This is a genomic window from Acinetobacter towneri DSM 14962 = CIP 107472 (assembly GCF_000368785.1).
In the GTDB taxonomy this organism is placed as follows: domain Bacteria; phylum Pseudomonadota; class Gammaproteobacteria; order Pseudomonadales; family Moraxellaceae; genus Acinetobacter; species Acinetobacter towneri.
The window spans coordinates 177517-234943 of sequence record NZ_KB849688.1 but is presented as its reverse complement, the minus strand read 5'-3'; the positions used below and the strand labels follow the sequence as shown (position 1 = coordinate 234943).

General features: G+C 41.4%; 58 protein-coding genes (2 of these 58 running past the window's edge). 25 read left to right on the top strand and 33 right to left on the bottom strand.

Translation table 11 applies throughout. The features are described 5' to 3' along the window. Positions 1–639 carry the 3' portion of a lipoprotein-releasing ABC transporter ATP-binding protein LolD gene (gene lolD / locus F947_RS02660; protein WP_004971826.1) on the top strand. Its footprint begins 45 nt before the window's first position, so the window shows 639 of its 684 coding nt (coding positions 46–684); its start codon lies off the left edge, out of view; the stop codon is at positions 637–639. Here lolD and F947_RS14575 read toward each other — a convergent pair. Beyond that, positions 636–863, bottom strand: a complete 228-nt coding sequence (locus F947_RS14575; RefSeq protein WP_154648271.1) for a hypothetical protein — start codon at positions 861–863, stop codon at positions 636–638. The genes lolD and F947_RS14575 overlap by 4 nt on opposite strands. Here F947_RS14575 and F947_RS02655 point away from each other — a divergent pair. After that, complete coding sequence (locus tag F947_RS02655; RefSeq protein WP_004971824.1) at positions 772–3207, top strand: DNA internalization-related competence protein ComEC/Rec2; 2436 nt, start codon at positions 772–774, stop codon at positions 3205–3207. The two genes, F947_RS14575 and F947_RS02655, sit on opposite strands and share 92 nt — an antisense overlap. Here the strand turns inward: F947_RS02655 and F947_RS02650 are convergent. Next, positions 3164–4153 (bottom strand): lysophospholipid acyltransferase family protein, encoded by a 990-nt coding sequence (locus F947_RS02650; RefSeq protein ID WP_004971822.1) that lies wholly within the window; start codon positions 4151–4153, stop codon positions 3164–3166. The two genes, F947_RS02655 and F947_RS02650, sit on opposite strands and share 44 nt — an antisense overlap. A 127-nt stretch (positions 4154–4280) precedes the next feature. On the opposite strand from F947_RS02650, the gene sppA reads away from it, so the two are divergent. After that, positions 4281–5303 carry a signal peptide peptidase SppA gene (gene sppA, locus F947_RS02645; RefSeq protein ID WP_004971820.1) on the top strand — a complete coding sequence of 341 codons (1023 nt, stop codon included), beginning with the start codon at positions 4281–4283 and terminating at the stop codon, positions 5301–5303. Beyond that, the gene (locus F947_RS02640; protein WP_004971819.1) at positions 5300–6118 is read left to right on the top strand and encodes an alpha/beta fold hydrolase; all 819 of its coding nucleotides are present in this window, start codon (positions 5300–5302) and stop codon (positions 6116–6118) included. The genes sppA and F947_RS02640 overlap by 4 nt, the downstream gene beginning before the upstream one ends. Positions 6119–6207: 89 nt before the next feature. Here F947_RS02640 and purN read toward each other — a convergent pair whose 3' ends face one another. Both purN and purM read right to left on the bottom strand, forming a co-directional pair. After that, positions 6208–6837, bottom strand: a complete 630-nt coding sequence (gene purN / locus F947_RS02635) for a phosphoribosylglycinamide formyltransferase (protein ID WP_004971816.1) — start codon at positions 6835–6837, stop codon at positions 6208–6210. Positions 6838–6847: 10 nt separating this feature from the next. Continuing rightward, complete coding sequence (gene purM / locus F947_RS02630) at positions 6848–7918, bottom strand: phosphoribosylformylglycinamidine cyclo-ligase (protein ID WP_004971815.1); 1071 nt, start codon at positions 7916–7918, stop codon at positions 6848–6850. A 134-nt stretch (positions 7919–8052) separates the two neighbouring features. Here purM and cxpE point away from each other — a divergent pair, with 134 nt between their 5' ends. From cxpE to F947_RS02610, 4 genes are all read left to right on the top strand, one after another. Continuing rightward, a complete protein-coding gene (gene cxpE, locus F947_RS02625; protein WP_004971813.1) occupies positions 8053–9273 on the top strand; it encodes a chloramphenicol efflux transporter CxpE in 1221 nt (406 codons plus the stop codon). 14 nt (positions 9274–9287) lie between these two features. Beyond that, positions 9288–9992, top strand: coding sequence for a DnaA regulatory inactivator Hda (gene hda / locus F947_RS02620; RefSeq protein WP_004971812.1), 705 nt, complete (start codon positions 9288–9290; stop codon positions 9990–9992). A 122-nt stretch (positions 9993–10114) separates the two neighbouring features. Further along, the gene (rbtA, locus tag F947_RS02615; RefSeq protein ID WP_004971809.1) at positions 10115–11932 is read left to right on the top strand and encodes a rhombotarget A; all 1818 of its coding nucleotides are present in this window, start codon (positions 10115–10117) and stop codon (positions 11930–11932) included. Between the two features lie 57 nt (positions 11933–11989). Next, positions 11990–14410 (top strand): CSLREA domain-containing protein, encoded by a 2421-nt coding sequence (locus tag F947_RS02610; protein WP_228619173.1) that lies wholly within the window; start codon positions 11990–11992, stop codon positions 14408–14410. A 100-nt stretch (positions 14411–14510) separates the two neighbouring features. On the opposite strand, the gene F947_RS02605 is transcribed toward F947_RS02610, so the two are convergent. The 5 genes from F947_RS02605 to F947_RS02585 all read right to left on the bottom strand — a co-directional run bounded on the left by F947_RS02605 (position 14511) and on the right by F947_RS02585 (position 17790). Further along, complete coding sequence (locus F947_RS02605; protein ID WP_004971806.1) at positions 14511–14912, bottom strand: DUF3106 domain-containing protein; 402 nt, start codon at positions 14910–14912, stop codon at positions 14511–14513. Beyond that, positions 14902–15222, bottom strand: a complete 321-nt coding sequence (locus tag F947_RS02600; RefSeq protein ID WP_004971804.1) for a hypothetical protein — start codon at positions 15220–15222, stop codon at positions 14902–14904. Before F947_RS02600 ends, F947_RS02605 begins: the two co-directional genes overlap by 11 nt. Beyond that, positions 15219–15833 (bottom strand): RNA polymerase sigma factor, encoded by a 615-nt coding sequence (locus F947_RS02595; RefSeq protein ID WP_004971803.1) that lies wholly within the window; start codon positions 15831–15833, stop codon positions 15219–15221. The genes F947_RS02600 and F947_RS02595 overlap by 4 nt, the downstream gene beginning before the upstream one ends. A 155-nt stretch (positions 15834–15988) precedes the next feature. Beyond that, positions 15989–16765: a TrmH family RNA methyltransferase gene (locus F947_RS02590; protein ID WP_004971802.1), complete on the bottom strand. Its 777-nt coding sequence runs from the start codon at positions 16763–16765 to the stop codon at positions 15989–15991. A 50-nt stretch (positions 16766–16815) separates the two neighbouring features. Next, on the bottom strand, positions 16816–17790 hold the full coding sequence (locus tag F947_RS02585) for a class 1 fructose-bisphosphatase (protein WP_004971801.1): 975 nt from the start codon (positions 17788–17790) through the stop codon (positions 16816–16818). A gap of 177 nt (positions 17791–17967) precedes the next feature. Between F947_RS02585 and F947_RS02580 the strand changes: the two genes are divergently transcribed. Beyond that, on the top strand, positions 17968–18153 hold the full coding sequence (locus F947_RS02580) for an NF038105 family protein (protein WP_004971800.1): 186 nt from the start codon (positions 17968–17970) through the stop codon (positions 18151–18153). A 156-nt stretch (positions 18154–18309) separates the two neighbouring features. Here F947_RS02580 and pal read toward each other — a convergent pair whose 3' ends face one another. From pal to ybgC, 6 genes are all read right to left on the bottom strand, one after another. Next, positions 18310–18879, bottom strand: a complete 570-nt coding sequence (gene pal / locus F947_RS02575) for a peptidoglycan-associated lipoprotein Pal (RefSeq protein ID WP_004971799.1) — start codon at positions 18877–18879, stop codon at positions 18310–18312. Between the two features lie 70 nt (positions 18880–18949). After that, complete coding sequence (gene tolB, locus F947_RS02570) at positions 18950–20233, bottom strand: Tol-Pal system beta propeller repeat protein TolB (protein WP_026438303.1); 1284 nt, start codon at positions 20231–20233, stop codon at positions 18950–18952. 193 nt (positions 20234–20426) lie between these two features. Continuing rightward, the gene (gene tolA / locus F947_RS02565; RefSeq protein WP_004971797.1) at positions 20427–21656 is read right to left on the bottom strand and encodes a cell envelope integrity protein TolA; all 1230 of its coding nucleotides are present in this window, start codon (positions 21654–21656) and stop codon (positions 20427–20429) included. Between the two features lie 3 nt (positions 21657–21659). Next, positions 21660–22109: a protein TolR gene (tolR, locus tag F947_RS02560; protein WP_004971796.1), complete on the bottom strand. Its 450-nt coding sequence runs from the start codon at positions 22107–22109 to the stop codon at positions 21660–21662. After that, positions 22109–22807, bottom strand: a complete 699-nt coding sequence (gene tolQ, locus F947_RS02555; RefSeq protein ID WP_004971794.1) for a protein TolQ — start codon at positions 22805–22807, stop codon at positions 22109–22111. Before tolQ ends, tolR begins: the two co-directional genes overlap by 1 nt. A gap of 27 nt (positions 22808–22834) precedes the next feature. Next, positions 22835–23242, bottom strand: a complete 408-nt coding sequence (gene ybgC, locus F947_RS02550; RefSeq protein WP_004971791.1) for a tol-pal system-associated acyl-CoA thioesterase — start codon at positions 23240–23242, stop codon at positions 22835–22837. A gap of 228 nt (positions 23243–23470) precedes the next feature. On the opposite strand from ybgC, the gene F947_RS02545 reads away from it, so the two are divergent. After that, on the top strand, positions 23471–24049 hold the full coding sequence (locus F947_RS02545; protein ID WP_004971789.1) for a hypothetical protein: 579 nt from the start codon (positions 23471–23473) through the stop codon (positions 24047–24049). A gap of 82 nt (positions 24050–24131) precedes the next feature. Here F947_RS02545 and ruvB read toward each other — a convergent pair whose 3' ends face one another. The 3 genes from ruvB to F947_RS02530 form a co-directional block, all read right to left on the bottom strand. Next, positions 24132–25139, bottom strand: coding sequence for a Holliday junction branch migration DNA helicase RuvB (gene ruvB, locus F947_RS02540; protein ID WP_004971787.1), 1008 nt, complete (start codon positions 25137–25139; stop codon positions 24132–24134). Between the two features lie 242 nt (positions 25140–25381). Further along, positions 25382–25984: a Holliday junction branch migration protein RuvA gene (gene ruvA / locus F947_RS02535; RefSeq protein ID WP_004971784.1), complete on the bottom strand. Its 603-nt coding sequence runs from the start codon at positions 25982–25984 to the stop codon at positions 25382–25384. A 129-nt stretch (positions 25985–26113) separates the two neighbouring features. After that, positions 26114–27454, bottom strand: a complete 1341-nt coding sequence (locus tag F947_RS02530; RefSeq protein WP_004971782.1) for a deoxyguanosinetriphosphate triphosphohydrolase — start codon at positions 27452–27454, stop codon at positions 26114–26116. A gap of 261 nt (positions 27455–27715) precedes the next feature. On the opposite strand from F947_RS02530, the gene F947_RS02525 reads away from it, so the two are divergent. Further along, positions 27716–28033: a YqfO family protein gene (locus tag F947_RS02525; protein ID WP_004971781.1), complete on the top strand. Its 318-nt coding sequence runs from the start codon at positions 27716–27718 to the stop codon at positions 28031–28033. Positions 28034–28512: 479 nt separating this feature from the next. Here the strand turns inward: F947_RS02525 and F947_RS02520 are convergent, their stop codons facing one another. Together F947_RS02520 and F947_RS02515 are read right to left on the bottom strand one after the other, a co-directional pair. Next, a complete protein-coding gene (locus tag F947_RS02520; protein ID WP_004971779.1) occupies positions 28513–29289 on the bottom strand; it encodes a nitroreductase family protein in 777 nt (258 codons plus the stop codon). 149 nt (positions 29290–29438) lie between these two features. Continuing rightward, positions 29439–30239 carry an enoyl-CoA hydratase-related protein gene (locus F947_RS02515; protein WP_004971778.1) on the bottom strand — a complete coding sequence of 267 codons (801 nt, stop codon included), beginning with the start codon at positions 30237–30239 and terminating at the stop codon, positions 29439–29441. Between the two features lie 411 nt (positions 30240–30650). Between F947_RS02515 and F947_RS02510 the strand changes: the two genes are divergently transcribed. Next, a complete protein-coding gene (locus tag F947_RS02510) occupies positions 30651–31223 on the top strand; it encodes a nicotinate-nicotinamide nucleotide adenylyltransferase (protein WP_004971774.1) in 573 nt (190 codons plus the stop codon). A 78-nt stretch (positions 31224–31301) separates the two neighbouring features. On the opposite strand, the gene F947_RS02505 is transcribed toward F947_RS02510, so the two are convergent. The 5 genes from F947_RS02505 to dapD all read right to left on the bottom strand — a co-directional run bounded on the left by F947_RS02505 (position 31302) and on the right by dapD (position 34622). Beyond that, positions 31302–31760, bottom strand: coding sequence for a peroxiredoxin (locus F947_RS02505; RefSeq protein ID WP_004971770.1), 459 nt, complete (start codon positions 31758–31760; stop codon positions 31302–31304). 70 nt (positions 31761–31830) lie between these two features. Next, complete coding sequence (locus tag F947_RS02500) at positions 31831–32235, bottom strand: hypothetical protein (protein ID WP_004971768.1); 405 nt, start codon at positions 32233–32235, stop codon at positions 31831–31833. Positions 32236–32248: 13 nt separating this feature from the next. Next, entirely contained in the window at positions 32249–32920 is a 672-nt protein-coding gene (gene queC, locus F947_RS02495; protein ID WP_004971765.1) for a 7-cyano-7-deazaguanine synthase QueC, read from the bottom strand. 89 nt (positions 32921–33009) lie between these two features. Next, entirely contained in the window at positions 33010–33720 is a 711-nt protein-coding gene (queE, locus tag F947_RS02490) for a 7-carboxy-7-deazaguanine synthase QueE (protein ID WP_026438304.1), read from the bottom strand. Between the two features lie 80 nt (positions 33721–33800). Further along, entirely contained in the window at positions 33801–34622 is an 822-nt protein-coding gene (gene dapD / locus F947_RS02485; protein ID WP_004971762.1) for a 2,3,4,5-tetrahydropyridine-2,6-dicarboxylate N-succinyltransferase, read from the bottom strand. A gap of 302 nt (positions 34623–34924) precedes the next feature. On the opposite strand from dapD, the gene carO reads away from it, so the two are divergent. Next, complete coding sequence (gene carO, locus F947_RS02480; RefSeq protein ID WP_004971761.1) at positions 34925–35674, top strand: ornithine uptake porin CarO; 750 nt, start codon at positions 34925–34927, stop codon at positions 35672–35674. A gap of 57 nt (positions 35675–35731) precedes the next feature. Here the strand turns inward: carO and F947_RS02475 are convergent, their stop codons facing one another. The 6 genes from F947_RS02475 to F947_RS02450 form a co-directional block, all read right to left on the bottom strand. Next, positions 35732–36913, bottom strand: a complete 1182-nt coding sequence (locus F947_RS02475) for an outer membrane protein transport protein (RefSeq protein ID WP_004971759.1) — start codon at positions 36911–36913, stop codon at positions 35732–35734. 187 nt (positions 36914–37100) lie between these two features. Continuing rightward, the gene (locus F947_RS02470; RefSeq protein WP_004971756.1) at positions 37101–38024 is read right to left on the bottom strand and encodes a CysB family HTH-type transcriptional regulator; all 924 of its coding nucleotides are present in this window, start codon (positions 38022–38024) and stop codon (positions 37101–37103) included. A gap of 52 nt (positions 38025–38076) precedes the next feature. Continuing rightward, positions 38077–39138 (bottom strand): sulfate/molybdate ABC transporter ATP-binding protein, encoded by a 1062-nt coding sequence (locus F947_RS02465; protein ID WP_004971754.1) that lies wholly within the window; start codon positions 39136–39138, stop codon positions 38077–38079. A gap of 11 nt (positions 39139–39149) precedes the next feature. Continuing rightward, a complete protein-coding gene (cysW, locus tag F947_RS02460; protein WP_004971751.1) occupies positions 39150–40043 on the bottom strand; it encodes a sulfate ABC transporter permease subunit CysW in 894 nt (297 codons plus the stop codon). Then, entirely contained in the window at positions 40040–40873 is an 834-nt protein-coding gene (gene cysT / locus F947_RS02455) for a sulfate ABC transporter permease subunit CysT (protein ID WP_004971748.1), read from the bottom strand. Before cysT ends, cysW begins: the two co-directional genes overlap by 4 nt. Before the next feature lie 87 nt (positions 40874–40960). Then, positions 40961–41566, bottom strand: coding sequence for an alpha/beta hydrolase (locus F947_RS02450; protein WP_004971746.1), 606 nt, complete (start codon positions 41564–41566; stop codon positions 40961–40963). 531 nt (positions 41567–42097) lie between these two features. On the opposite strand from F947_RS02450, the gene F947_RS02445 reads away from it, so the two are divergent. Next, a complete protein-coding gene (locus F947_RS02445) occupies positions 42098–43066 on the top strand; it encodes an IS110 family RNA-guided transposase (RefSeq protein WP_004971744.1) in 969 nt (322 codons plus the stop codon). 52 nt (positions 43067–43118) lie between these two features. Here F947_RS02445 and F947_RS02440 read toward each other — a convergent pair whose 3' ends face one another. Then, the gene (locus F947_RS02440; protein WP_004971740.1) at positions 43119–44126 is read right to left on the bottom strand and encodes a sulfate ABC transporter substrate-binding protein; all 1008 of its coding nucleotides are present in this window, start codon (positions 44124–44126) and stop codon (positions 43119–43121) included. 160 nt (positions 44127–44286) lie between these two features. On the opposite strand from F947_RS02440, the gene pabC reads away from it, so the two are divergent. The 5 genes from pabC (at position 44287) to mtlD (ending at position 49640) form a co-directional block, all read left to right on the top strand. Next, positions 44287–45120 (top strand): aminodeoxychorismate lyase, encoded by an 834-nt coding sequence (gene pabC, locus F947_RS02435; protein ID WP_004971738.1) that lies wholly within the window; start codon positions 44287–44289, stop codon positions 45118–45120. Continuing rightward, a complete protein-coding gene (gene mltG / locus F947_RS02430) occupies positions 45113–46177 on the top strand; it encodes an endolytic transglycosylase MltG (protein ID WP_004971735.1) in 1065 nt (354 codons plus the stop codon). Before pabC ends, mltG begins: the two co-directional genes overlap by 8 nt. Positions 46178–46179: 2 nt before the next feature. Further along, positions 46180–46788, top strand: a complete 609-nt coding sequence (tmk, locus tag F947_RS02425; RefSeq protein WP_004971733.1) for a dTMP kinase — start codon at positions 46180–46182, stop codon at positions 46786–46788. Between the two features lie 117 nt (positions 46789–46905). Further along, positions 46906–47316, top strand: a complete 411-nt coding sequence (locus tag F947_RS02420) for a PaaI family thioesterase (RefSeq protein ID WP_004971730.1) — start codon at positions 46906–46908, stop codon at positions 47314–47316. 194 nt (positions 47317–47510) lie between these two features. Next, positions 47511–49640 carry a bifunctional mannitol-1-phosphate dehydrogenase/phosphatase gene (gene mtlD, locus F947_RS02415; RefSeq protein WP_026438305.1) on the top strand — a complete coding sequence of 710 codons (2130 nt, stop codon included), beginning with the start codon at positions 47511–47513 and terminating at the stop codon, positions 49638–49640. A gap of 178 nt (positions 49641–49818) precedes the next feature. Here mtlD and nadB read toward each other — a convergent pair whose 3' ends face one another. Beyond that, positions 49819–51453: an L-aspartate oxidase gene (gene nadB / locus F947_RS02410; protein ID WP_035310664.1), complete on the bottom strand. Its 1635-nt coding sequence runs from the start codon at positions 51451–51453 to the stop codon at positions 49819–49821. A gap of 331 nt (positions 51454–51784) precedes the next feature. Here nadB and F947_RS02405 point away from each other — a divergent pair, with 331 nt between their 5' ends. The 6 genes from F947_RS02405 to rnc form a co-directional block, all read left to right on the top strand. Continuing rightward, complete coding sequence (locus F947_RS02405) at positions 51785–53167, top strand: Do family serine endopeptidase (RefSeq protein WP_004971727.1); 1383 nt, start codon at positions 51785–51787, stop codon at positions 53165–53167. 167 nt (positions 53168–53334) lie between these two features. Next, positions 53335–53790 carry an acyl-CoA thioesterase gene (locus F947_RS02400; RefSeq protein ID WP_004971726.1) on the top strand — a complete coding sequence of 152 codons (456 nt, stop codon included), beginning with the start codon at positions 53335–53337 and terminating at the stop codon, positions 53788–53790. 309 nt (positions 53791–54099) lie between these two features. Next, positions 54100–55917 (top strand): translation elongation factor 4, encoded by a 1818-nt coding sequence (gene lepA, locus F947_RS02395; protein ID WP_004971725.1) that lies wholly within the window; start codon positions 54100–54102, stop codon positions 55915–55917. A gap of 21 nt (positions 55918–55938) precedes the next feature. Further along, positions 55939–56766, top strand: coding sequence for a signal peptidase I (gene lepB / locus F947_RS02390; protein WP_004971724.1), 828 nt, complete (start codon positions 55939–55941; stop codon positions 56764–56766). 24 nt (positions 56767–56790) lie between these two features. Further along, complete coding sequence (locus F947_RS02385) at positions 56791–57162, top strand: DUF4845 domain-containing protein (RefSeq protein ID WP_004971723.1); 372 nt, start codon at positions 56791–56793, stop codon at positions 57160–57162. Then, positions 57134–57427: the 5' portion of a ribonuclease III gene (rnc, locus tag F947_RS02380; RefSeq protein ID WP_004971722.1), read on the top strand. The gene runs 408 nt beyond the window's last position; the window shows 294 of its 702 coding nt (coding positions 1–294); the start codon lies at positions 57134–57136; the stop codon falls past the right edge of the window. The genes F947_RS02385 and rnc overlap by 29 nt, the downstream gene beginning before the upstream one ends.

The following is a 57427-nucleotide window of genomic DNA, read 5'->3' as shown; positions in this document are numbered from 1 at the left end:
ACCGATGGCAAAACCACTGTTGAAGTGATTCGTGGTCTAGATTTACAAGTTCAGCAAGGGCAGTTTGTGTCGATTGTCGGAGCGAGTGGTTCGGGTAAAAGTACCTTATTGCATGTTTTAGGTGGCTTAGACCGACCAAGTACAGGCGAAGTATTTTTAAATGGTCAGCGTTTTGACAATTTAGGCGAAGCTGAGCGCGGTTATTTGCGTAATCAATACCTCGGTTTTGTTTATCAATTTCATCACTTGCTGCCTGAGTTTAGTGCGCTTGAAAATGTGGCGATGCCGTTAATGTTACGCGCAGGCACGAACTATAAAGAGGTGAAGGCACAGGCAGAGTATCTGCTTGAGCGTGTCGGTTTGTCGCATCGTTTAACCCACAAACCTGGTGAGCTTTCTGGAGGGGAACGTCAGCGTGTTGCATTGGCACGTGCGTTGGTGGCGAAACCCGCACTCATGCTTGCCGATGAGCCTACTGGAAACTTAGACCGCAAAACTGCAGTTAAAATTTTTGAATTGCTGCGTGAATTACGCAGTGAATTTAACATGGCGATGCTGATTGTGACCCATGATGAAGAACTGGCAAAATCTGCCGATACCATTCTGCACATGCAAGATGGTGTTTGGGTAGATGCTTAGGGGCATAGCTCGTAAAGCCGCTCAAAAGCGATTGCGTTTAAAATAGCAATTGCTGGAATAAGATTGTTTTGTTGAAGCCCACTTCGGTGGGCTTTATGATGCATGCCAATAAAAATAATAAGTTTAATATTCATGCTGCAATTGATTGGTCTGGCTTGGGTGATTGGGATCGCCTGTGTCGGAATACGTTCTTCTTCTTTTCCAATACATTCATTGACTTCCATGCCTAGTGCAATGGTTTTACTGATTTTATGCAGTATCGTTGTGCAATACTTGTTGCAAGCTCGCTTATCTTCAATCTATTGGAAATGTCTGAATGTAGGAGTGGCAGGTGTTTTGAGTCTTGTTTTCGGTTTGATCTATGCGGATACGCAGATGCAGCAGCGTTTGCAATGGCGTGAACTACAACCTGAATTTGCTGAAGTCGTGGTTTATGTCAGACAGTTAAATCAGCTAAATGACAACAGCATTTCACAAAGGGTTGAGGTGTTAAACCGACATCCTCAAACAGTGACATGGTTAGCAACTTTAGCACAAACTCAGGTAGATCAAGAGCAAAATTTAGAACTTGGACACTATTACAAATTAAGTGGAAAAATTCGCCCTGCGCATAGTTATGCCACAGCAGGTGCATTTGATGTAGAGCGGTGGTATTTACAGCAAAATATTATGAGTGGTTTTCGGGTTGAGCAGATTCAGCCTATCTCGGCTGAACAAATTTATGCCATGGGGTTTACACAACATTGGCGTGCCCAACAGACGCTATGGGCAAAATTTCGATTATGGATTGAACAGCAGCGTTATCAAATTCGACTGTTTATTCAGCAGCAACCTTTGCATCATCAAGGTTTAATTCTTGCATTACTCACAGGAGATAAAAGCCTATTAGATGCAGAAACTGAAGCACAGTTTCAGCGTTTTGGAATTAGCCACTTATTGGCTATTTCAGGGCCACATGTGCTGATTTTTGCAGGCATGCTATGTTGGGCATTACGTCAGCTGATTAGGTATTACCGTCCGCATTGGTATTTGTGGATGCCTAAACAATACTTGCTCATGTTGCCATTTTTAAGTTGTGTATTGCTGTACACCGCCTTTGTCGGTTTTGAAATTCCTGCATTAAGAACCTTGCTGATGTGCAGTCTAGTGACAGTAATGTTAGTGTTGAAGCAGAAGCTTCAAGGCTTTGCCTTGCTGATTTATAGTGCTGCCTTATTATTATGGTTTGATCCTTTAAGTGTACTGTCTGCTGCTTTTTGGCTGTCTTACGGGGCCTGTTTTATTCTACTGCGTATTTATCAGAGCTTGAGTGCGCAACCACGTATAGAGCTGAATCGTTGGCAGCAACTGAAACATGCCAGCAAAATTCTAATCGAGTCGCAATGGAAAATTTTTATTGCCTTATTTCCTTTGGTGATTGTGTTTTTTAAACAAGTGGCGTGGATTGCACCGCTTATTAATATCATCGCAATTCCATTGATTGGTATGCTGATCGTGCCTTTAGATGTTTTGGCAGGAATTTGCTTTTTTATTTTTGAACCCTTGGCGTCAATACTGTTTCAATTGAATGATCTAGCTATGGCTTTGTTGCGCTTGATTTTTCGGGGGATGGAAACCGTTTTTGTACCACGGTTACATACTTTGTCGATGTCTGCAGCGGTGTATGTCTGTCTATGTTTAGGCTTATTTCTGCTATTTTTACCACAATCGGTATTGCCTAAAACTTGGGCAATCTTATGTTTTGTTCCACTGATTATAGTCGATAGCCAACGACAACCATTTGAATTAACAGTACTCGATGTGGGGCAGGGACAAGCTTTATTTTTACGTTCAGGTCATTACAACATGATGATTGATGTGGGCGGTTCTTATGATGAAAGTAAGTTTAGTATTGGACAGCAAATTTTACGTCCGTTTTTAGCGGTGCATGGTGTCAAGCAACTGGATCAGGTGGTTTTAAGCCATTTAGACCAAGACCATAGCGGTGCTTTTCCTTATCTACAAAATGAAGTCAATATTCAGCATGTCTTTGCCAATCAGACCGTAGATGTGGCAGTAAATAGCAAGTTTAATTTGTGTCAGCAAGGGCAACAGTGGTCTTTACCACATCAGGTACAGATACAAGTTTTATCTCCTAAACCGAGTCAATTACCCTATGCCGCACAGCAACAAAATGAGTTGTCATGTGTGTTGTATATTTCAGTGCCATCCGCACAGCCATATCAGCATTTTTTAGTGATGGGCGATGCAGGTTGGGCAACTGAATATCAATTGTTGCAGGAATATCCTGATTTAAAAGTAGATGTGTTAATTTTGGGTCATCATGGGAGTAAGCACAGTTCTGCCTATGATTTTTTAGCACATTTTAAACCCAAATTGGCCGTGGCATCTGCAGGTTTTGATAATCGTTATGGACATCCTAGTTCTTTAGTTCAGCAACGCTTGGCTGCGCTCAATATTCCGTTCATGAACACCATACAACAGGGCAGCGTACGTTTTTCTGTAGATGCACAACAGCGTATGCTTATACAGCCGTATCGGCAGCAGAAATTGTGGTTGCAGCGTTAGTTTGGTTCTGTGTCTGGGCACGTACAGCCTGCACATCTGCCAAGGCTTCTTGCACAGGTTTATGATAGACCCCACGTAAATCTGGATGGGCTTTATAGCGTTTATAACTCCAGTGATAATGTGTAGGATAACGACGGATCAAATCTTCAATTGCACGGTGAATAATAGCTGTCCCTGCATTGGCATCACACTGATAAATGTGCTCATCTATCGCTTCGATATACATATCAAAGCCTTGATCTGCATTTCTTAACGCATATAAGAACAAAGCTTTTGCTTTAGTTTTCTGAATCAATTTGGCGCTTAAATTACTCGATTCCAACGGAATACCAAAAAAAGGAATCATCTCACCACCTATATTTGGGGTATGGTCTGGCAAAATGACAGTGGTTCCGCCTTGTTTGAGTGCTTTAAAAATTTGACGTACCCCAGATTCATCTGTTGGGACTAAATGTGCCTGTTCACGGCTACGTGCTTGGCGCACAAAATCATCTGCCGCAGGGTTTTTGACAGGTTTATACATGATGGTCATTTGCGTATATTGAGCGATCCACGCATTCATAATTTCCCAAGTGCCAAAATGCGGCACAATTAAGACCAAACCCTTTTGTGCAGCCAGTGCATCTTGTAATAGTTCTAAACCATGTACCTGATGGATTCTTTGAATATTTTTTTGATTGCTTGATCCCCAAATATGAAAAAACTCAAAATAAGAGGTCAGTTCGTTACGAATTGCTTGCTGGGTAATCTGTTCGCGTTGTTGTGAGTTCAGCTCAGGAAGCGCAATTTGTAGATTGAGTTGAATGGTTTGAGAGGTTTTACTCAAACGCAGTGTATTGACCAAAAAAGCCAAAGATTTTGCAAAAAAACGCGCAACTGTTAAAGGTTGTCGACTGACAAAATCAAGCAGGCGCGATAAAGCCGTTGTCGGTGCAGGTTCGGTCATAACGACAGCATCAATTGATAGAAAGGATAAAGATGTAAAATATTATAGGAGAAAATACAGGCTTTAGACAGTTTTTGCCAATTCCGTGTATATAATGGAGCAAATTTACTATTTTTTGGATTGTTTCATGTCCGATTGGCCACCAAAACCACAAAATGAATCACAACAAATATCTCCACAAGCACAGCAGCCCACAGGCAATGAGTGGAAACTATTAGAAAAAGCTGTTTTAGCTTCAGTTGAAGAACAACGTCGTGCACGTCGTTGGGGGATTTTCTTTAAGTTTTTAACTTTTGCTTATATATTTTTACTGTTGGTGATAATGGGCAAAGGGTGCAGTACCACGACCACGAATCCATCGGCAGCGAGTCCACATATCGCGGTGGTGGATATTGTTGGCACAATTGCATCTGATAAGCAAAGTGTGAACAGCAATGACACCATCAAGTCACTGAAAAAAGCCTATGAAAACAGCAACAGTCAGGCGGTGGTGCTAAATATTAATTCTCCGGGTGGTTCACCTGTGCAGTCAGATGAAATCTGGCAAGAAATTCAATATCTGAAAAAACAGCATCAAGGGAAAAAACTCTATGCCGTGATTGGCGATACTGGCGCTTCAGGTGCGTATTACATTGCTTCCGCTGCAGATGAAATTATTGTCAATCCATCAAGTTTGGTGGGTTCAATTGGCGTGATTATGCCAAATTATGGGCTGAGCGGTTTAATGCAGAAGATGGGTGTGGAAGATCGTACTATGACCTCAGGTGAAAATAAAGCCTTATTGTCGATGACACAACCTGTTGATCCTGAACAGAAAAAACATGTGCAAGCCGTATTAGATAATGTGCATGGCCACTTTATTCAAGCAGTGAAAGATGGACGCGGCGCGAAACTGAAATCACAAGATCCTGCGATTTTCTCAGGTCTGTTCTGGACAGGTGAGCAAGCCGTGACTTTAGGCATTGCCGATAAGATTGGCAGTTTAAATAGCCTGAAGCGTGATTTAAACCTAGATAAAACAGTGAACTATACCATTGAACATAGTCCTTTAGACTCTGTGTTGGGTCGTATGGGTGCAGCAGTGGGAGAGGGCTTTGCCACTTCTTTATCTCAACATATTCAGACTGAGCAAAACGCGAAATTACAATGAAACCACTGATTCATTTTGCGCATGCCAATGGCGTGCCATCGAAGGTTTATCAAAAACTGTTTGATTTACTTAAAGATGATTACGATGTGATTTACGTCCCTTTGTTGGGGCCAGATAAGCGTTATCCGATTGATAATCATTGGCAAAGCTTAACCCAACAAGTGATTGACAGTGTTGTACGTCAAGCTCAGGGACGTAAAGTGATTGCGTTGGGGCATTCTTTAGGTGCAGTGTTGTCGTTTCAAGCCTCTTTACAACGCCCTGAATTATTTGAACAAGTGATCATGCTTGATCCACCTTTAATTATGGGTAAAGCATCGGTGTTTTTACATTTTGCCAAAATGTTTAAGCTTAAAGCAGTAGATCAACTGTCGCCTGCATCTTTGTCTTTGCGCCGTCGTGATCATTGGGAAAGTCGTGAGCAAGCAGCAGACTTATTGCGTCCGAAAGGTTTTTATCAAGATTTTGATGCCGACTGTTTTCAGGCTTATATCGAGCATGCTTTGACTGATGACCATGTACGAGGCGGGGTACAATTGACCATTCCAAAAATGGACGAGGTCAATATTTTTAGAACCAATCCATCACTGTGGTGGTTACCGCAAGCAAAACTGCAAGTGCCGACAGAATTGGTGATTGCAAAAAAAGGGCCGTTCTTAAAAGCAGGTTTCCCACAAATTACCGCCAAGAAATTCAACATTGCTTATCAGGTGGTTGAAGGTGGACATATGTTCCCTTTAGAAAAACCTGAAGCGACGGTGCAGTTGATTAAAGATTTGATTCAAGCACAGCAGAGTAAAGCTGCTTCTGTTTAATTCAGTCTGAACCAAATACGAACCATAAAAAACGCCTGATCAACAGGCGTTTTTTCGTATATATCAAAAGCTACATACTTAAAGAATATTTAAAAATTGCAAAACTGCACAGGTTGTTGTAACAGTTGTTGGCGATACATCACACCTTGCGCAGTGTGCTGAATGGTTCCGTTACAAATCCATTCAACCACTTGCGGATAAATCAAATGCTCCAACACATGCACACGGTTCGCCAAGCTTTCGGCATCATCGTGGATGTTTACTTGCAACACACCTTGTGCCAGTGCTTGACCTGCATCTAATTCAGCAGTGACATAATGCACGGTACAACCATGTAAAGTATCGCCTGTATTGAGTACACGTTGATGGGTGTGCATGCCTTTATAATGCGGCAAGAGTGAAGGATGAATGTTGAGCATTTTACCTTCCCAAGCATGCACAAATTTGGCACTTAAAATACGCATAAAGCCTGCGAGAACAACCAAATCAACATCCCAATCAAGTAATTGTTGATGCATGACATCATCAAATAATTCACGACTCGGATATTGTTTGTGCTCAATCACTGCAGTTTTAATCCCTGCTTGTTGAGCGCGTTGTAAAGCATAAGCATCAGGCTTATTGGAAATAACCCCAACAATTTGCCCTGAAAGATTGGCATCTATCAGGGCTTGTAAGTTACTTCCGCTGCCTGAAACGAGGACAGCTATTTTGATCATCTGAGTCAAATCACGCAAAAATTACGCGAATTTTTTCATCTGCGCCTTCAACGGATTCGGCGTTGTCTTGAATACGACCCATCACCCAAGCTTTTTCGCCAAGGCTGTTGAGAAGCTCAACTGTTTTGTCTGCATCGTTGGCATCTACAACAACAACCATACCTACACCACAGTTAAAGGTGCGATACATTTCAAACTGTTCTACACCGCCTTCACGTTGTAACAATTTGAACAGTTCTGGCCATTCCCAAGATGATTCGTCAATCACTGCTTGCGCACCATTTGGCAATACACGTGGTAAGTTACCTGGTAAACCGCCACCCGTAATGTGCGCCATAGCATGCACATCAACTTGTTTGCACAGTTCAAGCATTGATTTGACATAAATGCGTGTTGGTTCCATGGCAACGTCAGCCAGTGGACGACCATCAACCAGTTGAGTTAAATCAACATTTTTTACGTCTAAAATTTTACGAAGTAAAGAGTAACCGTTTGAGTGTGCACCTGAAGAAGCGACACCAATCAGAACGTCACCAGCTTTTACTTTAGAGCCATCAATAATTTTGCTTTGCTCAACCACGCCCACACAGAAGCCTGCAAGATCGTAATCTTCACCTTCATACATGCCTGGCATTTCAGCAGTTTCACCACCTACAAGCGCACAGCCTGCAAGCTCACAGCCTTTACCAATTCCTGTAACAACATTGGCTGCAACGTCTACATTTAAGTGACCTGTTGCATAGTAGTCTAAGAAGAATAAAGGTTCAGCACCGCACACCAGCAAGTCATTTACACACATTGCCACCAAATCTTGACCAATTGTGTCATGGCGGTTTAGGTTCAACGCTAAACGTAATTTAGTTCCTACACCATCTGTGCCAGATACGAGCACAGGTTCTTCATAACCTTTCGGAATTTTACAAAGTGCGCCAAAGCCGCCTAATCCACCCATCACTTCAGGACGAGTCGTGCGCTTAGCGACAGATTTGATACGATCGACTAACGCGTCGCCCGCTTCAATATCGACACCAGCATCTTTATAGCTTAAACCAGTGGTTGGGTTAGAAGTTGAGTTGCTCATAATGAAGTCTCCGCATTCGCGGGGCGATTATACCTGAATATACGAAACTCTTATGTTATTTATGCGCTAAAATGCTATCTTTATTCAAATATTTTAACTTCTATAACGAATAAACTGAAAAAAGGCGAATTTCTATGGTCGATCGTACCTTGCGTCGCATTTTTATCCTGTCTGGGATAGTGCTGCTCCTTTGGGTGCTGTACTTATTAAAACCGGTTGTCATTCCTTTTGTTGTTGCATTTTTCATGGCTTATTTATTTAGCCCATTGGTTGAACAATTTTGCAAAGTCGGTTTGCCACGTTGGCTATCTATCAGTTTGGTTTTTATTGGGATTGGCATCGCGCTGACTTTGGCAGTTTGGTACATCATTCCTTTGGTTTGGAAGCAGTTGATGATTGCGCGTGACAGTATTCCTGTCGGTATTAACTGGATCAATTCGACCTTCTTGCCGTGGGTGTCTTCGACTTTTCATATTGAAGAAATGGAAATTGATACCTCGCACATGAGCAGCATCGTCATGGATTATGTGCAAACCAATTATAGTGCCGATAGTATTCAAGCCATGTTATTGCGTGTTGCACAGTCTGGTCTGAATTTTATTCAAATTGGCGGTACCGTGGTGCTGATTCCAATTATTGCTTTCTATTTCCTACTCGACTGGCAGCGTATGCTCGACAGCCTGCGTCGCTTAATTCCGCGTCCTTATGAGCAAAGCACTTTGGCTGTGGTACAAGAATGTCACAGTGTTCTAGGTGCTTTCGTTAAAGGTCAGTTTTTGGTGATGATCTTGTTGGGCGTCGTTTATGCTACAGGGCTACAACTGATTGGTTTAGAAGTCGGCTTGATTATTGGGATGGTTGCGGGACTTGCTAGTATTATTCCGTATTTAGGTTTCGCTGTAGGGATTGTTGCAGCCATTATTGCCACTTTCCTACAATTTGGCATTGACTGGATGCAATTGGTTTTAGTCCTTGTGGTCTTTATGATTGGACAGGCGGTGGAAGGCTATATTCTACAACCGTTTTTATTGGGTGATAAAATCGGGCTTTCGCCAGTCGCGGTGGTGTTTGCTGTTTTAGCAGGTGCACAACTGGCTGGATTCATGGGGATGTTGATTGCTTTACCAGTAGCAGCAGTGATTGTGGTTTTACTGCGTCATTTACGTGATTTTTACGAAAAAAGTTATTTGTATGGGCAACCTGTGGTGGTGTCGGAAGATGGTGCATCGGGTGACATCAGCATTGATACAGCACAAGTTCATATTGATATTGAGCTTGATCCTCAGTCAGCAAATTCACTGCAACAGACTGAAAAATCAAGTAAGATAAAGCCCTCAGATCAGCAAAACTCCTAGGTGATTACAATTCTATGCGTCAACTGCAGTTAGATATCGAGCCTCAATTAGATGCACGGATCAGTGATTTTTCTGGTCCGGGTTGGGGGCATGTGATTGATGCAGTTCGACAGCTTCATGCAGGATTGGTCAATCGCTTTTATGTCTATGGTGGTGCGGGCACAGGCAAAAGTCATTTATTGTCTGCAATTTGCGATTCCTATTTAGAAATTGGCAAATCAGCTATTAAAGTATCCTTACTTGAATTATTGGATGCCCCAACAGAAGCAATTACCTCTTTAGACCGTTATGATTTGGTTGCTTTAGACGATATTGAAGCGATTAGTGGTGTACCACATTGGCAACGTGCGGTGTTTCACTTAATCAATTACAGCAATGAGGTTGGTGGTCAGTTGGTGTTTTCATCACGTTTTGCACCGATTGAATTAAAGCTTGAATTGCCCGATTTGCAATCACGTTTGACGCAGGCAGTGAGTGTTAAAGTGCCTTCAGGCAGTTTGTATGCAGACCGACAAGCTTTAGTGAGTTCCGTGTTAGAGCGTCGCGGGATTATCATCGACCCACAAATTATTGATTACTTATTGTTACATGGCCCACAGCAGACCTCGATTTTGCTGCAAAGCCTTGAACAGTTGGTGCAATTACTTAAAGGAGAGAAAACGAAATTAAGTGGCGCAAACCTGCGTCAGATTTATGCTTTAATTGACGAATATCGGTAAAAATTAAAATTACTTGAGAATTTGCGCAAGCTATGCCAAATTATTCGGAAAATAATTCGAAGTTGCAGGGAATTTGCAACTAAAGAAGAAAAAAAACAAAGAAAATTACAAGGAGTACGCTTATGCTCAAGCAGAGCATCGGCATTGGTATGCTGTTTATCGCAGGTCATGCATATAGTAGTAATATCATTGTCACCACCACTGCTGACACCAAAGCAGATGATCAACAATGTTCTTTGCGTGAAGCCATTGAGTATATTAATTTAGGCATGCCTGAAGAAGGCTATTTGGGCTGTGGCGGCAAAAATGCCTCAAGTGTGATTTTATTAGAAAAGAAAGCCGTCTATCAAATTGATACTCAACTTAAAATTACAGAAAACCTTGAAATTAAAACCACCTATGACAGTAGTCTGAATGATAAAACTGCCCCAGGTTTGAATAATGCCACGATTCAGATGCGCGGCAATGAGCGAATTTTCCACATTGAAGATAGCAAGGATCGTTTCTTAAAAGTTTCTTTAAAAGAATTAACTTTACAGGGCTGCGGTGAGGAACGCTGTCGTCAGCAACAAGGTGGTCTGATTTATAATAATGAACATTTAATTTTAGACTATGTGAAACTGAGTCAGGGTGTAGCCAATCAAGGTGGGGCAATTTATAACCTCGCACAAATGACTGACGAGAAGATCCCTGCAGGTTTTATTGAGATCAAAAATAGCTTGCTTGAAGCTAACCAAGCGCAGGAAGGTGGCGTCATTTATACGCAATTCCCTCGCTTTGTGATTACAACTTCAGTATTTAAAGGCAACAAAACCATATCAGTTGCTTCAGCCAATCTCTATTCTGCAGCAAGTTTGGCAGATGAAGAAATCAAAGCCTTTCCTAGTATGGGGAATATGATCGTGAGCAGTACTTTTACTGCAAATGAAGGCTATGTCATGAATGTGCTGGATGATATTGGTGTCAATAACATTAGCTTGATTGGTAACAGCCGTGGTGTGTATCTCAACGCACCTTTGGGTAAAGCCTATATTGCCAATAGTGTGATTTTGGGTAATCCACATCCTGTCAGTGTCAATACTGCAGCAAACTGTGTGCAAGCAGGTTCAGATGCAACAAGATTGCAAAATAATTTAGTCGGCGCAGGCTGTGGAGCAGGCGATAGCAACTATCCAAATACGCTATGGACTGCAAATTCGGTGCTTGCAGGTAATCTGCTTGAAGGTGCATGCCAAACCCTCAGTCAAGATAAAACGGCACTCTTTTGTCCATATCAAGTTCCTGAAAACTCATTCTTGGGCTTTATGCGCCCACGCGTATTGCTCAGTTATAACAGCCTGAAAGATTCTGTGGTGTTGAATCAGGGGCAATTACAACTGGGGGATAATACGGTAGTCGGTTGTGCTGCTTCAGATCAGCGCGGTAAAAACCGTCAGTCAGATATTACCTTATGTGACCGTGGTGCAATAGAGGTGATGGTTCCTGAAACTATGGGGCTTATAGGTCAAGATATTTTGGCGGGTCAAATTGCTAAAATGTCGGTGAGTGATTTGTTGGGTGATAGTGATTTGGTGTCTAAAGAATTTTGTGATCAAGTCTATCCAAACAATCCGACAGGCCAAGCATGGCAAGCAGGTTGTGTGCAAATTGAGCAACTCGATACACGTTCTAAAGGAAAATTGACCGTAGATGAGTTGGGGAATTTGGTATATACCCCAGATTCTGCTTGGCATGGTGCAGATGTCTTTAAAATTAAATTAGTTACCAGCACCACACGCTTTAACAGCACAACACCTTATATGGAAGTGAAAGTCCAAGTTATTCAAGAACATGAAAATCGTATGGAAAGCGATAAAATAAAAGTTTCTGGTGGTGCATGGAGCGCTTACGGATTAATGACTTTATTGGGTTTGTTGGGTTTACGCCGTAGAAAAGCATAAAGGATGAATATGAAAAATAATAAAAAAACACTATTAGGGATAATGGTGCTGTCTGCTATGTCGCTTATGGCAGCAGATAATCGTGTGATTCAGGTCACGACCTTTGAAGATCAAAATGGTGAAGACTTAAGCAAATGTTCATTACGTGAAGCGTTAGTTGCGGCCAAGCAGAATATTGCGTTCGGTGGATGTAGCGCAGGCAATACCAACCGTGGTGCAACCGATATGATTCAGTTGCAGGCTGGGGAATATATCTTAAACTCAGAATTACGCCCGCAATCTATGGTGCGTATTTATGGGGCGACAGCGGTCGACTATAACCAAGTAGATCCAATTACACATCGTTATCCTTCAATTGCACCGTTAAAAACCACTATTAATGCACATGGCAATAGCCGCATTATCAATACTTCAGATACCCAAGCCAGCGTGGCGCTATACGATGTCATTCTAAAAAATGGGAATGCCCATGGTGGTGGTAATGCAAACCCTGCAGATGCAGGCAAGGGTGGTGCATTATTTGTGGCAGGCCCATTAGCTGCGAACAATGTCGAAATTCAAAATTCGCATGCAGAACAAGGTGGTGCAATTTACGTTGTTGCTCATCAAGCGGAGCGTCAAGTCAATTTAGAAAATGCTTATATCCATGCGAACCAAGCCAAAGTAGGTAGTGTGTTGGCAATGGATTGTAGTGCCAACTTGGTCAATACACGCTCTATGGTGAAAATTGACCGCAGCAGTATTGTGAAAAATGGTGCTGCAAATAGTCTTAGTACTTTTGATCTTTGCGGCCAACCAGATCTTGCGTTGACTGCCAGTACGATTGCACAAAACCAAGCTGATACCAGCAAAGGTCATATCTTTAACTTAAGTAATGCAGAAAATCATCCGCTTAGCACTTTGTCACAGGTGTATTTGCAAAGTAATACCATTGTTGAAAATAAAGCATTGAGTACTTTGTTTTATGACAATTATCCACGTATTGTCCTCTCTTTTAATATGTTGGCCTTTAACCAAGGTAAATCTTGTCGTTATGCATTCCCTGCGAGCTTAGAGCAGGCGCGCAACATCAACACAATTCGCAATGCCTTATTCGCAATGGGATCAGCGACAGAGCAAGGCGAGTGTGATTTGCCTGAAACAGCAAATAGTTCTTATGATGGTGCTAAAAATTTGGATTTGACAGGGCTTAGCTTTGATCAAGTATTGCAGCCCTTGCAAGAACCATCTGCTTATAATTTATTCCTGCCGTTGTATTATCCAAAACTTGGTTCAGACCCTGCGAAAGATTTGATTGATGTAAACAGCATGGGGTGTAGTGATTATGAACAACGTGGTTTAGCGCGGGTGAGTAATGCAACTTTAACTTTAAATCCTGATGCAAAAAATACCTGTGAAATTGGCTCTGTAGAAGTGATGCGCTTAAATGCAGCCGATATTCAAAGCTTGCGTAATGTCTCTTATGAAAGTTTATTTGCCAATTATCAGCAACAAATTGACCGTATTCAGTCTGCGATAGATCAAAGTAAAGATGCTGCATCTTCGGTCGTTTCTCAATCGCGTACTGATTTGAAAACGATGCAGGATTTGTTGGCGAATACCAAAGCTAAGCAGCAATATCGTGCCATTTATGTTGATCCATTTGCGATGGCATTAAAGCAAGATGAACCAACTGCAGATGGGAAATTTGTTCAGTTAAGACAGCTTAATTCTGACAACTTTAGCATTAGCACTGAAGTATTGGGGATTGGTGCAATTTCGGGTTCAGGTACCACATTTAGTACCGATAAATTGACCCAAGATCCACTATTCAAATGTGAATGGGATGCACAGTTGCAACGGATTGTCATGTATCGACTGAATGATAAAGTCACAGAAGCAACCGATTCAGCGTATTGTAAATACACCATTACCTCAAAATTGGACAGTAATTTGCATTCTTCGGGCTTACTTGAAGGTAAATTTAGCAATATTGCCCCAATTGCAAAAGATGATCGTGTACGACTTGAATATGGTACAGACCTCAAAGTGAGTTTTAATCCATTGCTGAATGATAGCGATGGTGGGGATGGCATAATCAGTACTTTAGCTGAAAATACCAATAAACCAGCATTCTATAGAGACCATACAGGACAAGAGCTCGCAATTCGCTTTACACATAACCCTTCCCCTTCTAGCGTGGTGCTAACGGCAGATCGTAAAGCACCTTGTCCAGGTGATTATGAACGTGAAACCTGCTATGGAGGCAATATTCAGGTACAAGTGCGTAATAGTTTTAGCCCATTCGATTATGAACTGAGATATACCGTGTTTGATCATGAGCAGGCACTATCAGAAGAAGCGACTATTACTTTGGAGAATACAGCCAAGAACACCAACTATGAAGCCAGTGGTGGCGGTGGGGGAAGCTTAGGTTTCTGGGGTATGTTTGGTTTAATCGGATTGGCGTTCTATCGTCAACGTCCAAGAAAATCGTAATCTACCGACTCTTTATTGCAAAAGCCTCATCTGTTTTACACGATGAGGCTTTTGTTATTGGTGACTTCAAGTACTTTCTATTATCCATGAACAGATAAAATTAGTGACTCATTGCAGGCTGCTGATATTTAAGAATGTATTCCTGACGAATTAAAGGTCGTTGTTCAGGTGTTGCTTGTTGCAAGCGTTGTCCTAATTCACGACGTTCTTGCGTGCTCATTTTTTGCCAAGTTTCACGCATTTTTTGTTTTTCGCTATCAGGCAGTTGAGTAAACCAATCCATCCGCTGCTGTAAAGCTACGCTTTTTTCTGCAGGAATTTCTTTTAAGTTTTGATAGCGCTTAATTAAGGCCAATTGTTCTTCTTCAGAAAGAGTTTCCCAGGTTTCTGAAATTTGCGTATCTGCATCTTTGGAAAAAATCCAAAAACGCTCAAACCCTGCAAAACTGGTTTGTAAAAAACTGAGCGCACAACACGCAATCACAATTCGTTTAGCTGCCATGTGGAACTTTGTCCTCACCCAACACCATTAACATTTCTAAATCTTCCACCATTTGTGGAGAAAGTTTAGGAACAGATACAGCTTGATTCTGCGGCTGTGTGGTCATTTCCATTGAATTTGGCAAGACCACAAAACCTGCAATTGCCGCAGCCAATGCAAAACCTGACATTTTCCAAAGCCCATAGCGCGATGTTTTCTTGTCTTGAATATTGTCCAAGACATGATTCATGACCGCGGCTTTGTCTTGATGGTGGCGAGCCAATCCATCAAGTTTAGATGTCACTTGTTTTAAGAAATCATCTTGTTTCATTCTGATGATCCTCCCAGATACGGATTCATATGTGCCAAACTGTTGCGTAAAGCTTGAATAGCACGGTGATAATGCGTTTTTACACTGCCTTCAGTGCAGTTCATAATTTGTGCGGTGGTTTGCGTATCAAAACCTTCCCAAGCACGTAACATAAAAGCTTGTTGTTGCCGCACAGGAAGCCCCGCAATTGCTGCCTGAATTTCTTCTACAGTCACAGCTTGATCTAAAAACTCTGCAGGATTGAGTGCTTGCTCATCGACAATATCAAGTTGTTCAACATCGTCATCATCTAAACTGATTTTTTTGAACCATGAAAACGGTTGAGCGCGGCGAGCTTCTTTACGACGCCAATCTTGTAATTTGTTATTTAAAATGGTGTAAAACAGGGGATACCATTCCTCTGTGGCTTTGTCAGCATAAGATTTATGCAAGGAAATAAAGGCTTCTTGCACCAAATCCATAGCAATGCCGTGCTGTCCTTGCGTTGCACTTTCCATCATCACTAAGGCACGCCCCGTTACGTCTTGCATGAAATTCTTCAGACGTTGCTCAGCCGTACTCTTAAGAGCACTCAAATTTTCCGAGTGTGACGACTTCGGGTTTAAATCCATAGAGATGGAAAATCCTGTCATTGGATACCCACCATTATTTTTAACATCATATTTTATAACGCTAAAAACAATGGTTTGGTTGACATTGCAAGTTATTATTTTCAGTCTAATCTATTTTTTTTGCAGGGCTAGTCTTTTTAAAATAAATTAACCATTTACAGACGTTGGCGTACCATTTCAAAGAAACAGATTGAGCCTGCAATTGCCACATTCAAAGATTCCTGTCCACCTGGTTGTGGAATACTTACCGCTTCTGCATGCTGTAAGGCATAATCGGACACACCTTGACCTTCATTGCCTAGAATCCAGACGCAAGCCTTACGCAGATTTTTGGAATAGAGACTTTCTGCATGGTGTGAACTGGTCACATATACAGGAATCTGAAATTGTGCTAAGACATCTTCGAGTTCAATATTTTCAAAGGTATGCAAGCTAAAGTGTGCGCCCATGCCTGCACGTAACACCCGTGGCGACCAAAGTGAGGCAGAACCTTTGGTACAAATAATTTGTTCAATACCTGCTGCTGCTGCAGAGCGCAATAAGGTGCCGACATTACCCGGATCTTGCACATTTTCTAAAATCAGTGTGTCTGCTTTAAAGTCTAAAGCTTGGCTTGAACTTGGCACGTCGACAATGGCTAAACAGGCAAGGGAAGTGCCTAAAGTGCTTAAATCTTTATATAAAGATTCGCCAATGACAAAGACCACGCCTGTGTATTTAGCCAAAATACGCTCATAGTCAGGATGGCTTAGTGCATGTTCGGTGGTAAAAATCGAATTGATTTTTTTATTTTCATGTAACCACGCCAGACACAAATGTGTACCTTCAAGTACCGTTTGTCCCTGTTTTTTGCGATAGTTATTTTGTTCAATTAAACCACGTAAGTGTTTAATTTTCGGGTTATCTTTTGATTCTAAAAAAATCGTAGGCATGCGATAAAATCCACAGCAGTCAGCGAATGGCCGACTGCTGTTGTTAAAAATTATTGATGGTAGCTGCTGACCAAATCGACTTCATTTTTTGAGCCAATGATGACAGGCACACGTTGATGTAGGTCTGTGGGTTGGATGTCTAAAATACGCACACGACCTGTGGTTGCCGCACCGCCTGCTTGTTCCATGAGCATACTCATTGGATTGGCTTCATACATTAAACGTAAACGACCTGCTTTTTTCGGGTCTTTTAAGTCGTATGGATACATGAAAACCCCGCTACGGCAAAGGATACGGTGAATATCGCCCACCATACATGCAACCCAACGCATGTTAAAGTCTTTTTCGCGTGGCCCAGTTTTACCAGCCAAAAGTTCATCAATATAGCGTTTTACAGGTGCTTCCCAATGGCGTTGGTTTGAAGCGTTGATCGCGTATTCTTTTGTATCGGCAGCAACTTGAATGTTGTCTGCAGTCACCAAAAACTCTTGGCTTTCTGGGTCAAAGGTAAAGAATACCACGCCTGCACCAACAGTGAGCGCCATCATGGTAGATGGGCCATACAGGACATAACCTGCAGCAACTTGTTGTGTACCTGCTTGCATAAAGTCTGCAGCTTGGGTCACGGCATTTTTTGCAGGTAAAATTGAGAAAATGGTACCCACACACATATTGATGTCGATGTTGCTTGAACCATCCAGTGGGTCAAATAACACTAAATATTGACCATTTTCCTGAGCAGGAGTGAATTCGTCTAATTCTTCCGACGCCAAACCACCCACATTAGGATGTTTTTGTAACGCTTCAATTAAATAATCATTTGAAATAACATCTAATTTCTTTTGTTCTTCGCCTTGTACGTTTTCATTTTGGGCACTGCCTAATACGCCCGCCAATGCACCTTTTTGTAATGTTTGGTCAATTGTTTTGCAAGTATTGGCTATAGTTTCAATCACTTGAGCAAGTTCGGGTGTTAAATTTCCAGTTTGTTGTTGTAGAAATTGGGAAAGGGTGCGGTATGACATGACTGGAAAACTCCGAATGACTGCAAAAATGAGGATAACAATATGTTGCAATAGTTTAGATGAGAACGCGTTAAAAGAAAAATTAAACTCGACTATTTGCTGTGATTTTACCCTTGCAAGTCCTGCAGAAAGTGCTATGTTGATGTGAAGGATTTAATTTGAGATAGGAGCACAGATATGACAACGTTAAAGTTTGATGCGACTCCAACGCCAAGCGAAGGGATTAGTTTAGACGATATTTCTGAGGACAAGATGAAAGCCGCTTGGAAAGATTACGAGTCTAAACCTGAATATAAAAAGTTTAACAAGCATGATTTGATTGAATCTATGCAAACTGCAAAAGCTGATGCCGAGTCGGAATAACTGAAGCAAAGCTGTATTTCTGCACTTATCTGTTAGTTTTTAAAATATTCGTTCGCCCAGTTTTTTATGTCATAAAAAAGCGCCCTTGTAATAAAGAGCGCTTTTTTCGTATTGGGGAAACACGTTCTAAACGAGTTTTTCCCAAACAGCAAATTATTATTTCAATAATGGTGGAACAGCTTCGTAGTTAATTTCTACGCGACGGTTTTCTTTCCATGCATTTTCATCATGTCCAGGGTTGACTGGCATTTCTTTACCATAGCTCACTGCTTCAAGCTGACCTGCGTTAACGCCGCTGGTGATTAAGAAGCTCTCAACCGCTTTGGCACGACGCTCGCCTAAAGCCATGTTGTATTCGCGTGTACCGCGTTCATCGGTATGACCTGTAAGCGCTACTTTAGAGTTGGCATTCGCCATTAGAAACTGTGCATGTGCTTGTAGGGTCTGGTAATCATCATTAGATAATTCGCTGCTGTCGTAGTCAAAATGCACCACGCGCTTTGCCAAGAAAGCTTTGTTGGCTTCGGTTACACCTTTGGCAGATGCACCTGCAAGGTTTTGTGCATTTAAAGCTGCATCTTCACTCAAACCTTGGGTGTTGACTGTAGTTGCACCACTTGGTGTTTGACCTGCTTGTGAGTCAGTCGTTGGTTTGCGGTTTGCACAACCTGTCATCACTAAAGCCGATGCCAAAACAGGGAGTACCAATAATTTAACTGCGTTCATCCTCATCTCCATGAAGCTTGATTTTTGGTTTTAAAACAGAACTGAAAAGTGTTTACCTTGCGGATACTCATTATTTTGGCGCCCACGCAGGTTCACGCACTTCACCTTGTTCACTTGGTAAGTTCATGCGGAAGCGACCGTCTAAAGACATAATTGACAATAAGCCACGTGCGCCTTCGCGCGTTGCATACACCACCATTTGCCCATTTGGTGAGAAGCTTGGCGACTCATCCAAACTGGTTGGGGTTAAAATATTGGTGATATTGGTGTTGATGTCTTGAATTGCGACTTTGTAATTACTGCCACTTGGGCGATGCACCAATGCCAGTTTACGACCATCGGCACTGAGCGTACCACGTGCGTTAAATGCACCGCGGAAGGTTAGGCGTTTGCTGCTGCCTGTGGCAAAGTCATAACGATAAATTTGTGCGGAACCACCACGATCTGAAGTGTAAATAAATGATTTACCATCTGGTGCATAACGTGCTTCGGTATCAATCGCACTGTCATTGGTCATGCGTCGCAGTTCACGGGTGCTTAAATTCATTTGATAAATTTCTGGATTGCCATGCATGGATGCGGTAAACAACATGCTTTGACCATCTGGTGAGAAGCTTGGAGCACCATTTAAACCACGGAAACTGGCTAATTTTTCACGCTGACCTGTCGCCAAATCTTGCACATAAATAGCAGGGCGTTTGGTTTCAAACGACACATAGGCAATTTTTTTGGCATCTGGTGTCCACGCAGGCGATAAAATAGGATCACGCGAAGTCAAAATGGTTTTAGGCTGTTCACCATCAGTATCGGCAATTTGCAGGGTATAGCGTTGTTCAGGTGTTGCAGGGTTGCGCAGTACATAAGCAATGCGTCCGCTAAAGTCACCTTTAATGCCCGTGAGTGCTTCATAAATGGCATCACTGATCATGTGTGCAGCAGAACGTACGCGTGACGCAGGCACGCTTAATAATTCATTCAATAAGTATTGCTGTTTTTGCACATCATAAAGTTGGTAATGAACTTCATAACCGCCTTCTGCAGTGGCTTTGACATTTCCCGTCACCACATAAGGTACACCTGCGGCTTGCCATGCAGCTGCATTTGGATTGTTCATGCTTGCAGTTGCAGCAAGGTTTTTAGATGAACTGGTGAATTTGCCTGAACGGTTTAAATCGTTTTCTACAATAGGATAAATACTTTGATCATTGCCAAACGGCACAATCGCAATTTTAGGTGCTTCTTCTGGTGCTTTGGCAATTTCTAAATGCAGTTGTGCAAAAGATTGTGTGCTTAAAACTGGGCTAAGCGCAGTTAAAATAGCAAGACAAAGTAGGTGTTTACGCGTTGTTTCCATCATTCGCTATTTTCTCAAATCAACATAACTTTTTTGGATGTAATTGTGGTACATAATGGCATGCTTTGGTAGGAATGAAAGCATGAATTTATAATAAAACTGTTATAACACTGTGAAAATTTAAATTTATTTATACTCGTAAATATTTTGAGAAGGAGTTAGCCAAATAGATGTTATTCGGCTAACTGGTAACTTATTGCGCTGTAAAGGTAGAGGTGAAGCTACGTGCTTCGCGTCGTGCATCTGGGTCTGATGGCATCGGATAAGGTGCTGCAGCACGAACAGCAGCCTCTACACTTGCTTTCATATCAGGGTCGCTAGAGTTAACCACGACAGACTGAACTGCGCCACTGTCACTTAAAGTCACACGAGCAGTTGCACGTTGACCTGAAGAACCTGCTGGGGTATCCCATGCTCGTCTAATTTTATTTTCAAAATCACGTTTAGCGGTGGATGCAATGCGTCTTACTTCGGCCTTTTTCTGAGCGGCTTCTTCTGCAGCTTTTTTGGCAGCTGAAGCTTTGGCTTCAGCGTCGGCACGCGCCTTCGCTTCGGCATCAGCTTTGGCTTTTGCATCTGCGTCAGCTTTACGTTTTGCATCAGCATCTGCCTTGGCTTTTGCATCTGCAGCAGCTTTACGTTTTGCGTCGGCATCAGCTTTGGCTTTTGCATCTGCTGCAGCTTTACGTTTTGCATCGGCATCTGCTTTGGTTTTTGCATCTGCGTCAGCTTTACGTTTTGCATCAGCTTTGGCTTTTGCATCTGCGTCAGCTTTACGTTTTGCCTCAGCATCTGCCTTGGCTTTTGCATCTGCTTCAGCTTTGCGTTTTGCTGCTGCATTGGCTTCGAGTTGACGTCTTTCTGCCGCTTCTGCTTTTTTCAGGGCTTCGGCTTCTTTACGACGTACAGCATCTGCTTCAGCACGTGCTTTGGCATCGGCTTGAGCTTTTGCTTTGGCGTCAGCTTCTCGTTGAACACGTTCTTCGGCGCGTGCTTGTTGAGCTTTTAAGCGTTCAGCTTCTAGTTTTTGTCGCTCTGCAATTTGTTTGGCTTCAGCAGCTTGTCGTTCTGCACGTGCTTGAGCCTCTGCTGCTTGTGCAGTTTTTTGTGTATCAACTTGAGGAGCGGGTGGCGTAGGAGCCGCTGCAGGTGTTGGAATGACAGGGGCAGGTTCAAGAGCAGGCTCGGCTGTTTGAGTAATTTGCTCTGCTACATTTTCATGTGTGGTTTCAGCAGATTTAGTTTCTAATAAGGGTTTTAAATCTTCTGGTTTTATTAATACCGTTTTAATGGGTTTAGGCGGCTCAGGTGCTTTACTCATGCCCAAATAAAGCAAGCCAACCACTGCGATAAGGTGGACACCTACGGTGAACCCAATCGCGATGGCTTTTTGTTGAAAAGGTGGCTTTTTAAAATCTTTCATAAATTACTTTAAAGGCTCGGTCAGCAATCCAACTTGGGTTAAACCCGCATCTTGTAAGTCAGACATTAACGCAATCACATCACCATAAGGGCGTGTATTATGACCGCGAATAACAACCTGAAACTCTTTGTTTTCAGCTTTGGCTTGAATTTGAGCATCGGTCAAAATTTGTTTCAGTTGGGCTAATTCCAAAGGTTCGGCTTTGTGTTCTTTGAATTCTAAAAAATATTGCCCATCTTTATTTAAAGTCACCAAAGCAGGGGCATCTTTCGATTCAATTGGATTACCATTGGCTTGAGGTAAATCGACTTGAATCCCACTGGTAATCATCGGTGCAGTAACCATAAAAATCACCAATAACACCAACATGACATCAATATAGGGCACTACATTCATGTCACTTTTGAGTGGTTTCTTAATGCGCTCGAAGCGTCCTGAGCGTTGAATGGCCATTAGTCGTGATCCTTAGTATTGCCTAAAGATTGACGTTGTAATAAAGCCACCATTTCTTCGGCAAATAAAGCACGATCAGAATAAATCGCTTCGCCTTTGGCGGTGTAATGGTTAAAGGCAAGTACCGCAGGAATGGCGGCAAATAAACCAATGGCTGTGGCAATGAGGGCTTCGGCAATCCCTGGTGCGACTGTTGCCAATGTGACTTGATCGACATCTGCCAGTCCAATAAAGGCATTCATAATGCCCCAGACGGTACCAAATAAACCAACGTATGGCGCAACCGAACCAATGCTGGCTAATGCACCTAAGCCTTGTTCAAGTTGAGTTTGGTCGCGGCTTAAACCGACACGTAAAATACGTTCTGTGCCTTCAATGGTTTGTGTTGCAGGCGCTTGGCGCTTTTTGAGTTTTAAAAACTCACCTAAGCCTTGATAGAAAATATCTTCCAAACCGACACGTTTTGAATTGAGCTGTGCGTTGTTGTAAAGCGTATTTAATTCTGCACCAGACCAGAAGATTTTTTGGAAATGCTGATCATCTGCCTGTGCTTTTTTATAGCTCATGTGTAACTTGGCAATCAGATACCAACTGTATAATGATGCTAAAAGCAGCGAGAGCATTACCAGCTGAACAACAGGACTTGCTTGTAAAATAAGATCTGATACTTGAAGAGATGATTCGAGTTGTGTTGCCATAGTTACTACATGTGCCAATTCATTTTTTTAATCTTGTCCTAATTCTTTCAGAATAAGGCTACGAATTTCATCTGGCAGACGACGTGGTTTCATATCTGAACCAAGACAGGCCAATTCAACCTCGCCAGATGCAAGCATGATTTCACCACGATAAATATTTTGTTGCAATACAAATGATGACGCTTTACACGAAACTACACTTGCTGTAACAGTAATTAGGTCATCCATTAAGATTGGACGTGAATATTTCACGTTAATTTTATGCACGACAAAGTTGTAATCTTGTTGATGCCAATAATGATCAACACCCGACGCACGAAGCCATTCGGTACGGGTACGTTCCATAAAGCGAATATGGTTGGCGTGGTAAACAATGCCGCCTGCATCAGTATCTTCCATATAGATACGAATTTTAAATTCAAATTTATTCGCCATGATGATGTTCCGCTTCAATGTTGCAAAGTTGTTTGATAAGCAATACTTATAGCTTACGCCGTGTCTGTGAAATTGACGTGAATCGGGGCTATAAGTCAAGCTGTGTATAGCGTGGCAGTTTATCATTCTCAACGCTTCGTCCAATGGCACAAGATTTCAAACATGCTTTTAAGTTAAAATTAGCTGCCTGCCTGATACATGCAGATGATCCACCCCAATGAGCAGCACATGAGCCGTTTAGTTAAATTTTTTGTGGTAATTGCCATATTGTATTTGTTGTGGATGACGCTGTTCCAGCCAGATGGAGGAATTGCGGATAGCACAACCTATCAGTCATCGCAGCAAGTGCATCAATTTAAAGACTATACCATTCAAGCTTTGGAAACCTATGAAGGTGAGTTTCGGGTATTGTCACGTGAGAATTATAATTTTGGACGTGAAGCCGAGCTTAGCCCTGTCGATTTTGCCTTGGGATGGGGTGAAATGGCCAAGCCTGAAGTGTATAAACAGTTGTCTATTCGTCAAAGCAACCGTTGGTATCATTGGCGTTATGAACAAGCACCACCGATTCCTGTGCAAGAGATTGCAAGTTTGAGCGCTAATACGCATTTAATTCCTGCCACACCCGCGATTGCGACACAGTTAAAACAGATTGATGAAGATGATTTGATTTATTTGAAAGGTAAATTGGTTGAAGTTACTGCCGCAGATGGGTGGCAGTGGCGCAGTTCTTTAAGCCGTCATGATACAGGGGCGGGCGCGTGTGAATTAATGCTTGTTGAAGATGTGCGTATTATTGAAAATTAGTGTCTATCTACAGACCCAATTGACCTAAATATTTAATAACTTAAAGGGAGATAGCTCCCTTCAAGCTATTTTTTCCTTTGAGCTATTTTTCTTTTGGCTCTGGCGGTGTCATCCCAAATTGTAAATACGCCATATTGGTCGCAATACGCCCGCGAGCGGTTCGCATTACATAACCTTGTTGAATTAGGTATGGTTCAATTACATCTTCCAAAGTGCCAGAGTCTTCAGCCATAGCAGCGGCCAAAGCTTCCACACCTGCAGGCCCACCATCAAAACGCTCTAATAACATTGATAAATAACGACGGTCTAAGGTATCTAAACCATCTTTATCGACATTCAGCATATCTAGCGCACGTTGTGCCATCTCTTGCGTGACTTCACCTGTGCCTTTGACCTGCGCATAGTCACGAACGCGACGCAATAATCGGTTGGCAATACGTGGTGTACCGCGCGAACGACGAGCGACTTCATTGGCTCCTGCATCGGTCATTGGCACATCCATTAAACTCGCCGAGCGTTTGACAATATGGGTCAAATCTTCAACCGAATAAAATTCCAAACGCTGCACAATACCAAAACGGTCACGTAACGGTGAGGTGAGTAAGCCTGCACGTGTGGTAGCGGCGACAAGGGTAAATGGTGGCAAGTCCAGTTTAATGGAGCGTGCTGCAGGCCCTTCACCAATCATGATGTCCAGTTGATAATCTTCCATCGCTGGATACAAGATTTCTTCAATCACAGGTGAAAGACGATGAATTTCATCAATAAATAACACATCGCCTTCTTCAAGATTGGTCAGCATGGCGGCTAAATCACCTGCGCGTTCCAAGACAGGCCCTGAAGTGGATTTAAGATTGCCGCCCATTTCACGGGCAATAATATTGGCGAGTGTGGTTTTACCTAAACCTGGTGGTCCAAAAATCAGGGTGTGGTCCAGTGCTTCTGCGCGTCCACGGGCTGCACCAATGAAAATTTCCATTTGTTCACGCACTACAGGTTGCCCAATATAGTCATCGAGTGAGGTGGGGCGAATGGCGCGATCAATTTGATCTTCGGGTTTTTCAGAACCACTGATTAGACGGTCTTGCATATCGTGTTAACTAATCTCTTGAGCTGGGCATTTTGATGCTGCATGCACAGCCTCAAAGTATGAGTTGCGTTTAAATGCCTTTGCGAAGGCATGATTTTACTTTTGAAAGATCAAAAGTAACAAAAATCTTATGTTGAGTTGAGGGTATATCCCTATACCCCAACTCAACGGGCGACATCCATGTCGCCAGTCATGTATCCAATATTGGAAAGATGAACTTACGCTAGGTTTGTTGGCATTTTTTATTTATTCATCGACTTTAATGCTGCACGGATAATATCACTGGCTTCAGTAAAATCGCCCTTGACTGCATTAATCAGTTTTTGTGCTTCGGCAGGTTTATAACCTAAAGATTGTAAAGCGGCTTCGGCTTCGGCAACAGCAGAATTGCCTGTAAACTGGATTTGAGTCATTGTGGAATTGCTGCTGCTCACTTCGTTGGACATGGCTTTAAAGCGATCACGTAATTCAATCATTAAACGTTCAGCAGTTTTTTTGCCCACACCTGGCACTTTAATCAGGGTATTAATATCTTCATGTTCTACGGTGTGAATCAGTAGCTCGACGCTTAAGGTTGATAAAATACCTAGCGCCATTTTTGGGCCGACACCATTGACTTTAAGTAAGGTTCGGAAAATGGTTTTTTCTTGGGCTTCTAAAAAACCATATAACAATTGAGCATCTTCACGCACGGCTAAATGCGTCCATAGGGTAATTTTCTGCCCTTTTTGTAATTGGCAAAATGTGGTGAGCGGCGTGTCAATTTCATAGCCCACACCATTCACATTCAGCAACACGGTTGGTGCTTCTAAAGCCAATACTTCGCCAATAAGACATCCGATCATATTTGTGATTCACTGATTGATTTAAAATAAGTTGCTGTTCGCATAGTAGAGCGCATTTTCACAAAAGGCAAAATTTGTGCTTAAATTCTACGTCAATCTTATATAAGTTATTGATATACAGGTGATTCGTCATAGCAGACCAACCTTATTGCCTTGTAATTCTTGCGATAAATTATAGGCTTGGTGATCTGAAAACTTAGAGATAATGTCCAAGACTTGCATGATATTGTCATAATGATTATGCGCAAAATCTGCCCCTGAGCGTTGCAAGATGGACATTAAACGCTGCTCTTTAAAACTTAGGGTTTTATGGGGTGTGGTGAGCGGAATAAACGCATCCAAAATATTTTGTAAACTTTGATGCGCAATAATTTCCAATCCAGCTTTTTGCGGATGCTCGAAAATTTTCTCACGCGCTAAGTCTTTGGCGCGATTAATACCAATTTCAATATCTGCTGAGCAATACTGTAAAAGGCTGCCTTTAAGTTGTCCCATTAGGATTTCAAAATGGTGTTTGGCAAACGCTGTGGTGACTTCATCGACTAAACGCTTCATGACCCGACCACGCAAAGCGGCAATTTTTTGTTGCCATGTGGTACGTGCCATCGCTAGTTCTGCAGGAATACCGTAGTCACCAATCAAGTTTAAAAAGATCGGCTCCACTTCTTCATAGCTGAGCATGTTTAAAATAATGCCATCTTCTAAATCAATTAAGGCATAGCAAATATCATCCGCCGCTTCCAATAAATAGGTGAGTGGATGACGACAATAGTGATAATCGCCCAATTGAATCAGTCCAAGCTGTTCAGCAATTTGTTTGAGAATTTCTTTTTCGGCTTGGTAACAACCAAATTTATCACGTTGATTGGCAGGGCGGTTGCCTTGTTCAGCAATGGTCTTAGACAGCCACGGATATTTTAAATCAGCGCCTAATGTGGCATAGGTTAAACGCATGCCGCCATCATTTGGATGGTAGTCAATTTTGGTGAGTAGCCGTAAACCTTGCGCATTGCCTTCAAACTGACGGACATCGGCTTCTTCTTCATCACTAAGTTTGGCGAGGAAATTGCCGTGTGAAGCATCATCAAACCATTCACGAATGGCGTATTCGCCTGCATGTCCGAAAGGTGGATTGCCAATATCATGTGCCAAGCATGCGGCTTGAATAATCGCACCGACATCGGCAGGGGAAATCCACATAGGCAAATGGTCTTTGATTTTTTCTGCAGCCAGCATCCCTAATGAACGTCCAATACAAGACACTTCTAAAGAATGGGTCAGGCGAGTGTGAATACCATCGTGTTGAGTCAGTGGATGGACTTGGGTTTTACGGTTTAGTTGTCTAAAACTTTGCGAAAAAATAATACGGTCATAATCTTTATGAAAAGGGCTGCGCGCCTGTTCTGTACTTTGTTTTTTACTACCAATTCGAACTGTGGAAAGCAGTTCTAACCAACGCATTTGAGTCATTTATCATTATTCACTATGTGCTTGTTTTGCATCATGCCAAAAAAATGACAAAAGCTCTAGGGGCGTGCGACATGGCTTGTCTTTTTAAATCTAAAATCATACAAAATGGGGGATAAGTTTGTGGCGAAGCGTACTTTAAATTTTTTGGGAACTGTATAAATTGAGGATTGGATGATGCGTATAGGTTGCCAAAATAGCAACGATGCCCAATTTTTTATGCTAATTTCTAATTAATTGTGAAATGGATAGCGAAGTTTAAATATGCTCAAACTGATTTACTATGTGCCTGAATCTCATCTTGAAGAAACTAAACTGGCGGTTTTTGCAGCGGGTGCAGGTGGAATTGGCAATTATGAACATTGTGCATGGCAGGTTTTAGGCACAGGGCAATTTAAGCCTGTCCAAGGAGCAAATCCGTTTATTGGTGAGTTAGATGCTTTGGAACACGTTGCCGAATGGCGCGTGGAAACTATTGTACCTGAGCAAAATGCTCAGGCAGTCGCAAAAGCGCTCAAGGCAAGTCATCCTTACGAAGAGCCTGCCTTTGAGTTTATGCAACTTTTAGATATTAATTTTTAAAGACTTAAATACCAATTTTTAAAGAAAAATAGAATTGTACGATCACTCATATATGGATTGGGGCAAATATAAGTTGCGTAGATAGATTTTACTTTTCACGGGCGACATCCTTGTCGCCTTATCACGAGTCAAAATGTGGCTAGGTTTTAAAAATACAGTTGAAATATTAGGGTCTGTTGACACTTCATCTATGTTTGCGACGTGAGAGATATATCTCGCAAGGTTTTTTAGCTGCTATAAGGCATGGGGCAGGAAATTTAGTTATTCTAAATGACTGACTCATAACGCAATAGCAGCAAAAAATATGCTCGTCCCCTTGCGCAGCAAACAAAGCAGCGCTTTGTTCTTGCTCATGTGGCTAAAACTTTCTCAGATTACGTTATGAAACTTGGCAATAGTCTCGCTATTCCTTGCGTTTCATGCCTAATCTGCTCAGTTTTAGCCTACAGCGCAAGCCATTTATGAAATGTTAACAGCCCCTAGACTTTCTGAATAAATAGGTCACGGTCAAAACGGTATTGCGGGAAAAAGACACCATCTTCGGCACGTTCACCTGCAGCAATCACCATCACTGGAAATTGTTGATCATTCAGTTTTAAGAGTTTGCGTACCATCGGCTCATCAAAACCTTCCATCATGCAGCTATCAAAACCGTGTGCGCGAAGGGCCAAGACCATATTTTCACAGGCGAGTGCTGTAGTTTTACTTGCCCAAAGTTTGGCATCGGCAGGGTTAAATGCAGTCACAGGTAATTGTTTATCTAAACTACGTGCAATTTTGAAAGCGACTTTCTTAAAGTTACCTACTGCGTTTAAGTAGCCAGTCATGTAGTTATAAGGAATAAATTTGTAATACTTTTTCACTGCAGCAGGGGCTTCAGGAAAAGGAAATTCACTGATGTTCTTTTTGGCCATTTCATCCACCCGGTCAGTGCGTGCAATACACACAATGAGCTCTGCAGCGGTGCGTGCCGCAAGCTGTCCTAAACAGGCTTTGACCAGTTTCTTTTTCTTAGCAGGGTTTTGCACCACAACAAATGTCCACGGCTGCAAGTTAGATGAGTTTGGTGCGAGTAAGGCCATGTCTAAGCAATCATCTAAAACCTCGGCAGGTATGGCTTTGTCAGTAAATTTACGCACCGAACGACGGCTTTGAATGACTTTTTTAAAGTTTTCGACATCAATATCTTGTGGGGCAGCTTCAAAATAGCGTTCTTTTTTCTCTAGTTTGGTGTCTTGAGTAAGCTTAGTAGACATTTCAGATAATCCTCAATTTTAATGATATACGGCACTTAGCAAAATATGGGGGCGAATAAGAAAAAACCACATTCGCTTAAGCCGAATGTGGTTGGTAACTCTTTTTAGTTCAAGTGAAATGTTGAATACATTTTTAATGAAACAGCAGCTTAATTAAATTGGCTAAAGTCAGGTTTACGCTTTTGCATAAAGGCTTGCACAGCTTCCATCATTTCAGGTGAACCGACACGTTGCATGAAAATTTCGGCTTCATGGTCAATCCACGCCACAATTTCATCTACATTGTGTTTCATTAACGCTTTAGATTGTTTGAGTGAAGCTAATGGTAAAGCGGCCAATTGTGCTGCTTTTTGCTGTGCAGTTGCATAGACATCACTTTCAATGCTATTGACTAAATTGGCAGCCAAGGCAGTTTCACTATTAAATTTTTGTGCAGTCAGTAAAAGCTCAGCGGCTTTATGATAGCCTGCTTGCTCCACTAAAAGCTTACTCGAAGCCCCTTCAGGTGATAAACCTAAACTTACAAATGGAATTTGGAATAGCGCAGTGTTGTCGCTATAAACTAAATCTGCATGTAATAGAATTGTGACACCAATACCAATTGCTACCCCACGAACTGCAGCAATTAGAGGTTTTGAAAACTTAGCTGCAGATTTTAGCAAGATGAATGGAGGGCCTTCTGCAGCAGGCAATTGCCCTTTAAGTGCAGCAGACTTCATAAAGTCTTGCATGTCATTGCCGGCACTAAAATCGGTATCTGCACCACGTAAAATGACACAACGCACTTCATTGGCTTGATCTGCCTCATCTAAGGCTTGTGCAATCCATAAATATAATTCACCATACAGCGCGTTTTTTGCTTCTGGGCGATTGATGGCTAAAGTCAGTACGCCATGCTCTAAATTCGCATTCAAATGTGGATGGGGTTGTTGAATACAGCTCAGTGTCATCGTACTATCCTTGCTTTAATTGGGTTGAATTTATGGCTCATTATGTCGCAAATTCGCAGCGCTGGCACAACTCATGAGTTCATAAAAAGTTAGTGAATGATGAGATTTGCGTTCCTAATTCAATGTGAAATTTATTTAGAATTTGGGGTTGTTCATTTAAAAAATGAATAAGCAAGGCGGAATCTTAACGTCTATTAATTCTATTTTAGGATTAACCTTCGGTTCGACCTACTTTTGTTTTGGCAAAAGTAGGCAAAACCATTTGTCATCCACGAAACCTGCCCAATTATTGTTTTTGATTTATTATCTTGCAAAAACAATAATGAGTTGATACCACGCAGGTTGTGGATGACATTTCCGCGTATCAGATAGCATCATGTTGTTATCAAAATTAGGATTGGCGTATTTATTATGCAATATACCTTTGATTATTTGGTTTTCATTGGCCGTTTTCAGCCATTTCATTTGGCACACTTGCAAACTATTCAAATTGCTTTGCAGCGCAGTCATTATGTGATTTTGGCCTTGGGTTCGGCTCAAGCTGAGCGTAATTTGAAAAATCCGTTTTTATCCAAAGAACGTGAACAAATGATTTTGTCTAACTTTACGCCAGATATGCAAGAGCGGATCAAATTTGTGCACGTGGTAGATGTGTATAATGATGAAAAATGGCAAAAACTGGTGAAATCTTTAGTAAATGAACTGATTCAACCGCAAGATCGAATAGGATTGATCGGGCATTTTAAAGATGATTCATCTTATTATTTAAAATTTTTCCCTGAATGGGAAATGGTCGAGCTAGACAGTTTGCAAGATGCGATGTCTGCTACGCCTGCACGTGAGGCTTATTATCGTGGGGAAATACAGCCTAATTTTTTCCCGCAAGGCACAATTGATTTCTTAACCGCATTTCAAAACACGGAAATTTATCGTCAATTACAAGACAAATACCAGCAGCAGGATAGCAGTAATTTGACGGAGTAATCCAGTTTTTAAATGAAAAAGGATGATTGAAAAAGCTTTCAATCATCCAGAACATTGTGTTTTTTTAGAGGCTGAAAATTAAGCTTGTAAAGCGGTTAAATCCGCAAGCACTTGCTCGGCATGTTCTGCAGCTTTGACTTTACGATATTCTTTCAGTAATTGACCTTGATGGAAAATAAAAGTAGAGCGTTCAATGCCCATAACTTTTTTGCCATACATATTTTTTTCTTTAATCACATCAAACAACTGACACAATACTTCTTCTTTATCGCTAATCAAGTTGATGCCTAAAGATTGTTTTTCGGTAAAGTTTTGATGGGCTTTGACTGAGTCGCGCGAAATGCCAATGATGGTGGTATTAAGTGCATCAAATTGAGCTTTTAGTGCAGTAAAATCCACAGCTTGTGTCGTGCAGCCAGGAGTGGAATCTTTCGGGTAAAAATACACCACTAACCAATCTGTACCAAGTTCGGTTAAATTGACTTCGCCTGTGGTTGCAGGAAAAGCTTGATTTGGTAATTGAATTGTCGTGCTCATATTTTTCTCCAAAATCATGCACATAAAAAACTAGCCACATAAAGTGGCTAGTTGAAATTGTTAAGAAAAATTATTTTTTCTCAGCCGCTTTCATTGCTTCTTCAGTTAAGGTTTTTAATTTACCTGTAAGCTGAGGACCAAAACAAGTTTGCAAATCTTTATTTTGCTTTTGTACAAAAGCTAAAGTCGCAGGGCTCTTTTTCTGGTTAATTGCGCTTTGAATTTCCCATTTTTGAGCGTTGGTTAATTTACCATCTGCTTCTACTGCACAAGTACAATATTTGCTTACTTCAGCTGTAGTCAGTTTTTTGCCTTTTGCAGTTTCTTCTTTACAAACATTAATTAAAGCTGCTTTTACATTGGTGCTTTTATATGCTTGTTGCAACTTGTCATTATTTGCGTGTGTCGTTGTTGCGAATAATGCAGCAACAGACATAATCGCAGAAACTATAATGTTTGATTTTAAATTTTTCATACACTTTACCTTGTTATGACGGTATATAACGCGTTGGGTCTGCAACACCGGCATCGGCAAAACCTTGTTTGCGTAAGCGACAGCTGTCACATTTACCACAAGCACGTCCTTGGTCATCTGCTTGGTAGCAAGAAACCGTTTGACTATAGTCTACGCCATGTTCAATACCTAAGCGAATAATATTTGCTTTGGATAAATGTAACAAAGGTGTCTCAAATTTTAACGGTTTGCCTTCTACGCCAACTTTGGTTGCCAAGCGTGCCATATTGGCAAAAGCATCAATAAATTCAGGACGACAGTCAGGATAGCCCGAATAATCTACCGCATTAATACCAATCACAATTGCTTCTGCATCAAAAACTTCGGCAGCTGCCAAAGCATAAGACAGGAAGATGGTATTACGCGCAGGCACATAAGTCACAGGAATACCTTCTTGCTCATAATCAGGTACTTCAATGCTGTGATCGGTCAGGGCAGAACCGCCCAAGTTGCCTAAATCAATATTAATCACACGATGCTCAATGCCTGCATTTTTAGTCAAGGCACGTGCAGCATCTAGCTCTGTAGTCGAGCGTTGACCATACATAAAACTAAGTGCAATACATTCATAACGCGCTTGTGCCCATGCCAAACACGTGGTTGAGTCTAATCCACCAGATAACAATACAATGGCACGAGGGCGCATAATTGAACTCCAAATTTTAAAATATAGCGATAGAACTTGAGCAAAAGTGTGAAGATTGACGTCAATACGAATGGGGATTCGTGAGGAGATTAACGACCTGTTTCATCATTCCAAAGCAATTTATGTAATTGCAATTGGAAACGAACAGGGAGATGGTCGGCTAAAATCCACTGTGCCAAATCACGTGCAAGTTGTGGCAAGGCGACTGCACCTTTTTCGACAGCAAATGCAGGGGAGAACCACACTGTATCGACTTTTTTATGCAACTGATATTGCTCAACTTGCTGCTTCGCCCAAAGATAATCGTCATGATTGCAAATCACAAATTTGATTTGATCATGTGGGTTTAAAAAATCTAAATTTGATAATAAGTTGCGTGACATTTCACCCGATGCAGGGGTTTTTAAATCCAGCACCTTCGACACACGGTTATCCACTTTAGAAATATCTAAAGCTCCACTGGTTTCCAAAGACACTTCACAACCTAAATCTGCCAAGCGTTGTATGAGTGGCAGTGCATTCGGTTGAGCCAGAGGTTCACCGCCCGTCACACATACATACGGTGTTTTAAATTCTAGCGTGGTTTGGATGATGTCATCTAAAGATTGACGTTCGCCACCTTCAAAAGAATAAGTGGTATCACAGTAATGGCAACGCAATGGACAACCCGTTAAACGAATAAACACGGTTGGCAAGCCCGATGTATTGGCTTCGCCCTGCAATGAATAGAAAATCTCCGTGATGCGTAAACCCGCAGACGGATCAGAAACAGGAATAGCGGAAGATCGGAGGGTATTCATAAAATTCATCACAGTATGTAAAAAAACAAAAATCCCTACGGTCATTGCTGGCCGTAGAGATGGAGAAAACTAAAAAAAGTTTAGTCTTCGCGTAATAAATCGTTCAAACTGGTTTTTGCACGGGTTTTCGCATCTACTTTCTTCACAATGATAGCAGCATACAAGCTATAGGTGCCACATTTAGAAGGCAGGTTGCCAGAAACTACCACCGAACCTGCAGGTACACGACCATAATGGATTTCGCCAGTTTCACGGTCATAAATTTTGGTCGATTGACCAATATAAACGCCCATAGAAATGACCGAACCTTCTTCCACAATCACGCCTTCAACAATTTCAGAACGTGCGCCAATGAAGCAGTTGTCTTCAATAATCGTTGGGTTTGCTTGAAGTGGCTCAAGTACACCACCAATACCTACACCACCCGATAAATGCACGTTTTTACCAATTTGTGCACATGAACCTACAGTTGCCCATGTATCAACCATGGTGCCTTCATCTACATAAGCGCCAATATTGACATAAGATGGCATTAACACCACATTTTTGGCTTGGAATGAACCTTTACGTGCAACTGCTGGCGGTACAACACGCACACCTGCTTGTTTGAATTGCTCGTCAGTCCAACCTGTAAATTTCGTGTCTACTTTGTCGTAGAAACGCAAATCGCAAGATTCAATTGGCTTGTTATCATTGAGTTTAAAAGATAACAAAACTGCCTTTTTTAACCATTGGTGAACGATCCACTCACCATTAATTTTTTCAGCAACGCGTAATGTGCCGTTATCTAAACCTGCAATTGCTTGTTCAACTGCCTGACGAATTTCAGCGGGACAATCTGCAGCGCTGAAATTAGCGCGGTCTTCAAATGCTTGTTCAATGATTGTTGAAAGCTGAGACATCGATGTTCTTACCAGAAAAAAAATTTCCGAAGATTTTACACTATATTGAGTGAGGAATAGATAAAAATTGGAACAGATTGGAATTTATCCTTGGCAAAATAAAACAAGTTAAGTTGAGCGCTAAATTGTTGAAGTTTTGAAAATAATTGCTTTTGCAATAAACAATAAAAATAAATTTGTATCAAAAGATAACATAAACCTAGCAAATCTTGCATAAATACTGAGCGCAACATGCTCTATAGTTTTCACATGAAAAACGAACGAATGAAAATTCAAAAAGCTTTAGTTTGAGGAGAAACACAATGAAGACTTTACACTCAATTTTAGCCGCTTCGGTATTGGCAGCAGTTGCAGGTTCTGCAATGGCAGATACAGCTGTGGTAAAAGATGGCTATGCGTTTGATCGTAACCAATTAATTCCAACAGGTGTACGTGCTGAAGTAGGTACAACAGGTTATGGCGGTGCCTTACTTTGGACTGCAAACCCGTATGTGGGCTTAGCGCTGGGTTATAACGGTGGCGATATTTCTTGGTCGGATGATTTATCAGTCAATGGCTCAAAGTATGATATGGATATGGAGAATAACCTGACCTATTTAAATGCTGAGATCCGTCCGTGGGGTGCAAGTGCTAACCGTTGGGCTCAAGGCGTTTATGTAGCTGCTGGTGTTGGTTATGTAGATAATGAATATGACCTAGACCGCCGTGTTAAGCCTGGTGAAGGTTTCTCTGTAAACCATACTGCTTTTACAGCGGGTACAGATGGTGCTCATATCAATGGTAAAATGAGTTATAAAAATGACATCGCACCTTACTTAGGTTTAGGTTTTGCACCAAAGATTAACAATAACTGGGGTGTGTTTGGTGAAGTCGGCGCTTATTATACGGGTAATCCAGACGCCAATTTGACGCTTGTGAGTGGCGGTGCAGCTGATAATGCTGTTCGAGGAAGCTTGGTAGACAATATTGCCATTGAAGAGGAAAAAATTCGTACAGATGATAAACATGAATGGATGCCAGTAGCGAAACTAGGTGTAAGCTACCATTGGTAATATCCGTTAGTTTCAGCTAAACCAAAAAAAACGAGCTTCGGTTCGTTTTTTTATGGACTAAAAACGGTGTGCAAGTTTGAGATGATAAATCCAAGCATCCCGTTCTTCGAGTTGTGAAAAGTGTGAGTTTTGTGAAAGAAAAGAAGACCCTTGTGCATTCTTTGGTTGATTAAAGTACAAATAATGAATCCCACTAATCACAAAAGTTTTAGGGGTGAAATTATAAATAAGGCCAGTACCTAAACCTAAATAACCATCTACAGGGTTGAAGCTGGAAGCTGGGTTTCCTGCACCTGAGTCCCACAATCCTTCAACAGCAGTGATCCATTTGGGTGACCATTGATGCGCTAAACCCAAACGTACCGACCACTGATTTTTTTGGTAATCAATCAGATTTAAATTCATATTGGGTACTTGCTGTAGCATTGCAGCATATTGTGTGGGCTGAATTTCAAAATCTTGCCAATTCACCCATCTTAATGATGCATAGAGAAAATTTTGGGAAGGTAAACCTGTTTGAAAATCTAGATTAATCGATTCTGGTGTCTGAATAGTAGTCGTATGCTGTGGTGCAATCTCTAGAGGAAACCCCAAAAAACTTTCACTAGCATTAGTATGGTGCTTAATTTTAGAGCGGTAGGTAATTGCAGTATTAAATGCATATTCAGGAAGTTGATAGCTGATACCTGCCAGCCAGCCCCATGCGTGATCTTTAGGGAAGTGCACATCATAATCAAAATAAAAATTTTCGACGTGTGTACCAATTCTGAGATTCCCTGAAAAGGATTGGTAGCTCACACCCGTAAACAGATTCCAGTTTGCATTTGGTTGATAGCCAACCAGTGTAGTCATGTTGTTTGAATCGAATTCAACGTCTGCAATTTCTGATAAGGGTTGATTCGTGTCGAATTGATAATCCACATCCGTAAAAAAAGGTTGGTCAAATAATAATGCGACCGAAACTTGTGGATGTGGTTGTAATTTTAATGCAGCTTGGATGAAGTGTTGATTATTGACTAAATTGCCTGTTGAAAAATCTTGAACGCCTAATTCGGCAATATTTTGTTGATGCTGTACCTGACCTGAAATATTGGTATCCACGTGTAGCAAAGCGACTTCCGCATAATTTCCTTTTTCAAATAATGCATGTACCGATTGACCGCTACGTTCTAAAGCGGCAGCAGAGGCATAACCTAGCGGCAGGACACACAGCAATCCAACAAAAATGTGAAATTTCATGTTACGTCCTTGGTCTAAATTATACAATTGTGTTTAAAATCAAATTACGCTTTTTATTGTTGATTATATTTTATTCATGTTTCTGATAAATTAAAATCATTATTTTGATTATTTCTAGGCATTTAGATCAGCAAGAATTTTGCCAGAGAACTAAAAGAGAGCCTGGGCTCTCTTATGCATTATTGTTTTATTCTTCAGGATAGGCGATACGTTTTAAAGCTTTAATATCGGCATTTGGTGCACATAAAGAAATAAACTCATAGCCATAGCCACGTAGTAAATGTCCTTTGCGAACCGCAATCCATGTGGTGTTTACCCCAAAAATATCGGTCTGGATTTGTTTTAGACGGTAATCGCGTTCTGCATCGTATGCCACATTGTTTACCACGCCTACGCCCATGCCCAATTCAACATAGGTCTTAATAACATCGGCATCAAGTGCAGACATGACGATATTGACATCAATTCCTGCATCGGTAAATGCTTTGTCAATTTTAGAACGTCCCGTAAAGCCGCCGTGATAAGTGATGATTGGATATTCTGCCAAATCGGTCAGGCTAATCTCAGTTTTACTGGCTAAAGGATGATCTTGCGGGGTAATAATGCTGTGGCGCCAGTCATAATAAGGCACACTTGCCAAGTTCTCTTCAGTGGTTAGAGATTCGGTTGCAATACTAATATCGGCTTCACCTTGTAGCAGCATTTCGGCAATTTCAACAGGGCTGGCTTGTTGCAAAATCAAATGTACTTTAGGGAATTCTTTTTTAAACAAATTCACAATAGGCGGCAGCACATAACGCGCTTGGGTATGTGTAGTCGCAATGGTGAGCGTGCCTTCATCGACTTTATTAAAGTCATCGGCAAGGCGTTTAATGTTATCTGCATCAACCAACATGCGTTCGACAATACTCAGCAAAGCTTGTCCTGGCTCGGTTAAACCTAGTAGACGTTTGCCTTTGCGCACAAAAAGCTGCACACCAAGCTCATCTTCAAGGTCTTTAATGTGCTTACTCACGCCCGATTGAGAGGTGTATAGTGCTGCAGACGCTTCGGTTAAATTAAAGTTTTGCCGAACGGTTTCTCTAATAATTCTAAGTTGTTGGAAATTCATAGTGGTGCAACCCTAAAAAGGATGGAGCGGGTTAGGCTCCATCTTGATGTCCTTATGCGACTTGATTTTCAAATAAATGTAAAGTGATTACACTTAACCAAACCGTTTGATTTGGGCGGAATTGGTGCAGTTTCGCTTCATCTGCGGTGAGTGCAATTTCAATCAAATTCCCTTGACGATCTTGCAATTCTGCAACTACTTTACCAGCAATCCAAACCTCACGTAAGAAGGTCGCTTGAATGGTATTTTCCTGTGGTTGGGCATGAATATGCAACTCATCTGGACGTGCAAATGCAATCACTTTGCCTTGAGGCGCATTCGGTTGATTGAGAAGTTGTACGCGATCTTCACCAATTTGCACAATCCCTTGATGATGTTGTCCTTCAAAACGGTTGGCTTGACCTAAGAAGTCAAATACAAACGGAGTTGCAGGCTGTTCATACACTTCACGCGGTGAACCAATTTGTTCGACATTACCTTTGTTCATGACAATAATTTGATCGGCAACTTCGAGTGCTTCTTCCTGATCGTGGGTCACGAAAATTGAAGTGATGTGTAATTCATCATGCAAAGTTCTTAACCAACGACGTAATTCTTTACGCACTTTGGCATCAAGCGCACCAAAAGGTTCATCCAATAACAATACGCGTGGTTCTACCGCTAAGGCACGTGCCAAAGCAATACGTTGACGTTGTCCACCCGATAATTGTGCAGGATAACGGTCTGCTAAAAAGCTTAACTGTACCAAGTCGAGTAAACGCATAACACGCTTTTTAATCTCGGCTTCTGAAGGTCGGGTTGCACGTGGACGTACCCGTAAACCAAATGCGATATTGTCAAATACGGTCATGTGGCGGAATAGGGCATAGTGTTGGAAAACGAATCCAACTTGACGTTCGCGCACATGCACATCGGTTGCATCCTGACCCTCTAATATCACTTGCCCACGATCTGCCGACTCTAATCCTGCAATAATACGCAACAAGGTGGTTTTACCACAGCCTGAAGGCCCAAGCAGCGCCACCAGTTGGCCATCTGGAAAATCGAGGGAGATGTCTTTAAGTGCATGGAATGCACCAAAATTTTTTTCAATATTTTTAACTTGAATACTCATGCGGTCACTCCTTAAGAAACAGTTGAATCTTCATTGCGTTGGTTTTGCTTTTCTTGGCGAATTTCAGCCCAAGTTTTTAAAATCAGGGTCACAATCGCGAGAAGTGCCAAGAGAGAGGACACCGCAAACGCAGCACTAAAGGTATATTCGTTATAGAGAATTTCGACGTGCAGCGGTAGGGTGTTGGTTTCTCCGCGAATATGCCCCGATACCACAGATACCGCGCCAAACTCACCCATTGCGCGGGCATTACACAGAATCACGCCGTAAATTAAACCCCATTTTATATTTGGCAAAGTGACTTTCCAGAAGGTCTGCCAACCCGATGCACCTAATACAATCGCAGCTTCTTCTTCCTCTGTGCCTTGCGCTTCCATTAAAGGAATCAATTCACGCGCCACAAAAGGTACAGTAATGAAGATGGTGGCAATCACAATTGCAGGTACGGCATATAAAACTTTGATGTCGTGTTCCATCAACCAGCCGCCCATCCAACCTTGTGTACCAAAAATCAGGACTAGCATTAAACCTGCAATGACAGGAGAAACTGAAAAAGGCATATCAATTAAGGTGGTGAGAATCGACTTACCACGGAAATTGAATTTCGCCACTGACCACGCTGCGGCAATACCAAATACCACGTTTAAAGGTACGGCAATGGCTGCAGTGAGTAAGGTTAATTTCACTGCCGATAAAGTGTCAGGATGCACCAATGCTTGTGCATAGACACCAATGCCTTGTTTAAAGGCTTCTACAAAAACCAAAATCAGCGGCAAAATCAGACAGCTTAAGAAGAAAATGAAGGCAATTGCAATCAGGGTATAGCGTACCCAAGTCGGTTCACGTGTTGCATCGCGTGATTGTAGTTTTTCAGCCAAAGCATTGCTGTTGGTATTTAAACTCATCGTGCAGTTCTCCCTGTGCGACGACTTGCCCATGCTTGTAATAAGTTAATTAAGAACAGCATGACAAAAGAAATCAGCAACATCACCACAGCAATTGTGGTTGCACCTGCGTAGTCATATTCTTCTAAACGAGAAATAATCATTAAGGGTGCAATTTCAGTTTTAAATGGTTGGTTACCTGCAATGAAAATCACCGAGCCATATTCACCCACGCCACGCGCAAATGCGAGGGCAAAACCTGTAATCAGTGCAGGCAATAAAATAGGGAAAATCACTTTGGTGACAATTTGAAAGCGGTTAGCCCCTAGCGCAGATGCTGCTTCTTCCAACTCGGTTTCTAAGTCACTGAGTACGGGTTGCACGGTACGCACAACAAATGGAATACCAATAAAAATCAGGGCAAGGGTAATCCCGATAGGGGTATACGCGACTTTAATGCCTAATGGTTCTAAATATTGTCCAATCCAGCCAGTCGGTGCGTATAAAGAAGTCAGGGCAATACCCGCAACTGCAGTAGGCAATGCAAAAGGTAAATCGACCAAAGAATCTATAATACGTTTGCCCGGAAAGCTGTATCGTACCAAACACCATGCCAATAATAAGCCGAAGACGACATTAATAAAGGCTGCAATGAGCGCAGCGCTAAAACTGAGTTGCAAAGATTTTTGGATACGTTCTGAACTTAAAATTTCCCATAAACCATCCCAACCGATACCCAGCGATTTAATAAATACAGCCGATAAGGGAATAAGAACAATTAAGGATAAATACGCTAGGGTAAAGCCTAGAGAAAGACCAAATCCTGGCAGCACTTTGGATCGCTGCGACATGATGACTCCTCAAAAGAGAGAATGAGTGTTTGAAAACAAACAGATAAAAGTAAAAGATAAATTCGGCACAAGCATAATTTGCGAAGATTAAATTGCAAATTTGAATAAATACTTGTTGTTATTAGAAATACTGATATGTGATTGCATATTTTCTGCAATCAAATAATCATAAATTTCAGGAAATGCCCCAAAGCCTGATGCAACATTAATATGACCCACTTGTCCTAAATTAATCGGTGTTAATTGCCATGCTTGGGCAAGTGCCTGTGCATCTGCAAAACTTAGCCACGGGTCATTTTCACTGATCAATAAGCGTGTCGGTACAGCCAATTTAAGTTGCTGAAAATAAGCCGAATAATTGCTTTGGCTGTGTTCTGCAAAACCAGATTCACCAAAACGGGCAGGGTTAGCAGGTGCAACCAAAACCACATTTTTAATTTTCGCCTGCAATTTAGGTTGCTGTGCTAAGGCTGCCACTGTGGTCAGACAACCAAAGCTGTGCGCCACAATTTGAATATCGTTCTGAATCGGGGCAACTGTTTTGACAAATTCAGCAACCCAGTTCTGTAAAATTGGGCTATTCCAGTCTGACTGTTGTACACGCGAGCAAGACATGAGTTGTCGTTGTAACCAAGATTGCCAGTGCGCATATTCACTGCCACCTACACCTGGAACAATTACGGTATGAATCATGTCGATGCTCCTTCGCATATTTCAGCCTGAAATAATGATCTGAATAACGCTTGAATATGAATTGAACCCATCATTTTCAGCTTTGGCTGTGATCACTTGGATTCAAAACTCAGTAAGATAATGCTGTAAAATTCATGTTTTAAATAATCTGCAACAAGGATAACTAGAGTTTCTATGCAAAAAAAATAATTAAAAATGAATTTTATATGAATAAAAGAGATATATGTGAATCAGGTAAAAATGCGTTTGTGAAAACACCCGCATTTTTCAATTTGGGTGTTTTCAGCTAGAGCTTTGGTATGATTTACCTTGTATCTTAGTTTGTATAGTGATTAGCTATCACTATATGAAAATTGTAGAGCTTGTGTTCTACCTAAAACTTCTAAGTTTGTCCGAAAGAGTAAGTCTACAATTTTCCCCTAATTACTCCTTTCAACTCTGAACGGTAACTAAGCACTTTGATGCTGTATTCACAAGGTTAGATCGTGATTAGTGAGTAATTAAAACACTATATGGATTGTAGAGGTACACATGATTACATTGGGTATTGATGTCAGTAAAGCCAAAATTGATTGTTGTATTTTTCCTTCTGGTCTAACTGGAAAGAGAAAAACCAAAAGGTTTGATAATGCACAATCTGGTTTTGTTAAACTCGTAAAGTGGTTAACCGAACTAGATGTTAATTTATCAGACACTCGGGCTGTAATGGAAGCTACATCGGTATATCATGAGAATCTAGCTCATTTTTTATATGATATGCAATTAACAATATGTATCGCTAATCCTGCAAGAGTTCGAGCGTTTTCAAAAGGATTATCAATGCTAAATAAAACAGATAAAGCAGATAGCGAAGCTCTCGTCTATTATGCAAATACTGTTAAGTTAGCAACATGGCAACCTGAGAAAGAAAATGTAAGAATATTAAAGGCTTTAATAAATAGATATGCAGTTCTTGAAGAAGACTTGCAACGTGAAAAGAATCGTTTAGAAAAGGCTCAATCTACTCAAACATTTCCACAAGTATTACTCTCAATTAATATTCGTATTCAACAACTTGAACAAGAGATTATTAGATTGGATGAAACGATCTCTAGTCATGTAAATGGTAATTCAGAGCTAAAAAATGATCTTGCTTTACTAACTACTATTCCAGCAGTAGGAAGGAAAACTGGATTGCTCATGCTAGGGTTATTACGCTCTCATCACTTTGAAAAAGCAAGTCAGGTCGCAGCTTATGTTGGTCTAGTTCCTATACATTTCCAATCTGGCAGTTCGGTCAATAAACGAAGTCGTTTATCAAAAGCAGGTGATAGTAAAATACGCTCTAGCCTATTTATGCCATCTATAGTTGCACTTCAATATAATCCCCATATTAAGGCACTGTATCAGCGACTACGTGAAAAAGGAAAGCCTAAAATGCTGATTGTTAGTGCTGCAATGCGTAAGTTAGTACACCTATGCTATGGTGTATTAAAACATCAAACTGCTTATCAAATATAAGGTAAATAATTACTAAATTAGGTTGACAGCCAAGACGGTATCTTTCGGAGTATTATTTGGTTTGGTTGGCTTTGACAATCTGATCGAAAATGCCATCATTTTCAAAGTGTTGCTTCTGAACTTTGCTCCATCCACCAAACTCTTGATCAATCGTCACCAACTTCAATGGTTTAAATTGCGACTTATATTGTGCCAACACCGTAGCATTACGTGGTCGGTAATAATTCTTCGCAGCAATGTTTTGACCCGCAGGCGAATAGAGATAGTTTAAATAGGCTTTGGCTAAGTGTTGATTGCCATCTTTTTGCACATTTTTCTCTACAATCGCCACAGGCGGTTCAGCCAAAATAGATAGAGAAGGCGTGATGATCTCAAATTTACCCGGTTGTTCACGCACGGCTAAATAGGCTTCATTTTCCCAAGCTAACAAAACATCACCAATGCCACGTTCTGCAAAAGTGGTGGTTGAGCCACGTGCGCCTGAATCCAATACTTTGGTTTGTTTATAAATTTGGCGAACAAACTCTTGCGCTTTAGCATCATTGCCCGCAGGTTGATGTTTTGCCCATGCCCACGCTGCCAAATAGTTCCAGCGTGCACCGCCAGATGTTTTTGGATTTGGAGTAATGATTTCCACACCAGGTTTGACCAAATCGCCCCAATCTCGAATACCTTTCGGGTTGCCTTTACGCACTAAAAATACAATTGTGGATGTATAAGGGGTCGAGTTGTGCGGAAATTTCTTTTGCCAGTCTTTAGGTAATAGACCGCGTTTAGCAATTTCATCAATATCGGCAGCCAGTGCCAAAGTCACGACATCGGCACCTAGACCATCAATCACCGCACGTGCCTGTTTGCCCGAACCGCCATGTGATTGTTTAAAGTTAATGTTTTGCCCGGTGGCTTTTTTCCAGTACGCACCGAAATCTTTGTTAAAGTTATCGTATAATTCACGGGTTGGATCGTAGGAAACATTCAGAAAGTCTTTTGCAGAAACGCTCAAGGTTGTTGCCGAAAGTACTGCCGCCAGTAGTCCAATTTTCAGTTTTGTAAAGTTCATGTTTGACCTCAGGTATTAAATCTGTTGTTGAATGAGGCAAGCATATCGGTAGTCTATTTGCTGAAAAAATAATTTAAAATGCGGTGAATATCAGTAAATGATAAATATAAATTTCTTCATTGTTTTCTATATTTAGAGATAAATAACGAGTACTTCTTCCATGCAGTGTTATAAAAATGCCAAGCCTACCGAGCAGATTCATGTGTTAGATCGCGCGTTTCATTATGGTGATGGATGCTTTAGCACTGCACGTTTTCGCCAAAATCAAATTGAATTATTTGACCGCCATTTGGCGCGTTTGCAATATGCCAATCGCCAACTTTCTTTAAATGCCAATCTTGAGTTAATCACTGAAACGCTGACAATTTTAAAGCAGGCGCATGGCGAGTTAAATGGTACTTTGAAGATTGTTTTAAGTCGTGGTGTGGGGCAGCGTGGCTACAGCTTGCCTGATCATCCTGCCGATGTTTGGGTGTTTTTCTATCCACAAGTACAAGCGGCTTTAGATACGGCATATCATTATGACATCATTCAAAGTGGCATCTTGGCACAAGCGATTGGACTAAGCATGCCGAATTTAGTTGGGCTGAAAAGTCTAAACCGACTTGAACAGGTATTGCTCAAACAAGAAGCCGATCAAAAAGGCTGGACAGAAGCTTTGGTTACTGATGTACAGGGCAGTGTGGTTGAAGGTGTGAGTAGTAATTGTTTCATTCGTATAAACAATACATGGATTACCCCGCAACTTGGTTATAATGGCGTGCACGGTGTCATGCGGGCAGAAATTTTATCGCGCATGCAACAACAGAATTTGCATTGTGAACAGCGTGATGTTCATGTTTCGGAAATTGCGCAGATTCAAAGTCTGTTTTTCTGTAATGCCTTAACGCCCATGAAAATTGTCAGCCATTTAGGGCAGCAGGTTTTAGATGTGCAGCCGTGTGTGGAACTATTTAAGCAACTTCAACTGAATCAGATTCATTCTTATGTCTAAGCGTCCATCAAAATCTAAAAAGAAAACCAAACCTATATGGTCTAAGCGTGCTATTCAGGGTGCGCTTATTTTTGTACTCGGACTGTTTTTGGTCATTGGCATGATCTTATGGTCAAGCTTATTTAAAGATTATCCTATTGAAGGCAAAAAACAATTATTGGCCATTAATGATGGTGATACTTACTCACGTTTTATTGATCGTTTGGCAGAACAAGATCATGTGAATTTTCCAATTGTTTTAAAACTCTATCAACGGGTGATGATTCACGACAGCATGAAAAAAGGCGTGTATGAAGTTCGTCAGGGTATGAGTGTACGTCAGGTTATGGAAATGATCGCCAATGCTGAAAATGCACAAATGAACCGTATTTTGGTGATCGAAGGCACGACTTTTAAACAATTGATTGATGCGTTAAAGAAAGATGAGTTGGTCACCAAAGAAGTGTCGCATTTGCCATATGATCAAATGCTAAAAGCTTTAAATATTCCTTTTACACATCCCGAAGGTTTATTTGCGCCGAATACTTATTTCTTTGCCAAAGGTGAAACTGACCGTAAAATATTAACCGATTTATATCAGCGTCAAATGAAATCATTGGATGATGCTTGGAATAATCGTGCAGCAGATTTGCCCTATAAAAATAAATATGAAGCTTTAATCATGGCATCTATTATTGAAAAAGAAACCAATGTTGATGCTGAATTAGAGCAGGTTTCGGGTGTGTTTGTACGTCGTTTAAAACTGGGGATGCGTTTACAGACTGACCCAACCGTGATTTATGGTATGGGAGATCGTTATCAGGGCAATATCACCCGTCAGGATTTGCGCACTCCAACGCCATACAACACCTATACCATGAGTGGCTTAACGCCAACACCAATTGCTTTGCCAAGTCAAAAAGCCATTGAAGCGGCTATGCATCCAGACCAATCTGACAATATTTATTTTGTCGCGACAGGTAACGGTGGGCATAAATTTAGCACCAATTTGCAAGATCATAACCGTGCCGTACAGGAATATTTAAACGTACTACGCACAAAAAAATCAGGGGAATAAGCATGTTTATCAGTTTTGAAGGTACTGAAGGGGTAGGCAAAACTACACTTATTCGCCGTATTCATGATTATTTTACTGCACAAGGTCAGTCGGTGGTTTTAACCCGTGAACCGGGTGGAACCTCTATGGCAGAGCAAATTCGTGCTTTGTTGCTCGCGGTCAACCATGAAGAAAAAATGTGTTCAGACACTGAGTTATTGTTGATGTATGCAGCGCGTGCCCAGCATTTAGATCAGGTGATTTTACCTGCGTTGGTTGTAGGGAAAACTGTGCTATGTGATCGTTTTAGCGATGCCAGTTTTGCTTATCAGTGTGCAGGACGTGGTTTGAGTGAAAGCAAGTTGCAGACTTTAAATAATAACTTTGTTGCACGTATGCCTGACTTAACTTTTTGGCTCGATGCACCGATTGAACTGGGTATGTCCCGTGCACGGACGCGTGGTGAACTTGATCGTTTTGAACAAGAGAAAGCAGCTTTCTTTGAGAAAGTAAGAGGTGGCTATCAAACTTTGTGGGAGCGACATCCTGAGCGGGTGAAACGCATAGATGCAACACAAAGCCCTGATCAAGTATTTGTACAGGCAATGAGCTATCTACAAGCGAAGGTATAACAAACAAATGCATAACAAGCCAATGGGTCATAGTTATGCATTTGATTGAATGGAAAAATCTTCTATAGTGGAAATGCTTTAGAAGATTTTTTTATTTAAAAATAGCGAATAGTAAGTATGACCAAAGAAGAAATTATTGAATTTTTAAAAGTTGAGTTTCCGCAAAGTCTGGAAAAATGTGAAATTGTGTCCATCACGCCACGTGGGGCATTGGTGAATTATCACATCGATGAACGTGATTTACGCCCAGGCGGCACAGTATCGGGGCCGACCATGATGACCGTTGCTGACTATGCACTTTATATCGCCATTTTAGGGGAGTTGGGTTTGGTGGCTTTGGCGGTCACTAGCAACTTAAACATTAACTTTTTACGCAAGCCAGCAGCAGGACGCAATTTGCGTGGTGAATGTCGCTTAATGAAAGTTGGTAAAAACCTTGTAGTCGGTGAAGTTTGGGTATATTCCGAAGGTGTAGATGATGCCGTGGCGCATGTAACAGGGACGTATTCGATTCCACAGATTGGCTGAGAATAAAGTCAGCTTTATCTTAATTTTAGTTACTTATATTTACCATGTGGTTACATATGTACACATACCACATGAAAATCAGGGTTTGATTGGTTAAAAAATAATCACAAATATTTCATTTTATGTTTTTCATATAGATCAAATCTGCTTTTGTCTAAGCTAGCAACCCGTAAGTAATAAAACAAGGGAGCTAAATGCTTAAATTTAAGAACAATATTGTTCATGGAGCAATCTTTGATATGGATGGAACAATGTTTGATACTGAACGATTACGGTTTCAAACATTGAAGCAGGCATCTCAGGAGCTCATTGGCGTTGAATTTTCAGACGTATACCTCATGCAATGTTTGGGTTTGAGTGCAAAGAGCGCTGAACAACTGGCTCAAGCAGAATATGGTGCAGACATTCCTTACCGTGAGATCCGTCAGCGTGCTGATGAACTAGAACTAGAAAGTGTGCGCAATTTTGGTGTGCCCATTAAAAAAGGTTTGTTGCAGGTATTAGAGCGGTTACGAAAGTCTGGCTTGAGAATGGCGGTTGCTACGTCTAGTCGTCGTGCCATTGCCGAAGAATATTTGATTAATGCCAATGTCTATAAGTTTTTTGATGTATTAGTTTGTGGCGATGAGGTGCAACAGGGCAAGCCACATCCTGAAATTTTTATAACAGCCGCACAAAAAATTAATCTAGAACCCAGCGAATGTTTCATGCTGGAAGATTCTGAAAATGGAATCAAATCTGCACATGCAGCGGGTGGCATAACCATACTATTTCGGGATATCAAAAAACCTAATGCTAATATGTTGTTACTCACGCAGCATTATTACGCAAGTATGCAAGCTTATTTAGATGACTTAAATCAAGTTATTCCTGTATTGGAAATGCCGAGTTTACAAGAGGCCTTCCCGCAAACTTTAAATCAGTTGAGTGTGGGGATTCATGGTTTTGGTGCAATAGGTGGGGGCTATTTGGCCCAAATTTTATCGCACTGGGATGGCTATACCCGTCCTAAACGTATTTATGCTTCTACACGGAATACCTTATATCGTTCTGCAGTAAACGCCTTTGGAACGTATTCAATTCGTTATGGACAATGTTCTTATGATGAACGAATTGAAAATATGCACATCATTGATGCGGAGAACTTGCAGCAGATGCAGCAAATGTATGTGGAGTCGAGCCTAATTGCATTATGTTTGCCTGAACATGCTTTACAGCAAGAGGCTAAAGTAATTGCGCAGGGCTTATATGCCCGTTTTATAGCGCAATTTGAACTCCATCAGCCTTTAACTATTTTGGTAATTTTAAATAAAGTTGGGGCAAAACAGCTCTTGATGACGCATATTCATCAGGCGTTAGAGGCGTTGTTGGATCCCGATACGGCAGCCAAAATTATGGCGCAGCATTATTTTTGCGATACTGTCGTAAATAGAATGGTCTCTAAATTAAGCGATCAAAACTTATATCGCCAATTACGCATCAAGTATAATATTTTTAAGCAATTTCAGTTGGATGACGAAGCAGAGCCAATTGAAATTGAAGACAATACTCGATTGCAGCCTGAGCAAGAGCGTCAAGCCACCTTATATGTAGAAGATTTAAGACGCAATTTTCAGCCCAGTCACATTTTGCAAAGTATGGATTTAATTTTATTTCATGCTGAAAGTGACATGCCTATTTATGTGGAAAATGCCAGTCCATTATTGCAACACATGCGTCAAATGATTTTGGTAGATGATATTGCCGAAATCCAACTCATTAAAAATCGTTTATGGAATGGTGTACATGCCATGATGGCTTGGTTATCCAGTTTAATAGGGCATAACAGTATTGGTGTCGCAATGGCAGATCCATTGGTTGCAGATTTTACCCGCGCTGTTTCGGCACAAGTAGCGTTGGGATTAGCTGCACAGTTGCCGCATCGTCAGCAAAACTTAAAGCATCTGGCACAGAGCTTTCTGGACTCATGTGAACATGCCTATAAAGACCCGTGTCAGCGTGTGGCACGTGACCCTTTGCGTAAACTCTCAGCCAATGAACGGGTGATGGGTGCTTTGATTTATCATCTGCAGCATGATTTAGCTGCAAATTATGTGCAGAAAGGAGTGGTGTTGGGCTATCTGTATGCAATTAAAATGCAGCAGTTGGGGACTCAAGCAGCATTACAGCATTTGTCAAAACAATTGCAAAATGCGCCTATATACGAACAGACACGGCAGCAATTGCAGTACACAATTAGCCACCAATTACAGCAACTATTGGCTGGTCAAGTTCGCTTAGAAGCATTTATTCAAGATGATACTCAAGTTGCAGCCGTAATCTAAAACTCAACTTGATGAATTCTTGGGGGGAGGTTTAGTAAGTTAACGTCATCATATTCAAAATGATAAAATACCGAATCGTGTTATGGAACACGATTCGGTGCTTTCTTGCATTAGAATTCGAATGCACTTTATTCACAGATACTTTTATGCAAATGCTGTTGTGTAACAAGCAATCAGATCACTCATTCACCAATGGGGTTTCCACTTGGAAGTTTGGTGGAATAAGCACAGTTTTACGCAATTCAGGCGCAAGTTCAGGATAATCTAGCGTGAAGTGTAAACCGCGTGATTCCTTACGTTGCATGGCACAGCGCACAATCATTTCCGAAACTAAAACCAAATTACGCAGTTCAATTAAGTTTTTACTGACTTGATAGTCCTGATAATACTCGGTGATTTCACGTTTCAGCATTTCAATGCGGTGCAAGGCACGCTCTAAACGCTTGGTGGTGCGTACAATGCCGACATAGTTCCACATGGTTGCGCGTAGCTCATCCCAGTTTTGTAAAATCACCACATCTTCGTCAGGATTCGTCACTTGCGAATCATCCCAAGCAGGAACTTCAGGCGAGCTATAATCTGCAGTGTAATGGGCTTCAATATGTTTGGCGGCAGCCATTCCATAGACAAAACATTCTAAAAGAGAGTTACTTGCCATACGATTAGCACCATGTAAACCTGTATAAGAAGTTTCACCAATCGCATATAAACCAGCAATATCGGTTTGGCTATGTTCATCCACCATTACTCCGCCACAAGTGTAGTGGGCAGCAGGTACAACAGGAATCATATCGGTAGTGATATCAATGCCCAATTCCAGTAAACGTGCATACAGCGTTGGGAAGTGTTCTTTCACAAATTCTGCAGGTTTATGGGTGATGTCTAACCACACATGACGAATACCTAAGCGTTTGATTTCATAGTCAATCGCACGTGCTACAATGTCGCGTGGCGCCAATTCTGCACGCTCATCAAAACGCAGCATAAAACGCTCACCATCGGGTAAACGCAAATATGCACCTTCACCACGCATGGCTTCAGTAATTAAAAACGAACGTGCTTGAGGATGATACAAACAGGTCGGATGGAATTGGTTAAATTCCATATTTGCCACACGGCAACCCGCACGGTATGCCATCGCCATACCATCACCTGTAGCAATGTCTGGGTTAGATGTATATAGATAGGCTTTCATTGCACCACCGCAGGCAAGTGCGGTAAATGGCGCAAGGAAGCTATGCACTTTTTGTGTTTTTTCATCTAATGCATATAAGCCCAAAGCGCGATTGCTTTCATTTAAACCTAATTTTTGCGAGGTAATTAAGTCAATCGCAATATAATTTTCAAAAATGGTGATGTTTTGCTGTTCTTGGGCACGTTGTACCAAAGTGGTCGAAATTGCGCGCCCCGTTGCATCGGCAGCGTGAATGATACGTCGCTGTGAGTGACCACCTTCACGGGTTAAGTGCAATTGTTCTTGTTCATCTAAAGTAAATTGCACACCTTGTTTCAGCAGAAAATCTACCGAAGGTTTGCCGCCTTCTACGGTTTGCTTGACGGCATCCATTTCACATAAATGAGCACCTGCAATCATAGTGTCATCTATGTGTTGTTCAATTGAATCTGTTTCATCAAGAACTGCCGCGACACCGCCTTGCGCGTAAAAGGTGCTGGCTTCAGTAAGGGTAGATTTCGCCAAAACGGCAATATTGAAATGCTGGGGTAATGAGAGCGCTAAACTCAAACCTGCACCACCACTTCCCACAATAATCACATCAAATTGATGTGTTGTGTTTAAATTAGGCATGTCCATCAGCTAATTTGAAAAAAGTTGGATAATGACACCCCTTTTTACAGAAAAAGGCAAGTGCGAAGTGGATTTGAATAATGAAAAAAAAGAATAAACTGGCAACTTTTATGGAATATCCCACTTTTATTGTGATTCGATTCCACGCTTTTCATTTATAGCACTTTGGCGCATCATTTTTGATGGGTCAAATATAAGATGCTATCTCAGCTATCCTCCACAGTGCCTGCCAAACCGTAATTGAAAAAGATTCAACATTTTATTACGCAAAAGCCTATTATTTTGTGCTAAATAAGGTGAGTTCAAAGTCATAATTATTATTGAGTGAATGCTATTTATGAAAAATCGCAACTTAAAAAAAGGTTTATATGCGGCTGTTTTTACTATGGCAACTGTGCAGACTCAAGCAGCACCACCAGTAGACTTTTCTAATTTGGTTGAGCAGGTTAGTCCTGCGGTGGTGAGTGTCAATGTTGTCAAAAAAATGAGTCAGGAAGAACTCTTACAACAACAAGTTCCAGAAATTTTACGCCGTTTTTTTGGCAATCAAGTGATTATTCCTCAACAGCAAATTCCACAAGAAAAAACAGGTTACGGCAGTGCCTTTTTTATCAGTAAAGATGGATACCTTTTAACCAATCACCACGTTGTTGAAGATGCTTCTAAAGTTACCATTGTACTGAATGACCGCCGTGAACTTGATGCAACTGTCGTGGGTAGTGATGAACGTACCGATGTCGCGTTATTAAAAGTGCAGGGCAGCAGTTATCCAGAACTGCGTACAGGTAATGTCGATCAATTACGTGTAGGTGAGCCTGTGCTTGCGATTGGATCGCCATTTGGTTTTGACTATTCTGCATCGGCAGGCATCGTGAGTGCCAAAATGCGTAATATGATGGGTGAAACTTCAGTGCCATTTATTCAGACCGATGTGGCGCTTAACCCGGGTAACTCAGGCGGGCCGTTATTTAACCAGCGCGGTGAAGTGGTTGGTGTGAACTCCCGTATTTTTAGTGGTACAGGCGGTTATATGGGCTTGTCATTCTCCATTCCTATTGATGTTGCCATGGATGTTGCCGATCAGTTAAAGCGCAACGGTAAAGTGACTCGTTCTTATTTAGGGGTGAGTTTGCAAGATATTGACCGCAATTTGGCAGAATCTTATAAACTCAGCAAGCCTGAAGGTTCTTTAATTACTCAAGTTGCACCAAATTCACCTGCGGCACGTGCGGGTTTACGTGCAGGCGATGTAATTCTTAAATACAACGGCACACCTATTTCCAGAACGTCTGAATTGTTGAACTATTTAAACCGTTCAGTGCCAAATCAAAGTATTCAGCTTGAAGTATTACGTGATGATAAACGCCGTAATATTACCGCTACGGTGAGCACAGCACCTGATGACACGCCTGCTAAAAACAACCCTGATACCGCAGCCAAAGGCCCTGTTTTAGGGGTGTCGATTCGTGATTTAAGCGTGGCAGAACAACGCCAATTAGATATTAAAGGCGGTGTGCTGATTCAGGAAGTGCGTCGTGGTGGTTCGGCAGCTCAGGCACGTATTATGCCAGGTGATGTGATTGTGCAACTGAATAACACCACTATCCAAAATGCCAATCAATTTGTTGAAACTGTCTCTACCTTGAAACAAGGTACAGTTGCGCGTGTGGTGATTATTCGCCAAGGGCAACGTGCGATTATTGGCATGCGTATTCAATAAGTTGATGTGGCATAAAATCGTAAATCTATCTAAAATTTAGAATCTTGCTAAACTTTAAATAGCCACTTATTTTAAGGAAGTCGCTCTTGAATTAGGGCGACTTTTTTATGTAACTCGGTATTTTTGTTAGACTAGACCGACATCGCCGTTTTAGTTAAAAGGATGACATGAGCAGCATATTTGATTTAAAAATCACCGTACAGCCAGAACATATTGATATTTTAGGGCATGTCAATAATGTGGTGTATGTGCAGTGGATGCAGGATGTAGCATCGGCGCATATCGAAACATTAGGTTTAGGGGTGCTGGAATACTTAAAACTAAAACATGCGATGGTGGCGGTGGAACATCATGTGCAATATCGTAAAGCGGCACTCGAAGGTGAGGAGCTGATTTTGCGTACATGGTTAAGTGATTTGAATGCGTTGTATTCATTCCGCCAATATGCGTTTTATCGCCCTCAAGATAAAAGTCTGCTGTTTATGGGCAATACACAATGGGCTTGTGTGGAAATTGCTACAGGTCGTCCAAAACGCATGTCACCGACATTTACGCAAGCCTATCAACCCCTTGCTGCTGATGTGAATCCGTTGGATTTTAGTGAGTATGATTCATTAAGATGAGTTGAAGCACCAAGTGTAGCGTCATTGAAAGTTGCTGCATGTTATTGCTGTCGATGTTGTTAAAGAGGGTATTCACCTGTTTCAAATAGCATGAAGTATTCTTCAATTCTCACTTTAATTACGACACACATCTCTGCATAAAAAGCCTAAAACTCTCGAATAAAAAGAAAAACGCGTGAGGCTGCAAAAGGAAGTCATTATTATGGATACATTGAAAAATCCATCTGCTATAATCCTTCGCAATTTCTATTCGGCTTTTGCTCTGCATGAATTTTGAGGTGCAGAGCGTGTTATTTTTCAAGGTAACCCATGGCGCAAGCTAAAAAAACTGTTGATATTAAAAACATCCGTAACTTTTCGATCATTGCCCATATTGACCATGGTAAATCGACTCTAGCAGATCGTTTCATTCAAACCTGTGGTGGTTTACAAGATCGTGAGATGCAAGCTCAGGTGTTGGATTCTATGGAGCTTGAGCGTGAGCGTGGGATTACCATTAAAGCCACCTCGGTGACTTTATACTACAACCATCCAAATGGTCAGGAATACCAATTAAACTTCATTGATACCCCAGGACACGTTGACTTTTCCTATGAAGTATCACGTTCTTTGGCAGCCTGTGAAGGTGCGCTATTGGTGGTTGATGCGGCACAAGGGGTAGAAGCGCAATCAGTTGCAAACTGCTATACCGCAATTGAGCAAGGCTTAGAAGTTTTACCTGTACTGAATAAAATTGATTTACCGCAGGCAGAACCTGAGCGCGTGATTCATGAAATTGAAGAAATTATTGGTATCGAAGCGCAAGATGCACCAACCTGTTCGGCTAAAACTGGTTTAGGCATCGACAATGTATTAGAAACCTTGGTGAATGTCATTCCAGCACCACAAGGTGACCGCGATGCGCCATTGCAAGCCTTAATTATTGACTCATGGTTTGATAACTATTTGGGCGTTGTGTCGTTGGTACGTATCAAGCAAGGTCGTGTGCGTAAAGGCGATAAAATGTTGATGAAATCGACAGGTCAAACGCACATCATTACCTCAGTTGGTATTTTTAATCCAAAACATACCGAAACAGGTATTTTAGAAGCAGGTGAAGTTGGCTTTGTTATTGCGGGTATTAAAGATATTTTCGGTGCGCCAGTCGGCGATACCATCACACTTGCAACGACACCAGAAGTAGAAACCTTACCAGGCTTTAAAAAAGTTAAGCCGCAGGTTTATGCGGGTTTATTCCCAATTGATGCCAGCGACTTTGAACCGTTCCGTGAAGCATTGCACAAACTACAAATTAACGACTCAGCATTGTTCTTTGAACCTGAAAGTTCAGATGCTTTGGGCTTTGGTTTTCGTTGTGGTTTCTTGGGCATGTTGCACATGGAAATCGTACAAGAGCGTTTAGAGCGTGAGTACGATTTAGACCTAATTTCATCAGCTCCAACGGTTATTTATGAAGCTGTGATGAAAAATGGCGAAACGGTTTATATCGACAGTCCATCTAAAATGCCTGATGGTTCAACTGTAGAAGATTTGCGTGAACCGATTGCGGAATGTCATATTTTAGTGCCGCAAGAATACTTGGGTAACGTCATGACCCTATGTATTGAGCGTCGTGGTGTGCAAAAAGACATGAAATTCTTGGGTAACCAAGTGTCTATTACTTTTGAAATTCCAATGGCAGAAGTCGTGATGGATTTCTTTGATAAATTGAAGTCATGTTCACGTGGTTTTGCATCGTTAGATTATAACTTTGTGCGTTTTGAAAGTTCATCTTTGGTTAAAGTAGATGTACTGATTAACGGTGAAAAAGTTGATGCCTTAGCGATGATTTGTCACCGTCAGGATGCACGTCACCGTGGTATTGCCTTGGTTGAAAAAATGAAAGACTTGATTCCGCGTCAAATGTTTGATGTGGCTATTCAGGCTGCCATTGGTGCACAAATTATTGCGCGCTCAACCGTGAAAGCGATGCGTAAAAACGTACTTGCGAAGTGTTATGGCGGTGACGTTTCTCGTAAGAAGAAACTGCTTGCCAAGCAAAAAGAAGGTAAGAAACGTATGAAGCAAGTGGGAAGTGTTGAAATCCCGCAAGAAGCTTTCTTGGCCGTACTTAAAGTCGAACGCTAAAATTATAAGGATAACAAGCCCATGGATTTTGATTTTAATTTGATTCTCGTTCCTGCCACATTATTTTTTATTGCGGTGTGGCTGCTCGATAAATTTGTATTTAAACAAAGAGCGACGAAAGGGCGAGGCAATGAAAACTTCATTATCACATGGGCTTATGATTTTTGGCCTGTTTTGGCAGTGGTGATGGTACTGCGTTCATTCCTGTATGAACCATTTAATATTCCGTCAGATTCTATGGTGCCAACCTTAGAAACGGGCGATTTTATTTTGGTGAACAAGTTTGAATATGGCGTGCGTTTGCCAATTATTAACAGCAAAATTATAGATGTGGGTTCGCCTGAGCGTGGCGAAGTTGCGGTGTTCCGTTATCCACCACAACCAAGCATTAGTTATATTAAGCGTATTGTCGGTTTACCAGGCGATCATATTGTTTATGATCATGGTCAGCTGAGCATTAATGGCGAGAAAGTAACGAAAACCCCAATCCAGTTTAGCCGTGAAAAAGACAGTCTAGATACACCTACTTCAATTTACCATCAGGAAACTTTAGGGGCGCATACATTTACCATGCGCGAGCTTGAAGGTGTAAACGTGGCGCGTCAGGCACCATTCCTGAACTATGTAGACAATGGTAAATATTCAGCAGAAAATGGTTTATATTGGGAAGTCAAAGTACCTGAAGGTCATTACTTCGCGATGGGGGATAATCGCGATCAAAGTGCTGACAGTCGTTTTTGGGGTTTTGTACCAGAGGAAAACCTAACAGGTCGTGCATTCTATGTGTGGATGCATAAAGAGCCTGGGTTTAATTTGCCGTCATTTAGTCGTAACGGCAAAATTGATTAATACAGCAGATTAGGAAAATAAAAAATGCGTCATCAACAAGGGGCATCCTATATTGCAATTTTAATTGCAATTATTGGTTTTGCATTTATGGCAAAAGTGGCAATTGCGGTTTGGGGACCATATTTCGATGATCGAATGTTGGACAATCAAATTGAAGAGCAATTGTTGAATGGGCCAAAAAACCTATCACCACAAAAGTTTATTGGTGAAATGGACAAGCGTTTAAGCATGAACAACATTCGCGATATTAAATTTGCAGATGTAGCTCAAGTGACCAACGTAGATGGTTTAGAAGTGAAAAAAGAATATGAAATAAGAAAACCTTTCTTATTGAATATTGATATTGTAATGAAGTTCGAGAAAAGTTTTGATCAAAGCTCAGTCCAAGCTAAATGAGACCCGTCTAGCCAGCCGAATCGGTTATCAGTTTAAGCAACCTGAATTGCTTAAACTGGCTTTGACTCACCGCTCGGTGAGTCATAAACACAATTACGAACGTCTGGAATTTCTAGGCGATTCGTTATTGGGAATGATTGTTGCCAATTATTTATATGTGGCTTATCCACATGAAAATGAAGGGCGTTTAACGCGCATGCGGGCAACACTGGTACGTCAGGAAGCCTTAGGCAAAATTGCCAATGATTTAAAGCTCAGCCAAAAT

Excerpts from the sequence above, each read along its gene's own strand:
- F947_RS02655 (WP_004971824.1), top strand. The coding sequence starts at position 772 with ATGCTGCAATTGATTGGTCTGGCTTGGGTGATTGGGATCGCCTGTGTC.
- F947_RS14575 (WP_154648271.1), bottom strand. The coding sequence starts at position 863 with ATGGAAGTCAATGAATGTATTGGAAAAGAAGAAGAACGTATTCCGACA.
- F947_RS02650 (WP_004971822.1), bottom strand. The coding sequence starts at position 4,153 with ATGACCGAACCTGCACCGACAACGGCTTTATCGCGCCTGCTTGATTTT.
- sppA (WP_004971820.1), top strand. The coding sequence starts at position 4,281 with ATGTCCGATTGGCCACCAAAACCACAAAATGAATCACAACAAATATCT.
- F947_RS02640 (WP_004971819.1), top strand. The coding sequence starts at position 5,300 with ATGAAACCACTGATTCATTTTGCGCATGCCAATGGCGTGCCATCGAAG.
- purN (WP_004971816.1), bottom strand. The coding sequence starts at position 6,837 with ATGATCAAAATAGCTGTCCTCGTTTCAGGCAGCGGAAGTAACTTACAA.
- purM (WP_004971815.1), bottom strand. The coding sequence starts at position 7,918 with ATGAGCAACTCAACTTCTAACCCAACCACTGGTTTAAGCTATAAAGAT.
- cxpE (WP_004971813.1), top strand. The coding sequence starts at position 8,053 with ATGGTCGATCGTACCTTGCGTCGCATTTTTATCCTGTCTGGGATAGTG.
- hda (WP_004971812.1), top strand. The coding sequence starts at position 9,288 with ATGCGTCAACTGCAGTTAGATATCGAGCCTCAATTAGATGCACGGATC.
- rbtA (WP_004971809.1), top strand. The coding sequence starts at position 10,115 with ATGCTCAAGCAGAGCATCGGCATTGGTATGCTGTTTATCGCAGGTCAT.
- F947_RS02610 (WP_228619173.1), top strand. The coding sequence starts at position 11,990 with ATGTCGCTTATGGCAGCAGATAATCGTGTGATTCAGGTCACGACCTTT.
- F947_RS02605 (WP_004971806.1), bottom strand. The coding sequence starts at position 14,912 with ATGGCAGCTAAACGAATTGTGATTGCGTGTTGTGCGCTCAGTTTTTTA.
- F947_RS02600 (WP_004971804.1), bottom strand. The coding sequence starts at position 15,222 with ATGAAACAAGATGATTTCTTAAAACAAGTGACATCTAAACTTGATGGA.
- F947_RS02595 (WP_004971803.1), bottom strand. The coding sequence starts at position 15,833 with ATGGATTTAAACCCGAAGTCGTCACACTCGGAAAATTTGAGTGCTCTT.
- F947_RS02590 (WP_004971802.1), bottom strand. The coding sequence starts at position 16,765 with ATGCCTACGATTTTTTTAGAATCAAAAGATAACCCGAAAATTAAACAC.
- F947_RS02585 (WP_004971801.1), bottom strand. The coding sequence starts at position 17,790 with ATGTCATACCGCACCCTTTCCCAATTTCTACAACAACAAACTGGAAAT.
- F947_RS02580 (WP_004971800.1), top strand. The coding sequence starts at position 17,968 with ATGACAACGTTAAAGTTTGATGCGACTCCAACGCCAAGCGAAGGGATT.
- pal (WP_004971799.1), bottom strand. The coding sequence starts at position 18,879 with ATGAACGCAGTTAAATTATTGGTACTCCCTGTTTTGGCATCGGCTTTA.
- tolB (WP_026438303.1), bottom strand. The coding sequence starts at position 20,233 with ATGGAAACAACGCGTAAACACCTACTTTGTCTTGCTATTTTAACTGCG.
- tolA (WP_004971797.1), bottom strand. The coding sequence starts at position 21,656 with ATGAAAGATTTTAAAAAGCCACCTTTTCAACAAAAAGCCATCGCGATT.
- tolR (WP_004971796.1), bottom strand. The coding sequence starts at position 22,109 with ATGGCCATTCAACGCTCAGGACGCTTCGAGCGCATTAAGAAACCACTC.
- tolQ (WP_004971794.1), bottom strand. The coding sequence starts at position 22,807 with ATGGCAACACAACTCGAATCATCTCTTCAAGTATCAGATCTTATTTTA.
- ybgC (WP_004971791.1), bottom strand. The coding sequence starts at position 23,242 with ATGGCGAATAAATTTGAATTTAAAATTCGTATCTATATGGAAGATACT.
- F947_RS02545 (WP_004971789.1), top strand. The coding sequence starts at position 23,471 with ATGAGCCGTTTAGTTAAATTTTTTGTGGTAATTGCCATATTGTATTTG.
- ruvB (WP_004971787.1), bottom strand. The coding sequence starts at position 25,139 with ATGCAAGACCGTCTAATCAGTGGTTCTGAAAAACCCGAAGATCAAATT.
- ruvA (WP_004971784.1), bottom strand. The coding sequence starts at position 25,984 with ATGATCGGATGTCTTATTGGCGAAGTATTGGCTTTAGAAGCACCAACC.
- F947_RS02530 (WP_004971782.1), bottom strand. The coding sequence starts at position 27,454 with ATGACTCAAATGCGTTGGTTAGAACTGCTTTCCACAGTTCGAATTGGT.
- F947_RS02525 (WP_004971781.1), top strand. The coding sequence starts at position 27,716 with ATGCTCAAACTGATTTACTATGTGCCTGAATCTCATCTTGAAGAAACT.
- F947_RS02520 (WP_004971779.1), bottom strand. The coding sequence starts at position 29,289 with ATGTCTACTAAGCTTACTCAAGACACCAAACTAGAGAAAAAAGAACGC.
- F947_RS02515 (WP_004971778.1), bottom strand. The coding sequence starts at position 30,239 with ATGACACTGAGCTGTATTCAACAACCCCATCCACATTTGAATGCGAAT.
- F947_RS02510 (WP_004971774.1), top strand. The coding sequence starts at position 30,651 with ATGCAATATACCTTTGATTATTTGGTTTTCATTGGCCGTTTTCAGCCA.
- F947_RS02505 (WP_004971770.1), bottom strand. The coding sequence starts at position 31,760 with ATGAGCACGACAATTCAATTACCAAATCAAGCTTTTCCTGCAACCACA.
- F947_RS02500 (WP_004971768.1), bottom strand. The coding sequence starts at position 32,235 with ATGAAAAATTTAAAATCAAACATTATAGTTTCTGCGATTATGTCTGTT.
- queC (WP_004971765.1), bottom strand. The coding sequence starts at position 32,920 with ATGCGCCCTCGTGCCATTGTATTGTTATCTGGTGGATTAGACTCAACC.
- queE (WP_026438304.1), bottom strand. The coding sequence starts at position 33,720 with ATGAATACCCTCCGATCTTCCGCTATTCCTGTTTCTGATCCGTCTGCG.
- dapD (WP_004971762.1), bottom strand. The coding sequence starts at position 34,622 with ATGTCTCAGCTTTCAACAATCATTGAACAAGCATTTGAAGACCGCGCT.
- carO (WP_004971761.1), top strand. The coding sequence starts at position 34,925 with ATGAAGACTTTACACTCAATTTTAGCCGCTTCGGTATTGGCAGCAGTT.
- F947_RS02475 (WP_004971759.1), bottom strand. The coding sequence starts at position 36,913 with ATGAAATTTCACATTTTTGTTGGATTGCTGTGTGTCCTGCCGCTAGGT.
- F947_RS02470 (WP_004971756.1), bottom strand. The coding sequence starts at position 38,024 with ATGAATTTCCAACAACTTAGAATTATTAGAGAAACCGTTCGGCAAAAC.
- F947_RS02465 (WP_004971754.1), bottom strand. The coding sequence starts at position 39,138 with ATGAGTATTCAAGTTAAAAATATTGAAAAAAATTTTGGTGCATTCCAT.
- cysW (WP_004971751.1), bottom strand. The coding sequence starts at position 40,043 with ATGAGTTTAAATACCAACAGCAATGCTTTGGCTGAAAAACTACAATCA.
- cysT (WP_004971748.1), bottom strand. The coding sequence starts at position 40,873 with ATGTCGCAGCGATCCAAAGTGCTGCCAGGATTTGGTCTTTCTCTAGGC.
- F947_RS02450 (WP_004971746.1), bottom strand. The coding sequence starts at position 41,566 with ATGATTCATACCGTAATTGTTCCAGGTGTAGGTGGCAGTGAATATGCG.
- F947_RS02445 (WP_004971744.1), top strand. The coding sequence starts at position 42,098 with ATGATTACATTGGGTATTGATGTCAGTAAAGCCAAAATTGATTGTTGT.
- F947_RS02440 (WP_004971740.1), bottom strand. The coding sequence starts at position 44,126 with ATGAACTTTACAAAACTGAAAATTGGACTACTGGCGGCAGTACTTTCG.
- pabC (WP_004971738.1), top strand. The coding sequence starts at position 44,287 with ATGCAGTGTTATAAAAATGCCAAGCCTACCGAGCAGATTCATGTGTTA.
- mltG (WP_004971735.1), top strand. The coding sequence starts at position 45,113 with ATGTCTAAGCGTCCATCAAAATCTAAAAAGAAAACCAAACCTATATGG.
- tmk (WP_004971733.1), top strand. The coding sequence starts at position 46,180 with ATGTTTATCAGTTTTGAAGGTACTGAAGGGGTAGGCAAAACTACACTT.
- F947_RS02420 (WP_004971730.1), top strand. The coding sequence starts at position 46,906 with ATGACCAAAGAAGAAATTATTGAATTTTTAAAAGTTGAGTTTCCGCAA.
- mtlD (WP_026438305.1), top strand. The coding sequence starts at position 47,511 with ATGCTTAAATTTAAGAACAATATTGTTCATGGAGCAATCTTTGATATG.
- nadB (WP_035310664.1), bottom strand. The coding sequence starts at position 51,453 with ATGGACATGCCTAATTTAAACACAACACATCAATTTGATGTGATTATT.
- F947_RS02405 (WP_004971727.1), top strand. The coding sequence starts at position 51,785 with ATGAAAAATCGCAACTTAAAAAAAGGTTTATATGCGGCTGTTTTTACT.
- F947_RS02400 (WP_004971726.1), top strand. The coding sequence starts at position 53,335 with ATGAGCAGCATATTTGATTTAAAAATCACCGTACAGCCAGAACATATT.
- lepA (WP_004971725.1), top strand. The coding sequence starts at position 54,100 with ATGGCGCAAGCTAAAAAAACTGTTGATATTAAAAACATCCGTAACTTT.
- lepB (WP_004971724.1), top strand. The coding sequence starts at position 55,939 with ATGGATTTTGATTTTAATTTGATTCTCGTTCCTGCCACATTATTTTTT.
- F947_RS02385 (WP_004971723.1), top strand. The coding sequence starts at position 56,791 with ATGCGTCATCAACAAGGGGCATCCTATATTGCAATTTTAATTGCAATT.